General features: G+C 68.6%; 51 protein-coding genes and 3 tRNA genes. 28 read left to right on the forward strand and 26 right to left on the reverse strand.

The genetic code is table 11. The features are described 5' to 3' along the window. Positions 1-225: 225 nt before the first annotated feature. The gene (gene trxB, locus ACIP8W_RS22065) at positions 226-1,200 is read left to right on the forward strand and encodes a thioredoxin-disulfide reductase (protein WP_402204276.1); all 975 of its coding nucleotides are present in this window, start codon (positions 226-228) and stop codon (positions 1,198-1,200) included. A 44-nt stretch (positions 1,201-1,244) separates the two neighbouring features. Continuing rightward, complete coding sequence (gene trxA / locus ACIP8W_RS22070; protein WP_401954953.1) at positions 1,245-1,592, forward strand: thioredoxin; 348 nt, start codon at positions 1,245-1,247, stop codon at positions 1,590-1,592. 82 nt (positions 1,593-1,674) lie between these two features. Here trxA and ACIP8W_RS22075 read toward each other — a convergent pair whose 3' ends face one another. From ACIP8W_RS22075 to rpmH, 9 genes are all read right to left on the reverse strand, one after another. Continuing rightward, the gene (locus ACIP8W_RS22075; protein WP_402204278.1) at positions 1,675-2,292 is read right to left on the reverse strand and encodes a GNAT family N-acetyltransferase; all 618 of its coding nucleotides are present in this window, start codon (positions 2,290-2,292) and stop codon (positions 1,675-1,677) included. Positions 2,293-2,595: 303 nt separating this feature from the next. Further along, complete coding sequence (locus tag ACIP8W_RS22080) at positions 2,596-3,699, reverse strand: ParB/RepB/Spo0J family partition protein (RefSeq protein WP_401954949.1); 1,104 nt, start codon at positions 3,697-3,699, stop codon at positions 2,596-2,598. Beyond that, complete coding sequence (locus ACIP8W_RS22085) at positions 3,696-4,772, reverse strand: ParA family protein (protein WP_401954947.1); 1,077 nt, start codon at positions 4,770-4,772, stop codon at positions 3,696-3,698. Before ACIP8W_RS22085 ends, ACIP8W_RS22080 begins: the two co-directional genes overlap by 4 nt. A 264-nt stretch (positions 4,773-5,036) precedes the next feature. Then, a complete protein-coding gene (gene rsmG / locus ACIP8W_RS22090) occupies positions 5,037-5,756 on the reverse strand; it encodes a 16S rRNA (guanine(527)-N(7))-methyltransferase RsmG (RefSeq protein WP_401954945.1) in 720 nt (239 codons plus the stop codon). A 103-nt stretch (positions 5,757-5,859) separates the two neighbouring features. After that, positions 5,860-6,393, reverse strand: coding sequence for a protein jag (locus ACIP8W_RS22095; protein WP_401954943.1), 534 nt, complete (start codon positions 6,391-6,393; stop codon positions 5,860-5,862). A gap of 14 nt (positions 6,394-6,407) precedes the next feature. Next, positions 6,408-7,682: a membrane protein insertase YidC gene (yidC, locus tag ACIP8W_RS22100; protein WP_401954941.1), complete on the reverse strand. Its 1,275-nt coding sequence runs from the start codon at positions 7,680-7,682 to the stop codon at positions 6,408-6,410. Positions 7,683-7,685: 3 nt separating this feature from the next. Further along, positions 7,686-8,045, reverse strand: a complete 360-nt coding sequence (yidD, locus tag ACIP8W_RS22105) for a membrane protein insertion efficiency factor YidD (protein WP_401954939.1) — start codon at positions 8,043-8,045, stop codon at positions 7,686-7,688. Beyond that, complete coding sequence (rnpA, locus tag ACIP8W_RS22110; RefSeq protein WP_401954937.1) at positions 8,042-8,413, reverse strand: ribonuclease P protein component; 372 nt, start codon at positions 8,411-8,413, stop codon at positions 8,042-8,044. Before rnpA ends, yidD begins: the two co-directional genes overlap by 4 nt. A 26-nt stretch (positions 8,414-8,439) precedes the next feature. Beyond that, positions 8,440-8,577, reverse strand: coding sequence for a 50S ribosomal protein L34 (gene rpmH, locus ACIP8W_RS22115; protein ID WP_030354375.1), 138 nt, complete (start codon positions 8,575-8,577; stop codon positions 8,440-8,442). Between the two features lie 364 nt (positions 8,578-8,941). Between rpmH and dnaA the strand changes: the two genes are divergently transcribed. The 11 genes from dnaA (at position 8,942) to ACIP8W_RS22170 (ending at position 23,556) form a co-directional block, all read left to right on the forward strand. Beyond that, positions 8,942-10,699: a chromosomal replication initiator protein DnaA gene (dnaA, locus tag ACIP8W_RS22120; RefSeq protein ID WP_402204282.1), complete on the forward strand. Its 1,758-nt coding sequence runs from the start codon at positions 8,942-8,944 to the stop codon at positions 10,697-10,699. Between the two features lie 887 nt (positions 10,700-11,586). After that, positions 11,587-12,717, forward strand: coding sequence for a DNA polymerase III subunit beta (gene dnaN, locus ACIP8W_RS22125; RefSeq protein ID WP_401954933.1), 1,131 nt, complete (start codon positions 11,587-11,589; stop codon positions 12,715-12,717). 77 nt (positions 12,718-12,794) lie between these two features. Next, positions 12,795-13,679, forward strand: coding sequence for a phosphogluconate dehydrogenase (NAD(+)-dependent, decarboxylating) (gene gnd / locus ACIP8W_RS22130; protein WP_401954931.1), 885 nt, complete (start codon positions 12,795-12,797; stop codon positions 13,677-13,679). A 32-nt stretch (positions 13,680-13,711) separates the two neighbouring features. Beyond that, positions 13,712-14,866, forward strand: coding sequence for a DNA replication/repair protein RecF (gene recF / locus ACIP8W_RS22135; RefSeq protein WP_401954929.1), 1,155 nt, complete (start codon positions 13,712-13,714; stop codon positions 14,864-14,866). Continuing rightward, complete coding sequence (locus ACIP8W_RS22140; RefSeq protein WP_401954927.1) at positions 14,863-15,429, forward strand: DUF721 domain-containing protein; 567 nt, start codon at positions 14,863-14,865, stop codon at positions 15,427-15,429. The genes recF and ACIP8W_RS22140 overlap by 4 nt, the downstream gene beginning before the upstream one ends. A 389-nt stretch (positions 15,430-15,818) precedes the next feature. Beyond that, the gene (gene gyrB / locus ACIP8W_RS22145) at positions 15,819-17,897 is read left to right on the forward strand and encodes a DNA topoisomerase (ATP-hydrolyzing) subunit B (RefSeq protein WP_401954925.1); all 2,079 of its coding nucleotides are present in this window, start codon (positions 15,819-15,821) and stop codon (positions 17,895-17,897) included. Between the two features lie 51 nt (positions 17,898-17,948). Beyond that, entirely contained in the window at positions 17,949-20,588 is a 2,640-nt protein-coding gene (gyrA, locus tag ACIP8W_RS22150) for a DNA gyrase subunit A (protein ID WP_402204283.1), read from the forward strand. A gap of 88 nt (positions 20,589-20,676) precedes the next feature. After that, a complete protein-coding gene (locus ACIP8W_RS22155; protein WP_401954921.1) occupies positions 20,677-21,294 on the forward strand; it encodes a DUF3566 domain-containing protein in 618 nt (205 codons plus the stop codon). A gap of 58 nt (positions 21,295-21,352) precedes the next feature. Beyond that, a tRNA-Ile gene (locus ACIP8W_RS22160) sits at positions 21,353-21,426 on the forward strand. A gap of 280 nt (positions 21,427-21,706) precedes the next feature. Further along, positions 21,707-21,841: a DLW-39 family protein gene (locus ACIP8W_RS22165; protein ID WP_003958712.1), complete on the forward strand. Its 135-nt coding sequence runs from the start codon at positions 21,707-21,709 to the stop codon at positions 21,839-21,841. A 272-nt stretch (positions 21,842-22,113) separates the two neighbouring features. Continuing rightward, positions 22,114-23,556 (forward strand): hypothetical protein, encoded by a 1,443-nt coding sequence (locus ACIP8W_RS22170; RefSeq protein WP_402204284.1) that lies wholly within the window; start codon positions 22,114-22,116, stop codon positions 23,554-23,556. 21 nt (positions 23,557-23,577) lie between these two features. Here the strand turns inward: ACIP8W_RS22170 and ACIP8W_RS22175 are convergent, their stop codons facing one another. Together ACIP8W_RS22175 and ACIP8W_RS22180 are read right to left on the reverse strand one after the other, a co-directional pair. Next, entirely contained in the window at positions 23,578-24,975 is a 1,398-nt protein-coding gene (locus ACIP8W_RS22175) for a protein kinase (RefSeq protein ID WP_402204285.1), read from the reverse strand. 315 nt (positions 24,976-25,290) lie between these two features. Further along, positions 25,291-25,839 carry a helix-turn-helix domain-containing protein gene (locus ACIP8W_RS22180; RefSeq protein ID WP_401954914.1) on the reverse strand — a complete coding sequence of 183 codons (549 nt, stop codon included), beginning with the start codon at positions 25,837-25,839 and terminating at the stop codon, positions 25,291-25,293. A 183-nt stretch (positions 25,840-26,022) separates the two neighbouring features. Between ACIP8W_RS22180 and ACIP8W_RS22185 the strand changes: the two genes are divergently transcribed. Next, positions 26,023-26,095, forward strand: a tRNA-Ala gene (locus ACIP8W_RS22185). 429 nt (positions 26,096-26,524) lie between these two features. Continuing rightward, positions 26,525-27,571, forward strand: a complete 1,047-nt coding sequence (locus ACIP8W_RS22190) for a hypothetical protein (RefSeq protein ID WP_402204286.1) — start codon at positions 26,525-26,527, stop codon at positions 27,569-27,571. A gap of 391 nt (positions 27,572-27,962) precedes the next feature. On the opposite strand, the gene ACIP8W_RS22195 is transcribed toward ACIP8W_RS22190, so the two are convergent. From ACIP8W_RS22195 to ACIP8W_RS22220, 6 genes are all read right to left on the reverse strand, one after another. Beyond that, positions 27,963-28,193 (reverse strand): hypothetical protein, encoded by a 231-nt coding sequence (locus ACIP8W_RS22195; RefSeq protein ID WP_402147300.1) that lies wholly within the window; start codon positions 28,191-28,193, stop codon positions 27,963-27,965. 97 nt (positions 28,194-28,290) lie between these two features. Beyond that, complete coding sequence (locus ACIP8W_RS22200; protein ID WP_402204288.1) at positions 28,291-29,268, reverse strand: trypsin-like serine peptidase; 978 nt, start codon at positions 29,266-29,268, stop codon at positions 28,291-28,293. A 308-nt stretch (positions 29,269-29,576) separates the two neighbouring features. Then, complete coding sequence (locus ACIP8W_RS22205; protein WP_401954871.1) at positions 29,577-29,930, reverse strand: hypothetical protein; 354 nt, start codon at positions 29,928-29,930, stop codon at positions 29,577-29,579. Between the two features lie 1,403 nt (positions 29,931-31,333). Next, on the reverse strand, positions 31,334-32,164 hold the full coding sequence (locus ACIP8W_RS22210) for a ferritin-like domain-containing protein (protein WP_401954869.1): 831 nt from the start codon (positions 32,162-32,164) through the stop codon (positions 31,334-31,336). After that, positions 32,161-32,946, reverse strand: a complete 786-nt coding sequence (locus ACIP8W_RS22215) for a ferritin-like domain-containing protein (protein ID WP_401954867.1) — start codon at positions 32,944-32,946, stop codon at positions 32,161-32,163. Before ACIP8W_RS22215 ends, ACIP8W_RS22210 begins: the two co-directional genes overlap by 4 nt. A 281-nt stretch (positions 32,947-33,227) precedes the next feature. Continuing rightward, the gene (locus ACIP8W_RS22220) at positions 33,228-35,345 is read right to left on the reverse strand and encodes a TIR domain-containing protein (protein ID WP_402147292.1); all 2,118 of its coding nucleotides are present in this window, start codon (positions 35,343-35,345) and stop codon (positions 33,228-33,230) included. 1,295 nt (positions 35,346-36,640) lie between these two features. Here ACIP8W_RS22220 and ACIP8W_RS22225 point away from each other — a divergent pair. Next, positions 36,641-37,036, forward strand: a complete 396-nt coding sequence (locus ACIP8W_RS22225) for a DUF6344 domain-containing protein (protein WP_401954862.1) — start codon at positions 36,641-36,643, stop codon at positions 37,034-37,036. 223 nt (positions 37,037-37,259) lie between these two features. Here the strand turns inward: ACIP8W_RS22225 and ACIP8W_RS22230 are convergent, their stop codons facing one another. Beyond that, positions 37,260-37,964, reverse strand: a complete 705-nt coding sequence (locus ACIP8W_RS22230; protein ID WP_401954859.1) for a DUF5324 family protein — start codon at positions 37,962-37,964, stop codon at positions 37,260-37,262. A 251-nt stretch (positions 37,965-38,215) separates the two neighbouring features. Between ACIP8W_RS22230 and ACIP8W_RS22235 the strand changes: the two genes are divergently transcribed. Beyond that, entirely contained in the window at positions 38,216-38,743 is a 528-nt protein-coding gene (locus ACIP8W_RS22235) for a peptidylprolyl isomerase (protein WP_401954856.1), read from the forward strand. Between the two features lie 170 nt (positions 38,744-38,913). Further along, positions 38,914-39,822: a rhomboid family intramembrane serine protease gene (locus tag ACIP8W_RS22240; RefSeq protein ID WP_401954853.1), complete on the forward strand. Its 909-nt coding sequence runs from the start codon at positions 38,914-38,916 to the stop codon at positions 39,820-39,822. A 376-nt stretch (positions 39,823-40,198) separates the two neighbouring features. Here the strand turns inward: ACIP8W_RS22240 and crgA are convergent, their stop codons facing one another. Further along, the gene (crgA, locus tag ACIP8W_RS22245; RefSeq protein WP_401954850.1) at positions 40,199-40,453 is read right to left on the reverse strand and encodes a cell division protein CrgA; all 255 of its coding nucleotides are present in this window, start codon (positions 40,451-40,453) and stop codon (positions 40,199-40,201) included. Positions 40,454-40,592: 139 nt separating this feature from the next. Between crgA and ACIP8W_RS22250 the strand changes: the two genes are divergently transcribed. From ACIP8W_RS22250 to ACIP8W_RS22270, 5 genes are all read left to right on the forward strand, one after another. Further along, positions 40,593-41,360 carry a DUF881 domain-containing protein gene (locus tag ACIP8W_RS22250; protein WP_401954848.1) on the forward strand — a complete coding sequence of 256 codons (768 nt, stop codon included), beginning with the start codon at positions 40,593-40,595 and terminating at the stop codon, positions 41,358-41,360. A 169-nt stretch (positions 41,361-41,529) separates the two neighbouring features. Continuing rightward, positions 41,530-41,703, forward strand: coding sequence for a hypothetical protein (locus ACIP8W_RS22255; RefSeq protein ID WP_329066071.1), 174 nt, complete (start codon positions 41,530-41,532; stop codon positions 41,701-41,703). Further along, on the forward strand, positions 41,700-42,344 hold the full coding sequence (locus tag ACIP8W_RS22260; RefSeq protein WP_402147286.1) for an aminodeoxychorismate/anthranilate synthase component II: 645 nt from the start codon (positions 41,700-41,702) through the stop codon (positions 42,342-42,344). Before ACIP8W_RS22255 ends, ACIP8W_RS22260 begins: the two co-directional genes overlap by 4 nt. An 83-nt stretch (positions 42,345-42,427) precedes the next feature. Further along, positions 42,428-43,771 (forward strand): class E sortase, encoded by a 1,344-nt coding sequence (locus ACIP8W_RS22265; RefSeq protein WP_402204365.1) that lies wholly within the window; start codon positions 42,428-42,430, stop codon positions 43,769-43,771. Positions 43,772-43,817: 46 nt separating this feature from the next. Beyond that, a complete protein-coding gene (locus tag ACIP8W_RS22270; RefSeq protein WP_402204293.1) occupies positions 43,818-44,570 on the forward strand; it encodes a class E sortase in 753 nt (250 codons plus the stop codon). A gap of 105 nt (positions 44,571-44,675) precedes the next feature. Here ACIP8W_RS22270 and pknB read toward each other — a convergent pair whose 3' ends face one another. From pknB to ACIP8W_RS22300, 6 genes are all read right to left on the reverse strand, one after another. Next, positions 44,676-46,718 (reverse strand): Stk1 family PASTA domain-containing Ser/Thr kinase, encoded by a 2,043-nt coding sequence (gene pknB, locus ACIP8W_RS22275; protein ID WP_401954840.1) that lies wholly within the window; start codon positions 46,716-46,718, stop codon positions 44,676-44,678. Between the two features lie 167 nt (positions 46,719-46,885). Beyond that, positions 46,886-48,352, reverse strand: coding sequence for a peptidoglycan D,D-transpeptidase FtsI family protein (locus ACIP8W_RS22280; RefSeq protein WP_401954838.1), 1,467 nt, complete (start codon positions 48,350-48,352; stop codon positions 46,886-46,888). Beyond that, positions 48,349-49,767 carry an FtsW/RodA/SpoVE family cell cycle protein gene (locus ACIP8W_RS22285; RefSeq protein WP_401954835.1) on the reverse strand — a complete coding sequence of 473 codons (1,419 nt, stop codon included), beginning with the start codon at positions 49,765-49,767 and terminating at the stop codon, positions 48,349-48,351. The genes ACIP8W_RS22280 and ACIP8W_RS22285 overlap by 4 nt, the downstream gene beginning before the upstream one ends. 26 nt (positions 49,768-49,793) lie before the next feature. After that, positions 49,794-51,293, reverse strand: a complete 1,500-nt coding sequence (locus ACIP8W_RS22290) for a Stp1/IreP family PP2C-type Ser/Thr phosphatase (protein WP_401955008.1) — start codon at positions 51,291-51,293, stop codon at positions 49,794-49,796. Between the two features lie 144 nt (positions 51,294-51,437). Then, positions 51,438-51,950: an FHA domain-containing protein gene (locus tag ACIP8W_RS22295; RefSeq protein WP_401954832.1), complete on the reverse strand. Its 513-nt coding sequence runs from the start codon at positions 51,948-51,950 to the stop codon at positions 51,438-51,440. A gap of 10 nt (positions 51,951-51,960) precedes the next feature. Beyond that, the gene (locus ACIP8W_RS22300; protein ID WP_401954829.1) at positions 51,961-52,809 is read right to left on the reverse strand and encodes an FhaA domain-containing protein; all 849 of its coding nucleotides are present in this window, start codon (positions 52,807-52,809) and stop codon (positions 51,961-51,963) included. A gap of 314 nt (positions 52,810-53,123) precedes the next feature. Here ACIP8W_RS22300 and ACIP8W_RS22305 point away from each other — a divergent pair. Further along, a tRNA-Leu gene (locus ACIP8W_RS22305) sits at positions 53,124-53,207 on the forward strand. 232 nt (positions 53,208-53,439) lie between these two features. On the opposite strand, the gene ACIP8W_RS22310 is transcribed toward ACIP8W_RS22305, so the two are convergent. Further along, a complete protein-coding gene (locus tag ACIP8W_RS22310) occupies positions 53,440-54,060 on the reverse strand; it encodes an FMN-dependent NADH-azoreductase (protein WP_401954826.1) in 621 nt (206 codons plus the stop codon). A 96-nt stretch (positions 54,061-54,156) separates the two neighbouring features. Here ACIP8W_RS22310 and ACIP8W_RS22315 point away from each other — a divergent pair, with 96 nt between their 5' ends. The 4 genes from ACIP8W_RS22315 (at position 54,157) to ACIP8W_RS22330 (ending at position 57,586) form a co-directional block, all read left to right on the forward strand. Next, entirely contained in the window at positions 54,157-54,519 is a 363-nt protein-coding gene (locus tag ACIP8W_RS22315) for a winged helix-turn-helix transcriptional regulator (protein WP_401954824.1), read from the forward strand. 90 nt (positions 54,520-54,609) lie between these two features. Continuing rightward, positions 54,610-56,073, forward strand: coding sequence for a DUF2252 domain-containing protein (locus ACIP8W_RS22320; RefSeq protein ID WP_402204296.1), 1,464 nt, complete (start codon positions 54,610-54,612; stop codon positions 56,071-56,073). Positions 56,074-56,175: 102 nt separating this feature from the next. Further along, on the forward strand, positions 56,176-57,105 hold the full coding sequence (locus tag ACIP8W_RS22325; RefSeq protein ID WP_402204298.1) for a J domain-containing protein: 930 nt from the start codon (positions 56,176-56,178) through the stop codon (positions 57,103-57,105). Positions 57,106-57,241: 136 nt separating this feature from the next. After that, positions 57,242-57,586, forward strand: coding sequence for a rhodanese-like domain-containing protein (locus tag ACIP8W_RS22330; RefSeq protein WP_401954820.1), 345 nt, complete (start codon positions 57,242-57,244; stop codon positions 57,584-57,586). Positions 57,587-57,671 lie beyond the last annotated feature (85 nt).

Here is a 57,671-nt window from a genome sequence, read left to right on the forward strand (position 1 = left end):
GGGAGATTATCTGGCCGCCACCAGGGACACCCACGAGGCCACCAGCGGGGAAGATCACTGGCCGCCCACGGGGAGCACTACGAGGCCGTTGACACCCGCGGCTGACCACACCGCCGCGTGGAGCGGGAAGCCTTCGGGAATGCGAGACCCGTAGGATCCGTTGGATGGGGTGAAAGTCGTTGATCCGGCCCCAGTAGGCAGTCTGCAGAGACGAGGAAGTAACCCGTGAGCGACGTCCGTAATGTGATCATCATCGGCTCCGGGCCCGCCGGCTACACAGCCGCGCTGTACACCGCGCGCGCATCGCTCAAGCCGCTGGTCTTCGAAGGCGCCGTCACCGCGGGCGGCGCTCTGATGAACACCAGCGATGTGGAGAACTTCCCGGGTTTCCGCGACGGCATCATGGGTCCGGACCTGATGGACAACATGCGGGCCCAGGCGGAGCGCTTCGGCGCCGAGCTGGTGCCGGACGATGTCATCGCCGTTGACCTCACCGGCGACATCAAGACGGTCACCGACACCGCCGGTACCGTGCACCGGGCCAAGGCCGTGATCGTCACGACAGGCTCCCAGCACCGCAAGCTCGGCCTCGCCAACGAGGACGCGCTCTCCGGACGAGGCGTCTCCTGGTGTGCCACCTGTGACGGCTTCTTCTTCAAGGACCAGGACATCGCCGTGGTCGGCGGCGGCGACACCGCGATGGAGGAAGCCACTTTCCTTTCGCGCTTCGCCAAGTCCGTCACCATCGTCCACCGCCGCGACACCCTGCGCGCCTCGAAGGCCATGCAGGACCGCGCCTTCGCCGACCCGAAGATCAAGTTCGCCTGGGACAGCGATGTCGCGGAGATCCACGGCGAGCAGAAGCTCTCCGGTCTGACGCTGCGCAACACCAAGACCGGCGAGACCTCCGAGCTCCCCGTCACCGGCCTGTTCATCGCGGTGGGCCACGACCCGCGGACCGAGCTGTTCAAGGGACAGCTCGATCTGGACAGCGAGGGCTACCTCACCGTGGACGCCCCCTCGACGCGTACCAACCTGTCCGGTGTCTTCGGCGCCGGCGATGTCGTCGACCACACCTATCGCCAGGCGATCACCGCTGCGGGCACCGGATGCTCCGCCGCTCTCGACGCCGAGCGCTTCCTCGCCGCGCTGAGCGACAGCGAGAACGCCGCCGAACCGGAGAAGACCGCCGCCGTCTGATCCAGTCGTACCGAACCGCACCCCACGAACCTAAGGAGGCCGCCGTGGCCGGCGACCTGAAGCACGTAACCGACGACACGTTCGACGAGGATGTCCTCAAGAGCGACAAGCCCGTACTGGTGGACTTCTGGGCCGCCTGGTGCGGACCGTGCCGTCAGATCGCGCCGTCGCTGGAGGCCATCGCGGCCGAGCACGGCGACAAGATCACGATCGTCAAGCTCAACATCGACGAGAACCCGGCCACCGCGGCCAAGTACGGCGTCATGTCCATCCCGACACTGAACGTCTACCAGAACGGCGAGGTCGCCAAGACGATCGTCGGCGCCAAGCCCAAGGCCGCGCTCGTGCGTGACCTGGCGGACTACATCGGCGAGGCCGCGCCCAAGGCCTGACTCTCGATGTTTCACGTGAAACGGGTCTGTTCCCCTCGGGAAACAGACCCGTTTCTCTGTTCCCCGCCACCGGCTCTCCGTCTCAGAGCGGCCGCAACACCGGCTCCTTCTTCACCGCCCCCAGAAGCCGGTCCAGAGCCAGCTCCACATTCTCCTTCCAGGAGAGCGCGGTCCGCAGCTCCAGTCGCAGCCGCGGATAGCGAGGATGGGGACGTACGATCTTGAAGCCCACCGCCAGCAGATGGTCCGCCGGCAGCACACAGGCCGGCTCCCTCCAGCGCGCGTCGCCAAAGGCCTCGATGGCCCTGACATCCCGGCGCAGCAGATCCTTGGCCACGGTCTGCACCATCACCCGGCCAAGCCCCTGCCCCTGATAGCCCGGCGTGATCCAGCCGGTCATCAGCTGCACCGCGTCGGCGGAGACCGGGCTCGTCGGAAACGCCGTGGAGCGCGGCACATACGCCGGGGGCGCGTACAGAACGAAGCCGACCGGCACATCGTCGATATAGACGACACGGCCGCAGGAGCCCCACTCCAGCAGCACGGCCGAGATCCAGGACTTCTTCTCCCGCTCGGACCGGCCGGCTTTCAGCGCGGCTTCTCCGCTGACCGGGTCGAGCTCCCAGAAGACACACGTGCGGCAGCGCTTGGGGAGATCCGGAAGGTTGTCCAGCGTGAGCGGTACGAGCCGACGCCCCATAGAGGCTGTTCCCCATTCCCTTCGCCTGCCGCGCCACGGGCGGCGGTCAGCGCGCCCCGTTCCCGGAGCAGGCCGCCGACGAAGCCACCGAGTACTCCCAGGCCCAGTCCGGCCGACATCAGCCGACTGCGGCTCACCGATCGCATGGCTCCCGACCTCCTTCTGAGACAAACCAAGGTGGATGCGCCATACCAGAACGCATCGTATCCACCCAGAGGTTCCCGGCATACAGAGGGACAGCAAAGGGCGGGCCGTGTTCCGGTAAGCAAGGAACACGGCCCGCCCTGGGCAGTTGAGAGAGCCTCAGCTCTTCTTGGTCTCCCCGGAGTTCTCGGCTTTCTCGACGGAACCCGAATCCAGAACCCGTCCCTCGCCCGGAGCGAGAGCACCGAGGATCCGGTCCAGATCGTCCATCGAAGCGAACTCGACGACGATCTTTCCCTTCTTCTGCCCCAGATCGACCTTCACCCGGGTCTCGAAACGGTCCGAGAGACGCGACGCCAGATCTGTCAGCGCCGGTGCGAGCCGGGCGCCCGCGCGCGGGCCCTTCGGCTTGACCGTGCTCTGCGGCCGCGACCCCATGAGGGTCACAATCTCCTCGACGGCCCGCACCGACAGCCCTTCGGCCACGATGCGATGCGCCAGCCGGTCCTGCTCCTCGGAACCTTCCACCGAGAGAAGTGCCCGCGCATGACCGGCCGACAGCACCCCGGCCGCGACCCTGCGCTGGACGGGAGGAGAGAGCCTCAGCAGCCGCAGCGTGTTGGAGACCTGCGGACGTGACCGCCCGATCCGGTCGGCCAACTGGTCATGCGTGCATTTGAAATCCTTGAGCAACTGGTCGTAGGCCGCGGCCTCTTCCAGCGGGTTCAACTGGGCGCGGTGCAGATTCTCCAGCAGCGCGTCGAGCAACAGCTTCTCGTCGTCCGTGGCACGGACGATCGCCGGAATACGCTCCAGCCCTGCTTCCCTGCACGCCCGCCAGCGCCGCTCACCCATGATGAGCTCATAGCGCTCCGCCCCCACCTGTCGTACGACGACAGGCTGAAGAAGGCCCACCTCCTGGATGGAGGTGATCAGTTCGGCGAGTGCGTCCTCGTCGAACACCTCACGCGGCTGCCGCGGATTCGGTGTGATCAAGCCGATCGGCACTTCCGCGAAGTACGCCCCCGCCATCGGCTCGGGCGCGCTCTCACGCTCCGGCATGACCGACTCTGCCTCCGGCGCCACGGCTGCCTGCGGCAGCGAGGTCACCTTCGCGGTGGCCACCCCCCGTTCCGCGGTCAGCACCGGCACCGCTCCCGGAGAGGCGGAAGCCGCTTCGGGGGAGGTCACCTGCTTCTCCTGCGGAGCGGCAGGGATCAGAGCACCGAGCCCACGCCCCAATCCTCTACGTCGCTCGCTCACTGGATCCCCTCCGACATACTCTGCTGACTGTTCTGGCTGCCCACCTGTGCATGCTGGGCGTCGTAATGCACCCCGACCCCCCGTAGCGCGATCTCACGGGCGGCTTCGAGATATGAGAGGGATCCGCTGGATCCCGGATCGTAGGTCAGCACCGTCTGGCCATAGCTCGGCGCTTCCGAGATACGTACGGATCTCGGAATGCTTGTCCTCAGCACCTCCTTGCCGAAGTGGCTGCGCACCTCGTCCGCCACCTGCGAGGCGAGTCGGGTCCTGCCGTCGTACATGGTGAGCAGGATCGTCGATACATGCAGCGTGGGGTTGAGGTGGCCCCGGACGAGATCGACGTTCCGCAGTAGCTGTCCCAGTCCTTCGAGCGCGTAGTACTCGCACTGGATGGGGATCAGCACCTCCGCTCCGGCGACCATCGCATTGACGGTCAGCAGACCGAGCGAGGGCGGGCAGTCGATGAGGATGTAGTCCAACGGCTGCTCGTACGCCTCGATCGCCCGCTGCAGTCTGCTCTCCCGTGCCACCAGCGACACCAACTCGATCTCCGCACCGGCGAGATCGATGGTGGCCGGGGCACAGAAGAGACCTTCGACGTCCACGACAGGCTGAACCACTTCGGAGAGCGGTTTGCTGTCCACCAGGACGTCATAGATCGAAGGGACTTCGGCATGATGGTCGATCCCGAGCGCCGTGGAGGCATTGCCCTGGGGATCGAGGTCGACCACCAGCACACGCGCGCCATGCAGCGCGAGCGAAGCGGCGAGGTTGACCGTGGTAGTGGTCTTCCCTACGCCGCCCTTCTGGTTGGCAACGACGATGACACGCGTCTGCTCGGGGCGGGGCATCCCCTCACCGGCGCGCCCCAGCGCCTCCATCGTCAGCTGGGCAGCGTGGCCGATGGGGATGTCGTCCATCGGGGGCGGTGTTTCACGTGAAACATCCTCCCCCACCGACTCGGTACGGGGACCGGGGACCGGATCGGTCATCGGTCCCGCAATGTTGGCGTCGGACCGCAAGGATTCACTCTCCTCGACTTCAGACTCGCAATGGACAGAGCCTGCCATGCTTTCGGGGTCGTGAACCAGCGAGGTCCTCGGTTCTGTGGAGGAATCCACCTTTGTGGACAACCTCGTCCCTCTTGCGAGGGACTTCCGGCCGCGCGGTGTGGAAGCCGCGCGGCCACGGCTGATGATTCCCTGCAGCAGTGAGCGACGTTTCACGTGAAACACGATGCACTCGCCGCAGAGCTAGGCCGTCACGACACTCCGCAGTGCATAGGTATGGCAGCTTGTATGGAGCATCACGGATATCAGTACGGACTGTACGGCTCAGCGGCGGCGCCGCGCGCGGCCGACCTGGGCGGCCTTGGCACGCTTCGTCGCGAACCGCACACCGCCGGGGCTCTCGCCGACCTCGACCCGCACCACGGTGGCCAGGGGATCCACGATGCCCTCCCCTACCTGGAGCACCGAAGTCTCCACCACACCGAGCTTGCCCAGTGCCGCACGAGCGCCCTTGATCTCCGCCTCCGCCGTGTCGCCCTTGAGCGCCAGCATCTCGCCATACGGACGCAGCAACGGAACGCCCCAGCCGGCCAGCCGGTCCAGGGGAGCCACCGCGCGCGCCGTGACCACATGCACTGGCTGAAGGGTGCCCAGGACCTCTTCCGCCCGGCCGCGTACGACTGTCACATGGTCCAGCCCCAGCAGCTCGACCACTTCCTGGAGGAAGTTCGTCCGCCGCAGCAGCGGCTCCAGGAGCGTGATCTTCAGATCGGGCCGTACCAGCGCCAGCGGGATCCCGGGGAGCCCCGCGCCCGAGCCGACATCGCAGACCGTCACGCCCTCGGGTACGACCTCCGAGAGCACCGCACAGTTCAGCAGGTGTCGTTCCCAGAGCCGCGGTACCTCGCGCGGCCCGATCAGCCCGCGCCTGACCCCCGCGTCCGCCAGCAGTTCCGCGTAGCGGACAGCCTCGGGAAAGAACTCACCGAATACAGTGCGCGCCTCTTCCGGTGCGGGGGGAAGCTCTGTTGCTGCCTCCGTCACGGGAACCGTCCTTCCTTACCGGCCACCGGCCGGTGGCTGACTATCAGGCTGACAAAGAGCGGCCCCGTCTGTGCGACAGACGGGGCCGAGAATGATGGACCACTCAGGCAGGGAGCACCACGACGAAGCGCTGCGGCTCCTCGCCCTCGGACTCACTGCGCAGACCCGCGGCCGCGACCGCGTCGTGGACGACCTTCCGCTCGAAGGGCGTCATCGGGTTCAGCTTCACCGGCTCGCCGGTGCTCTTGACCTCATCCGCGGCCTTGGCACCCAGCTCGGCCAGCTCGGTGCGCTTCTTGGCCCGGAACCCGGCGATGTCCAGCATCAGCCGGCTGCGGTCCCCGGTCTCACGGTGCACGGCGAGCCTCGTCAGCTCCTGAAGCGCCTCCAGCACCTCGCCGTCCCGTCCCACCAGCTTCTGGAGATCCCGGCCGGCCGAATCACTGATGATCGAAACCGCAGCCCGGTCGGCTTCGACGTCCATGTCGATATCGCCGTCGAGATCAGCGATATCGAGCAGACCTTCGAGGTAATCGGCGGCGATCTCGCCCTCCTGCTCCAGGCGGGTCAGGGTGTCGCCCCCTTCGGCGGCGGGCTCGGCGGCAGACTCGACGGCGGAGATGGTGCCTTCCGTCACGGATGGACTCCTTCTTACTTCTTGGACGGGTGCTTGGGCCGCTGCTGGCCCTTGCGCTGCCCCGACTTGGCTTGGCGGGCGGAACCGGCGGCGGACTTGCCCGACGGCTTGGGCGTGGTGTCCTGCGGCTCGTCCTTCTTCTGCAACGAGGTCTTCGCCGGTTCATCGGCGGCCTCGGAGTCCTTGCCGTCGTCCGGCTTGTCCGTGCCCTGGGCGGCGGCCTGCCGCTGCGCCTTCGTCAGACGCTTCGGCTGCTGCCGCCTCGCCGCGTTGCTCGCCTCGGCCTCGGCGGTCGCGGGGTCGCTCTTGAGGACCGTGCCGTCGGTCTGGGGCACCAGGCCCGCCTTGGCCAGCCCCATGACGAACTTGCGCTCGTTGTCATTGCGGTCCGGGCCCTTGGACACGATCGTCTGGACGATGGAGCGCTTGCGGCGGGACCCCACCTCGCTGTGCGAGGTGATGTTCTTCAACAGCCGCTGGAGGTACTGGTCCTGCGCCTTGCTGCCCGGCGTCGGGTTCTGGTTGATCACGTACATCTGCTGACCCATGGTCCACACGTTGGTGGTAAGCCAGTAGACGAGCACACCGACGGGGAAGTTGATGCCCGTGACGGCGAAGATCAGCGGGAAGATGTACATCAGCATCTTCTGCTGCTGCATGTACGGCGTCTTGACCGTCAGGTCGACGTTCTTCGTCATCAGCTGGCGCTGCGTGTAGAACTGCGACGCCGACATCAGGATGATCATGATCGCGGTGATGATCCGCACATCGGTCACCGTGGCGTGCAGGGACGCGACCTTCGCACTGCCGTCGGTGAACTTGGCCGCCAGGGGAGCACCGAAGATGTGCGCCTGCCGCGCGCTGTCGAGCAGCCCCTGGTTGATGACGCCGATGGTGTTGCCGCTCGCGATGCTGGAGAGCACGTGGTAGAGGGCGAAGAAGAACGGCGACTGCGCCAGGATGGGAAGGCACGAGGAGAGCGGGTTGGTACCCGTGTCCTTGTACAGCTTCATCATCTCTTCGGACTGACGCTGCTTGTCGTTCTTGTAGCGCTCCTGGATCGCCTTCATCTTCGGCTGGAGCACCTGCATGTTCCGGGTCGACTTGATCTGCTTCACGAAGAGCGGGATCAGGCAGATCCGGATCAGCACCACCAGGGACACGATGGACAGCCCCCAGGCCCAGCCCGTGTCGGGACCGAAAATCATCCCGTACAGCGAGTGGAACTGGACGATGATCCATGAAACAGGTGTGGTGATAAAACTGAACAGACTGGCAATCGTGTCCACTAATCAGGCTCCTTGAGCTTTGGGCGAGGTCTCTGCGGCCGGACTGGGGGTGTCGGGGGCTGATCCCCCTGAAGGCACGCCAGCGGCGGAGTGCCCGCCCTTACTGCCGCGCCACGCATCGCGCAGCAGTTCGTGCCAGCGCGGGCGGCGGCGCGGTGGGACATGGTCCACACCTCCCGGCGACCACGGATTGCACCGCAGAATGCGCCAGGCGGTCAGCGCCGTGCCCTTCACCGCGCCGTGCCGGTCGATGGCGGTGTAGCCGTAGTGCGAACACGACGGGTAGTACCGGCAGACAGGCCCGAGAAGCGGGCTGATCGTCCACTGGTACAGCTTGATCAGAGCCAGCAGCGGGTACTTCATCGCGCGCCCCCTCCCAGCAGCCGCCGAAGAGCGGCGTCCAGGTCTCGGGCCAGCTGTGCATGGTCGGCGTCACCCGCTCCGGGCAGCGCCCGTACGACAACCAGGCTACCGGGGGGCAGCTCGGAGAGCCGGTCGCGCATCAGATGGCGAAGCCTCCGCTTCACCCGGTTGCGTACGACTGATCCACCCACGGCCTTGCTTACGACGAAACCCGCACACGTCGGGGAAGCGCTCTCCCCAGGCGCGTGCGGGTCCGTTGAACCGCTGCGTAGATGAACGACGAGAAGCGGGCGACCAGCCCGGCGTCCTCGGCGTACCGCGGTCGCGAAATCTTCGCGCCGCCTCAGCCGATTCTCGGTAGGCAGCACGTCACGACCTGTTGACTATCAGGCGATCAGGCCGACAGACGGGCGCGACCCTTGCCACGGCGGGTAGCCAGGATGGCGCGGCCGGCGCGGGTACGCATGCGCAGACGGAACCCGTGGGTCTTGGCACGACGACGGTTGTTCGGCTGGAAGGTGCGCTTGCTCACTAGGGGGCTCCAGAAAATGATGTGTGGATGGCGGGACATCGCCTGGCTGTCACCGTGCGCCCACGAGAAGCTCGCGATTACGCCCTAGTGCACCGCTTCACAACCACAGATCGTGATCTTTGCCCATCGGAGGCAGGCGGCAGCAGCCATCGACAACTCGACCTGGTCACGGTACGCGCGGCTACGCCATCCGGTCAAACCAGCTCGGTGCCGACCCCCATTGTGCACAGGCTGTGGACAACAACTTGAACGCGACGGGTCGGCCTGACTACCTTGGCGGGACCTCCGGCTTCTTTTCCTGCCGGTCTTCCCACCCCGTCCCGAGAACCACACATTCGTGGGACCTGCGAGAGAGCGTGCCCCTGTGGCTGATGTACCTGCCGATCTTGCCGCAGTGTGGCCACGAGTGCTGGAGCAACTCCTCAGGGAGGGCCAGCAGGGCGTCGAGCCCAAGGACAAGCAGTGGATCGAACGCTGCCAGCCTCTCGCCCTCGTCGCCGACACCGCGCTGCTCGCCGTCCCCAACGAATGGGGAAAGCGCGTGCTCGAAGGCCGCCTGGCCCCGCTCATCAGCGAAACGCTCAGCCATGAGTGCGGCCGGCCCATCCGGATCGCCATCACCGTCGACGACTCGGCCGGGGACCCCACCCCGCCGGCCCCGCCCGTACCACCGCAACACCGTTACCAGGGCCCGTCCCACGACGAACAGCGGCAGAACGACGCGTACGACGGATACGGGCACCGGCCGTCGGACGACGGGATGCCCTCGGTACGCCCCGCCTACCCGGACTACCAGCAGCAGCGTCCGGACCCCGGCGCCTGGCCGCGTACCCAGGAGGACCTGTCCTGGCAGCAGCCGCGGCTCGGCGGTTACCAGGACCGCGATCCGTATGCCACCGCCCGCCCCCAGCAGCCGCAGCACGACTACCGGCAGCCGCAGGGACCCGACCGGTCGTCGTACGAGCAGCACGACCTCCAGGAGCCGCCCGCACCCCGGCACGGCGGCGGGCAGAGCGTCGGCCGCGCGCGCGGCGGCGCTCCCGGCCCCCTGGGCGCCCAGCCCGTGCCCGCGGCGGGCCCCGGCGAGCCGCAGGCACGGCTCAACCCCAAGTACCTCTTCGACACCTTTGTGATCGGCGCCTCCAACCGCTTCGCGCACGCGGCGGCGGTGGCGGTCGCCGAGGCACCGGCGAAGGCGTACAACCCGCTCTTCATCTACGGGGAGTCCGGGCTCGGAAAAACGCATCTGCTGCACGCCATCGGGCACTACGCGCGCAGCCTCTACCCCGGCACCCGGGTGCGGTACGTCAGCTCCGAGGAGTTCACCAACGAGTTCATCAACTCGATCCGGGACGGCAAGGGCGACACCTTCCGCAAGCGGTACCGCGATGTCGACATCCTGCTGGTCGACGACATCCAGTTCCTGGCGAGCAAGGAGTCGACGCAGGAGGAGTTCTTCCACACGTTCAATACGCTCCACAACGCGAACAAGCAGATCGTCCTCTCCTCCGACCGGCCGCCCAAGCAGCTGATCACCCTGGAGGACCGGCTGCGCAACCGCTTCGAGTGGGGGCTGACCACCGACGTACAGCCGCCCGAGCTGGAGACCCGGATCGCGATCCTGCGCAAGAAGGCCGTGCAGGAGCAGCTGAACGCGCCGCCCGAGGTGCTGGAGTTCATCGCCTCCCGTATCTCGCGCAACATCCGCGAGCTGGAGGGGGCGCTGATCCGGGTGACGGCGTTCGCCTCGCTCAACCGGCAGCCCGTGGACCTCGGGCTCACCGAGATCGTGCTGAAGGACCTGATCCCCGGCGGCGAGGACAGCGCCCCGGAGATCACCGCGAGCGCCATCATGGCGGCCACCGCCGCCTACTTCGGGCTGACCGTGGAGGACCTCTGCGGCTCCTCACGGAGCCGGGTGCTGGTCACGGCGCGGCAGATCGCGATGTACCTCTGCCGTGAGCTGACCGATCTCTCGCTGCCGAAGATCGGTGCGCAGTTCGGTGGCCGCGACCATACGACCGTGATGCACGCGGACCGGAAGATCCGCGCGCTGATGGCCGAGCGGCGCTCCATCTACAACCAGGTCACGGAGCTGACCAACCGCATCAAGAACGGCTGACAGAAGAGGTCTGCGGGTGCCGCCCGCAGACCCGTGGAACGAGCGCCCAGGGCGCTCCGGGACCGTCCCAGACGGTCCCGGAGCGCCCTTTGTCGTGTCGGGGAGGGTGCGAATCCAGGTCGGAGCCGCGGCGGCCCCGGTCGGCGCTGTTCGAATACGGGCCGCCGGAGCGCACTTCTCCACAGATCGGGGAGGAATCTTCCGTCCACAGCCTGGGGACCCGTAAGTTGTTCAGATCTTGTCCACAGGCAGCACCGGCCCCAGCCCATCTCGGCAGGTCAAGGACCTGTGGAATTGTGGCCAAACGTTTTCCACAGGCTGTGGATGATTTTTTCCTCCACAGGGCGCCGCCCCCACTGTCCACCGGCGGCCCACAGGCCAGGAGCCACTACCCACAACTTCTCCACAGCGCTGTCCACTGTTCGGCAACGAAACACCCTCGATCGCTGAGTCGAGTGAAAGGCATCACACCGAGGGGCTGGATTGGGCTGTGGGGAACTTGGGTAAAGCTGGGGACGCAGCTGGGGAGAAGTAGGGGTGTCCTGTGTATCGGGTGTGCACAACTTTCGCCCGTCCACAGAAACACCGAGTTGTCCACGGGTCCCGCCCACAGGGTCGGTGGACAAAAAACCGGGTCTGACCTGCTCCGATGACGTTATCCACGGTTTCCACAGGCCCTACTACTACTACCACCCATAGATAGCGAGAGATCTGCTTGGAAGCAGGGCCTGTGCACAACTTGGGCCCGGAGCCGCCACGCCCGCTCGCCACGACTTGACCCACGACAGCAGCGACTGTCAGCGCCGTACGTCAGACTGGTCCCCGGCATCACAGCCGACGACGTAAGGCCAGCAGGGCGAGTCAGCAACAAGCAGGAGGCGGTTCCGGTGAAGATCCGGGTGGAGCGCGATGTACTCGCTGAGGCGGTGGCCTGGGTGGCCCGCAGCCTCCCGGCACGACCGCCGGCGCCCGTGCTCGCCGGGCTTCTGCTGAAGGCCGAGGACGGCGCTCTCAGCTTCTCCAGCTTCGACTACGAGGTCTCGGCACGGGTCTCGGTGGACGCGGAGGTCGAGGAGGACGGGACCGTTCTCGTCTCCGGCCGGCTGCTCGCCGACATCTGCCGGGCGCTGCCGAACCGGCCGGTGGAGATTTCCACAGACGGTGTACGGGCGACCGTGCTCTGCGGCTCCTCGCGGTTCACACTCCACACCCTTCCTGTGGAGGAGTACCCCGCGCTGCCGCAGATGCCGACGGCGACCGGCACCGTCCCCGGTGAGGTCTTCGCCTCGGCCGCCGCCCAGGTGGCCATCGCCGCGGGCCGCGACGACACGCTGCCGGTGCTCACCGGCGTACGGATCGAGATCGAGGGCGACACGGTCACCCTGGCCTCGACCGACCGCTACCGCTTCGCGGTCCGTGAGTTCCTCTGGAAGCCCGAGGTCGCGGACGTCTCCGCGGTCGCGCTGGTGCCCGCCAAGACGCTGCTGGACACCGCCAAGGCGCTCACCAGCGGTGACACGGTCACGCTGGCGCTCTCCGGGTCGGGTGCGGGCGAGGGTCTGATCGGTTTCGAGGGTGCCGGGCGGCGTACGACCACCCGGTTGCTCGAAGGTGACCTGCCGAAGTACCGGACGCTCTTCCCCACCGAGTTCAACTCGGTCGCGGTGATCGAGACCGCCCCGTTCGTCGAGGCCGTCAAGCGCGTGTCGCTGGTCGCCGAGCGGAACACCCCCGTACGGCTCAGCTTCGAGCAGGGCGTCCTGATCCTCGAAGCGGGCTCCAGCGACGACGCACAGGCTGTGGAGCGGGTCGACGCCCAGCTGGAGGGCGACGACATCTCCATCGCCTTCAACCCGACCTTCCTGCTGGACGGTCTGAGCGCGATCGACTCCCCGGTGGCCCAGCTGTCCTTCACGACCTCCACGAAGCCCGCGCTGCTGAGCGGCCGGGCGGATGTCAAGGCCGAGGCGGACGAGGCGTACAAGTACCTGATCATGCCGGTACGCCTGAGCGGCTGACCCCACAGGTGAGTACCCAGGTCCGGGCGTAGGCTCGGACCTGGGTACGAATCGCCTCAACGCTTAAGGAACACCTGATGGAGCTCGGTCTCGTCGGTCTCGGCAAGATGGGCGGCAATATGCGTGAGCGCATCCGCCGCGCAGGCCACACGGTCATCGGATACGACCGCAACCCGGATCTGGCCGATGTGCACAGCCTTCAGGAACTGGTGGGCAGGCTCAAGGGCCCGCGGGTCGTGTGGGTGATGGTCCCGGCGGGCGCCGCCACCCAGGCCACCATCGACGAGCTGGCGGCGCTGCTGTCCCCTGGCGATGTCGTGGTCGACGGCGGGAACTCCCGCTGGACCGACGACGAGAAGCACGCCGTGGAGCTGGGCATCAAGGGCATCGGCTTCGTCGACTGCGGTGTCTCCGGTGGCGTCTGGGGCCTCGACAACGGATACGCGCTGATGTACGGCGGCGACGCGGGGAACGTGGCCAAGGTCGCCCCGATCTTCGACGCGCTGAAGCCCGAGGGCGACTTCGGTTCCGTACACGCGGGCAAGGTCGGCGCCGGGCACTTCGCCAAGATGGTCCACAACGGCATCGAGTACGCCATGATGCAGGCCTACGCCGAGGGCTGGGAGCTGCTGGAGAAGGTCGACTCGGTCACTGATGTCCGTGAGGTCTTCCGCTCCTGGCAGGAGGGCACGGTCATCCGTTCCTGGCTGCTGGACCTGGCGGTCAACGCGCTGGACAAGGACGAGCACCTGGAGCAGCTGCGCGGCTTCGCGCAGGACTCCGGCGAGGGCCGGTGGACCGTCGAGGCGGCGATCGACCACGCGGTCCCGCTGCCCGCGATCACCGCCTCGCTGTTCGCGCGGTTCGCCTCGCGGCAGGAGGACTCGCCGCAGATGAAGATGGTCGCGGCGCTGCGCAATCAGTTCGGCGGCCACTCGGTCGAGTCGACCGACACGAAGTAGAGCACCGAGCCGGGAGAGGCCCGCGTACACCCATGCACGTCACGCATCTGTCGCTGGCCGACTTCCGGTCGTACGCCCGGATCGAGGTGCCGCTCGATCCGGGCGTCACCGTGTTCGTGGGGTCGAACGGGCAGGGGAAGACCAATCTGGTCGAGGCGGTCGGCTATCTGGCCACGCTCGGCAGCCACCGGGTCTCCTCGGACGCGCCGCTGGTGCGGATGGGCGCCGAGCGCGCGGTGATCCGGGCGGCGGTGACACAGGGCGAGCGGTCGCAGCTGGTGGAGCTGGAGCTGAACCCCGGCCGGGCGAACCGGGCCAGGATCAACCGGTCGTCGCAGGTCAGGCCGCGTGACGTGCTGGGCATCGTACGGACCGTACTGTTCGCGCCGGAGGATCTGGCGCTGGTGAAGGGCGATCCGGGCGAGCGCCGCCGGTTCCTCGACGAGCTGATCACCGCGCGCTCGCCCCGGATGGCGGGGGTGCGGTCGGACTACGACCGGGTGCTCCGCCAGCGCAACACGCTGCTGAAGTCGGCGGCGATGGCGCGACGGCACGGCGGGCGTGGCATGGACCTGTCGACGCTGGACGTGTGGGACCAGCATCTGGCGCGGGTGGGGGCGGAGCTGCTGGCGCAGCGCGCCGATCTGATCGCCACCCTCCAGCCGCTGACGGACAAGGCGTACGAGCAGCTCGCGCCCGGGGGCGGCCCGGTGACGCTGGAGTACCGTTCCTCCGCCGTCGGTCCGGAGGCCGAGGACAGCCCCGAGGCCCCGCCCGGCGCGTCCGCGCGCGACGAACTGTACGGGCGTCTGATGGCGGCGCTCGCCGGAGTGCGCAAGCAGGAGATCGAGCGGGGCGTGACGCTGGTCGGCCCGCACCGGGACGATCTGGTGCTGAAGCTGGGCAGGCTGCCCGCGAAGGGGTACGCGAGCCACGGCGAGTCCTGGTCGTACGCGCTGGCGCTGCGGCTGGCCTCGTACGACCTGCTGCGCGCCGAGGGCAACGAGCCGGTGCTGGTGCTGGACGACGTGTTCGCGGAGCTGGACGCGCGGCGCCGGGAGCGGCTGGCGGAGCTGGTGGCCCCGGGCGAGCAGGTGCTGGTGACGGCCGCGGTCGGCGAGGACGTGCCGGGCGTGCTGGCGGGGGCGCGGTTCCTGGTGGCCGACGGGGCGGTGGAGCGCGTATGAGCGGCGAGGCAACGCTGCCGGAGCCGGCGCGGGGGCCGTCCGCTGTCCCGGTCCCCGAATCGTCGGGGGTGGACCTGGCCCGGGTCGCGCTGCGTGCCGCGAAGGAGCAGGCGCGGGCGCGGGGCGCCGCCGTACAGCAGAAGAAGCAGGCCAGGCGGGGTGGCGGGCTGCGGTCGGGCGCGGGCGCGGACGGGCGGGACCCGTTGCCGCTGGGCGCGGCGATCAACCGGCTGATCGCGGAGCGGGGCTGGGAGACGCCCGCCGCGGTGGGCGGGGTGATGGGCCGGTGGCCGCAGATCGTCGGCGAGGACGTGGCGAACCACTGCGTACCGCAGCGTTACGACGACGCCCAGGACGAGCGGGTCCTGACGGTGCGGTGCGATTCGACGGCGTGGGCGACGCAGCTGCGGCTGCTGGCGCCCCGGCTGGTGGCCCGGCTGAACGAGGACCTGGGCCACGGCACCGTACGGATGATCAAGGTGCTGGGGCCCGGCGGGCCGCCCCAGCGGTCGGGTCGGCTGCGGGCGCCGGGCAGCCGGGGGGCCGGCGACACCTACGGCTGAGCGGGCCGTGACGGCTGCCCGCGCGGGCAGCGCTGCCCGGTTCCCGGGTCCGCGCGGCCCCGGGAACATCTCAGGTCGCGGTCGTGGCGGGGCGTGCCGTGATCCGCGGGGTGTGCCGTGGGAGTGAGGCGTCCCTCACCGTAGTGGGAGGTTGACAGTCGGAAGCGCTCAATGCCGGTGTGAGCCTCTTGGAGCCCCTTCCCGAATATGGGGAGTCGGTAGGCGCTCATTCAGGGCGGCACATGCGGACTCAGGTACCGGCAAACCCCCATTCGGGTCGGCGCTACCGGTAGACTGATGGCAATTCCCGCGTGCTTGTGGGAACAGTCAACAGATGCTGACACCAGCCGAACGACGCAGCCGCTCCCGTCTTGCTCGGAGAACGGCCTGTGCTGTGCCAGAAAGGGCGCTTCGTGGCCGATTCCGGCAACCCCAATGAGAAGACTCCGTCCACCGGCATCGGAGAGCACGGCGAGGTCACCGCCTCGTACGACGCCAGTGCCATCACCGTGCTCGAAGGCCTGGACGCGGTCCGCAAGCGGCCCGGTATGTACATCGGCTCGACCGGTGAGCGTGGGCTGCATCACTTGGTGTACGAGGTCGTCGACAACTCCGTCGACGAGGCCCTGGCAGGGCACGCGGACACCATCGACGTCACGATCCTCGCGGACGGCGGGGTGCGCGTCGTCGACAACGGCCGCGGTATCCCGGTGGACATCGTTCCGTCCGAGGGCAAGCCGGCCCTGGAGGTCGTGCTCACGGTGCTGCACGCGGGCGGCAAGTTCGGCGGCGGCGGCTACGCCGTCTCCGGCGGTCTGCACGGCGTCGGCGTCTCGGTCGTCAACGCCCTGTCGTCGAAGGTCGCGGTCGAGGTCAAGCGTGACGGCTACCGCTGGACGCAGGACTACAAGCTCGGTGTCCCCACCGCGCCGCTGGACCGTAACGAGGAGACGTCCGACTCCGGTACGACGGTCACGTTCTGGGCCGACCCGGACATCTTCGAGACGACGGAGTACTCCTTCGAGACGCTGTCGCGGCGCTTCCAGGAGATGGCCTTCCTCAACAAGGGCCTGACCCTGACGCTGACCGACGAGCGCGAGTCGGCGAAGGCCGTCGTCGGCGCCGACATCGCGGGTTCGGACGCCCCCGAGGGCGCGAACGAGGAGCCCGTCCGTACGGTCACGTACTTCTACGAGGGCGGCATCGTCGACTTCGTGAAGTACCTGAACTCGCGCAAGGGCGAGCTGATCCATCCGACGGTCATCGACATCGAGGCCGAGGACAAGGAGCGGCTGCTCTCCGTCGAGATCGCGATGCAGTGGAACGCGCAGTACAGCGAGGGCGTGTACTCGTTCGCGAACACGATCCACACGCATGAGGGCGGTACGCACGAGGAGGGCTTCCGCGCGGCGATGACCGGTCTGGTCAACCGCTACGCGCGCGAGAAGAAGTTCCTGCGCGAGAAGGACGACAACCTCGCGGGCGAGGACATCCGCGAGGGTCTGACGGCGATCATCTCGGTGAAGCTGGGCGAGCCGCAGTTCGAGGGCCAGACGAAGACGAAGCTCGGCAACACCGAGGCGAAGACCTTCGTGCAGAAGATCGTCCACGAGCATCTGACGGACTGGTTCGACCGCAATCCGAACGAGGCCGCGGACATCATCCGCAAGTCGATCCAGGCCGCCACGGCCCGGGTCGCCGCCCGCAAGGCGCGCGATCTGACCCGCCGCAAGGGGCTGCTGGAGAGCGCGTCACTGCCGGGCAAGCTGAGCGACTGCCAGTCGAACGATCCGTCCAAGTGCGAGATCTTCATCGTCGAGGGTGACTCCGCCGGCGGTTCGGCGAAGTCCGGCCGCAACCCGATGTACCAGGCGATCCTGCCGATCCGCGGCAAGATCCTGAACGTCGAGAAGGCGCGGATCGACAAGATCCTCCAGAACACCGAGGTCCAGGCGCTGATCTCGGCGTTCGGCACGGGTGTGCACGAGGACTTCGACATCGAGAAGCTCCGGTATCACAAGATCATCCTGATGGCGGACGCCGACGTCGACGGGCAGCACATCAACACGCTGCTGTTGACGTTCCTGTTCCGCTTCATGCGTCCGCTGGTCGAGGCCGGACACGTCTATCTGTCGCGTCCGCCGCTCTACAAGATCAAGTGGGGCCGGGACGACTTCGAGTACGCGTACTCCGACCGGGAGCGCGACGCCCTGGTCGAGCTGGGCAAGCAGAACGGCAAGCGGATCCGCGAGGACTCGATCCAGCGCTTCAAGGGTCTGGGCGAGATGAACGCGGAGGAGCTGCGGATCACCACGATGGACGTCGATCACCGGGTGCTCGGCCAGGTCACGCTGGACGACGCGGCCCAGGCCGACGACCTGTTCTCGGTGCTGATGGGCGAGGACGTCGAGGCGCGGCGGTCCTTCATCCAGCGCAATGCCAAGGACGTCCGCTTCCTCGACATCTGAGTCGGTCTCAGCTGACGGATTCGAAAAGGCCGAAAGGAAACACGACCAGCGATGGCCGACGAGAACATCCCCCCCACCCCCGACACATCCGAGACACCCGCCGTCACCGAGACCGCCGCCGCGGTCGAGGGGCTGTCGCTGCGCGTCGAGCCGGTCGGGCTCGAAACGGAGATGCAGCGCTCGTATCTCGACTACGCGATGTCCGTCATCGTGTCGCGCGCGCTGCCGGACGTACGGGACGGGCTGAAGCCCGTACACCGCCGGGTGCTGTACGCGATGTACGACGGCGGGTACCGGCCCGAGAAGGGCTTCTACAAGTGCGCCCGCGTCGTCGGTGACGTCATGGGTACGTACCACCCGCACGGCGACTCCTCGATCTACGACGCGCTGGTCCGTCTCGCGCAGCCGTGGTCGATGCGGATGCCGCTGGTGGACTCCAACGGCAACTTCGGCTCCCCGGGCAACGACCCGGCGGCCGCCATGCGGTACACCGAGTGCAAGCTCATGCCGCTGTCGATGGAGATGCTCCGGGACATCGACGAGGAGACCGTCGACTTCACGGACAACTACGACGGCCGCAACCAGGAGCCGACGGTCCTGCCGGCGCGCTTCCCGAACCTGCTGATCAACGGCTCGGCGGGCATCGCCGTCGGTATGGCCACGAACATCCCGCCGCACAACCTGCGGGAGGTCGCGGCCGGCGCGATGTGGGCGCTGGAGCACCCCGAGGCCGGTCACGAGGAGCTGCTCGACGCGCTGATCGAGCGGATCAAGGGCCCGGACTTCCCGTCCGGCGCGCTGGTGGTGGGCCGCAAGGGCATCGAGGAGGCGTACCGCACGGGCCGTGGCTCGATCACGATGCGCGCGGTGGTCGAGGTCGAGGAGATCCAGAACCGCCAGTGCCTGGTGGTCACGGAGCTGCCGTACCAGACCAACCCGGACAACCTCGCTCAGAAGATCGCCGACCTGGTCAAGGACGGAAAGATCGGCGGCATCGCCGACGTCCGGGACGAGACGTCCTCGCGTACGGGCCAGCGGCTGGTCGTGGTCCTGAAGCGGGACGCGGTCGCCAAGGTCGTACTGAACAACCTGTACAAGCACACCGACCTCCAGTCCAACTTCAGCGCGAACATGCTGGCGCTGGTCGACGGCGTGCCGCGCACGCTGTCGCTGGACGCGTTCATCCGGCACTGGGTGACGCACCAGATCGAGGTCATCGTCCGGCGTACGCGGTTCCGGCTGCGCAAGGCCGAGGAGCGGGCGCACATCCTGCGCGGGCTGCTCAAGGCGCTGGACGCGATCGACGAGGTCATCGCGCTGATCCGGCGCAGCGACACGGTCGAGATCGCGCGTGAGGGCCTGATGGGGCTGCTCGCGATCGACGAGATCCAGGCGAACGCGATCCTGGAGATGCAGCTGCGCAGGCTGGCGGCGCTGGAGCGGCAGAAGATCGTCGCGGAGCACGACGAACTCCAGGCGAAGATCAACGAGTACAACGCGATCCTGGCCTCGCCGGAGAAGCAGCGCCAGATCGTACGCGAGGAACTGGAGGTGATCGTCGACAAGTTCGGTGATGACCGGCGGTCGAAGCTGGTGCCCTTCGACGGTGACATGTCCATGGAGGACCTGATCGCCGAGGAGGACATCGTCGTCACGATCACGCGTGGCGGCTATGTGAAGCGTACGAAGACGGACGACTACCGCTCGCAGAAGCGCGGCGGCAAGGGCGTGCGCGGGACGAAGCTCAAGGAAGACGACATCGTCGACCACTTCTTCGTCTCGACGACCCACCACTGGCTGCTGTTCTTCACCAACAAGGGCCGGGTGTACCGGGCGAAGGCGTACGAGCTGCCCGACGTCGGCCGGGACGCGCGCGGTCAGCACGTGGCCAACCTGCTCGCCTTCCAGCCGGACGAGCGGATCGCGGAGATCCTGGCGATCCGCGACTACGAGGCCGTGCCGTACCTGGTCCTGGCGACCAAGGCCGGGCTGGTGAAGAAGACGCCGCTGAAGGACTACGACTCACCCCGTTCGGGCGGTGTCATCGCGATCAACCTCCGGGAGACGGAGTCGGGCGCGGACGACGAACTGATCGGCGCCGAGCTGGTGTCGGCGGAAGACGATCTTCTTCTTATCAGCAGGAAGGCACAGTCGATCCGCTTCACCGCGACGGACGACGCCCTCCGTCCCATGGGACGGGCGACTTCCGGCGTCAAGGGGATGAGTTTCCGCGAAGGGGACGAACTGCTCTCGATGAATGTCGTCCGGCCCGGTACGTTCGTCTTCACCGCCACAGATGGTGGGTACGCGAAGCGAACCGCGGTGGACGAATATCGCGTCCAGGGTCGTGGGGGTCTCGGTATCAAGGCGGCCAAGATCGTCGAGGATCGCGGGTCCCTCGTCGGCGCGTTGGTGGTGGAGGAGACGGATGAGATCCTTGCCATCACCCTCGGCGGCGGTGTGATTCGCACGCGCGTCAACGAAGTCAGGGAGACGGGCCGTGACACCATGGGTGTCCAACTGATCAACCTGGGCAAGCGTGATGCCGTCGTCGGCATCGCGCGGAACGCCGAGGCGGGGCGTGAGGCCGAAGAGGTCGACGGGAGCGATGACCCGGGGACCGAAGAGGCCGGTACGGCCGAGGTCGTAGCCGAGGGCACTCAGCCCCCGGCCGGGGAGCACGAGGAGTAAAAGCGTGAGTGGAGCCACGGGCGCCGGATCGAACGCTTCCGGAGGGAACGGTGCCCGTGGCCCTGCCACGGACTCCCAGGGGGTAGCGGTGACCGATGCCCGGGGGCAGAAGAAGCCCCCCTACGAGACGTACGGTGGCGAGCAGCCCAAGCCGGCCGCTCAGCCTTATCACCCGCCGCAGGCATACCCCACGCCGCAGGGCGGCGGGGGTACGCAGGGCGGCCAGAAGAAAGGCCAACAGGGAGCTCCTGTGACAACTGCCGTTTCGGGTACGGCCGCAGGCGCGGCGGCAGCGGCCGCGCGTCTGCCGAGGACCGGTGCGAAGACGACACCGCGGACGCGCAAGGCGCGGCTGAGGGTCTCCAAGGCCGACCCGTGGTCGGTGATGAAGGTCAGTTTCCTGCTCTCGATCGCGCTCGGACTGTGCACGATCGTGGCGGCGGCGGTGCTGTGGATGGTCATGGACGCGATGGGCGTCTTCTCGACGGTCGGCGGCACGATCAGCGAGGCCACCGGGTCGAACGAGAGCAACGGCTTCGATCTCCAGTCGTTCCTGTCGCTGCCGCGGGTGCTGGTCTTCACCTCGGTCATCGCGGTGATCGACGTGGTCCTGGCGACCGCGCTGGCCACGCTCGGGGCCTTCATCTACAACCTCTCCGCCGGTTTTGTGGGCGGTGTCGAGCTGACGCTCGCCGAGGACGAGTAGGCGCCGGATACCGATTTTGGGGCTGGCCCTGAAGTGCGCTAATCTTCAGGGGCAGCGCGGGGCTATAGCTCAGTTGGTTAGAGCGCATCCCTGATAAGGATGAGGCCACAGGTTCAAATCCTGTTAGCCCCACCGCGACAGTCGGCCCGTACGGAGAACATCCGTACGGGCCGACTGCATAGGTGGCTCCGGTCCGGCGTGCAGCCGTGTGATGTCGGCGGGCTCCGTCGCGGTAGTGTCGTGATCCTTCCATCTGGCGCTCTTCTGATTCTCTGCTCGTCCGTTCTTTCTGCCGGTCTTTCCGCTGGAGAAAGCCGGGAGTTGGGCCGCGGGCAGGTCACCGATCGGTATCGACCGGTGTGTATAGTCGGGCGCCAGAAGTCCCCTACGTCAAGAAAGACGAGGTCGCGCGGTGAAGAAGCTTCTCTTGGTCGCACTGGCTGCCATCGGCGGACTCCTCGTGTACCGCCAGATCCAGGCGGACCGCGCCGAGCAGGACCTGTGGACGGAGGCGACCGACTCCGTGCCCGCAGGCTCGGGTGTGTGAGTCGCAGCAGTCCGAAATGCGAGCCCCGGCCGCCGAGCGGCCGGGGCTTCGTGCTGTCCGGACGCCTTTCGCGTGCCTTTCGTGCTGGTCGTGGGGACGGTCGGGCACGGGTGGGCGTGGAGGGTGGTCGCAGGGCGTCACCGGACCGTGACGCGAAGCTCTTGAATTCGCTCGCGCAAATCCATGGCTTGCTCCAGTGAAGGCGCCGTCGAGGGCAGACAGCGGCGGGACGGCCGGGGCAGGATGGGCCGGACAGGGCAGGGGGAAAGCGTGTGAACAGGCAGTACGTCAGGGAGCCGGGGGCGCGGTCCCGGGCGGCGGCGATGTGCGCGGCCATGGCCGTGTGCGCGGTGGCGGTCATGCCGGGGCAGGCGCGGGCCGCCGGTGAGCCGAGCCCGTACGTCTTCCAGCCCGGCGCCGAGCGGATCACCGGAGCGGCAACCACGAGCGAGGCGGACAAGCTCGTCGTGGGCACGGCCTACCGGGACTCGATCGGGCCGGCCGGCCGGCTCATCTACCGGATCGACCTCGACGCGGAGACGAACACGTACGTCTCGGTGGTCGCCGTGCCGAAGCAGGCCACGAAGGTCGACTCGGCGGACGCGATCAAGATCTCGTTGCAGAACAGCCAGGGCACCAACTGCACTTCCAACGAGGCCAGGTTCGGCGGGGTGGGCGAGTTCCCCCGGCCGCTGGCCGCCTATGCCTACCGGACGGTCGAGAAGGGCTCGTACTCCTGCCGGGAGGCCGGGCCGTACTACGTCGTCGTGGAGCGGGCCGGCGAGGAGACCTCCACGCCCGAGCCCTGGGAGCTGGAGATCCGTCCCGTCTCCGAGCCGGTCCTCGTGGCGGCGGGACCCACGCGGGCGCCCTCGCGGTGGCCGAGCGCTTCCCCCGGGCCGCTCACCGAGGCGTCGCGCGAGCGCGCGGGCGGGACCAGCTTCTACGACGCGAAGGGGCTCAGCACCGGCGAGTGGACGACGGAGATCGACCCGGGCGCGTCCCTCTTCTACCGGATCCCGGTGGACTGGGGCCAGCAGCTCTTCGTCGGCGCCGACCTGAGCAGCTCGGCGGGGCCGGGCACCGGGACGGGGGCGGTGAGCGGGGCGTTCACCATGTCGCTGTACAACCCTGCGCGCGGGCTGGTCGGCGGCAGTGGCCCGGTCTCGTACGACGGCAGGCAGAAGGCGGCCGCGATCGGCCCGCTGCCGCCGGTGGCGTACGAGAACCGCTTCGGCTACCGCACCGGTGACAAGGACATGCGGTTCGCCGGCTGGTACTACCTGCGGGTCAGCCTCAACCCCGAGGTGGGCGAGTCCTTCGGCGCGAAGCCGTACGGGCTGACGCTGCGGGTGAACGTCAGGGGCGAGGCGGAGGCGGGACCGGGGTACGCGGGGCCCGCGGGGGACTTCGGTGTCACCCCGACCGACCGGGAGCAGGCCGAGGCCGGGCGGAGCGGCCCGGACGCGGCGGCCGGCTCGACGATGAAGGTGGTCGCCGCGGCCGGGATCGGCACGGGCACGGTGCTGGTGCTCGGCCTCGGGGTGTGGACGCTGCTCGCCCGGCGGCACGGCGGGCCGTCGGCGGTTCCGGAGGTCTCGTACGCGGCTTCGCCGGTCCAGCCGGTCCAGCCGGTCCAGCCGGTGTCTCCGGTGTCTCCGGTGTCTCCGACGGGGACGACGCGGCGGCGGTACGAGGCGCCGCCGGGCGGGTAGCGGTCGGGTCCGGGGCGGCGGTCAGGTCTGGGCCAGCGCCCAGATGCCCACCGTGAAACAGACCAGCGCCAGCAGCAGGACCGGGACCGTCACCTTCGGGGACGGTCCCGGACGCGTACGGGGGGCCCGGTGGTGCGGGCGCTGGGGGTTCTGCGGGCTCTCGGCGGTGTACGGGCGGGTGAGGGCCTCGTCGTGGCGTACAGACGCCATCTGGGCCTGGGGGGGATTGGGCGCCGTGGGGTGAGGGGGAGAACCCGGGTGGTGCGGTGGGACGGTGGCGGGGGGTTGCCGCGCCGCTGTCCACTGGGGCGGGGCCTGGTGGGGCGCCGGCCGGTGTGGCGTCGGTTGTTGTGGTGTTGCTTGGTGTGGTGCTGCTTGGTGTGGGGGGTGAGGTTGTTGCTGTGGTGGCTGCGGTGGTGGCGTTTGCTGGTGGGGCTCCTGCTGCCGGACCGGCGGGGGCGGGAGAGGGAAGCTGCCGGTCTCCGACATGGCGGCGGACGGCGCCGGGGTGCGCCGTTCCACGGGGGCCGGAGCGCTTCTGAGCGGGCCGGAGGGGCCGAAGGCGGGAGGCAGCGGACCGATCTGGTCGAAGACCTCGACCGGCTCGTCGTCGGCCCCGGGCTCGGGCAGCAGCTCCACGGCCGTGGCAAGCGCTTTGCGCGCGCCTGTGGCCGTACGGAACCTGGTGTGCGGGTCGGGCTGGAGCAGCCCCGCCAGGACCTGCCAGAGGGGCTCAGGGATGCCCTGGGGTGCCCCGGGGGTGCCATGCGCGGTGAAGTGCTCGATCAGGGCCTGGGAGTCGGGCTTCCGGCCCTGGAGCAGATAGAGGGCGACGAGCGCGACCGCGAAGAGATCGGAGGGGAAGTCGGGCTCTGCGCCCAGCAGTTGCTCGGGCGCGAAGTAACCGGGCGTGCCCACCACGTAGTTGGTCTCGGTCAGGCGTGGCTCGCCCTTGCGCATGGAGATGCCGAAGTCGGACAGCCGCAGATGCGGCCGTGCCGTGCCGGTCACCTCCAGCAGGATGTTGGCCGGTTTGATGTCGCGGTGCACCACCCCCTCCGCGTGCACCGCGGCGAGCCCGGCCAGCAGCTGATCGAGCAGGGTACAGACGAAGCGGGGTGGCAACGGACCGTAGTCGCCGATGAGATGCGCCAGCGATCCGCCGCTCACCAGGTCCATGGTGAACAGGACCTTGTCGTCGTCCGCGGCCCAGCTGGCCGGGGCGAGGACATGTGGGTGGTCGATCCTGAGCGCCTGCTCCCGGACGAACCGCAGCAGGGTGTGCGCGTCGCTCTGCTGGAGGACCTTCGCCGCCACATAACGGCGGCGGCGCTGGTCCCAGGCCCGCCAGACGGCACCGACACCCCCGCGTCCGATCGGGTCGATCAGCTCGTACCGCCCCGCGAAGACCTCACCCATTGCGCCGCGCTCGCTCCCAGTCGTCCTGTCCGGCGGTCCGCCGCCCTGCCCCCGGCCCGGTACCAGCGGCTGGTGCCCCTCCCGGCAAGCTTTGCCCCGTCGCGCCGCCCATCACGCCCTCCCCCGGCCACCTCCCCCGGACTCCGTCCGGGGATACCCCCGGAGGCGCCCCCACGCGGCGTTGGCCAGAAGCGCTGGTGGCCCTGCCCCGTAGCCTGAGGGCATGGGAGGTGCCCCCACCGAGGGCTCCCGGCCGCCTCGCGATCGCACGCACCGGACGACGCTCCTCACGGGGCAACATCGCCGGTCACGGCGCTAGCTCTGGTGCGCTTCGTAGTGGGCGACCGCCTCCGCGGTGCGCCCGGCGCCGTAGACCCTGAGGAACTCTGCCAGCTCCGGCTGGGTCGTGGCGAGGGAGTCGGCCGCGTCTATGATGTCGCCGGCCGCGGCGACCGACCGCAGCAGCGACTGGATCTCGCGCACCACGCGACGCACGGTGGGCGCGCCCGAGCTATTGGTTGTCTGGCTGGTGCCGGTGAGGACGGAGCCGCCCTGCGACTTCTTGATCTCCTCCATACGGTCCGTGGCCTCCCCGGCGCTGACGCTGCCGTCGGCCACCTGCCCCGCCAGGTCCTGGAGCGCCTGGACCCGCTGGACCACGGCGGGGTTGCCGATCTTCGCGCGTTGACCGCTCATCAACTGGGAGAGCATCGGGGCCGACAGCCCCAGGACCGCCGCGAGCCGGGCCTGGTTCAGGCCCAGGTCATCGATGAGGCGACGGAAGAGCGCCCCCAGCGGCTCTCCGTACCAGCTTCTCTGAAGCTCTCTGGCTCTGGCAGTCGATTCCTGCTGTGCGGCGTCCATGCGCGTCTCCCCATCGCTTCCCCATGCGGCAGCTTCGCTGCTGCGAACCTCGTGGGGCATCTTACGGAGAGTGGTTGTGCGCGGGGAGCCCCAATGGTTTTGCGGGATCCCGGGCCGCACCCGGTACTCTGGTTCCGGTGATGGGAGAGCCGATCTCTGTTCCTCGGCGTACCCATCTTTCCTGGGGCCTTAGCTCAGTTGGTAGAGCGCTGCCTTTGCAAGGCAGATGTCAGGAGTTCGAATCTCCTAGGCTCCACCGTATGAGAGCCTCCCTGACCTGCGGAAACGCGGGTCAGGGAGGCTCTCCGTGTTGATAACGTCAGCACCGTGTCAGCACCGGTCTGATTTACGGTGCCTTCCATGGCGTACATCAAGAAACGGGACAAGCGCGACGGAACGGCGAGCGTCACCGTCATGTGGAGGGTCGGCGGGGCCCGCGGCGGTAAGCAGGAATCGGAAGCCTTCGACGACGCCGAGGCTGCCGGGCGCTTCCGGGATCTGGTGAACGGACACGGCCGGCGGCCACCTCCCCGGCCCGGAGCACGTCTACGCCCTGCCCGGCGGCGGCGAACTGACGCTATCCGTCGGTGACCAGGTTCTCCTTCGGGCCAACGCCTACCGGGGCAAGCGGAGCCGAGGCGGGAACGAAGACGTGCTGAACGGCCTCCGCGGAATCGTGCGAGCCGTGGACGAGGAACACCGGGTGCTGGTCGAGTGGCGCGAGAAGAATGCCGACGGCCACCGTGACGTTGCCGAATGGGCCGATGCCGACTACATCGCACAGGGCGGACTCAGCCTCGGATACGCGATCACCGGCCACAAGTCCCAGGGCCTCAGCGTCCAAGAGGCCCTGGTCTACGGCCCCGGCGCGCAGGCGAACGCGCTCTACACAATGATGAGCCGGGACAAGAAGGAGTCGCACCTCTTCCTTCCGCTGTCCGTGTACGAGACGGACGCCGACCGTGCGCTCGGTGGCGACGCGCTCACCGAGCAGGAACAGCTCGACCGCGCTGTCGCGGGCCTCATCCGCGAGATCGAGAGCGGCACCGAGGAGCGCATGATCCTCACCGAACTCCCGAAGAACGCCGTCCCCGCCCAGCTGCGCCAGATCGTGGCCGACCTACCCACACCGCGCGCCCCTGGCGCCAACGAGCCGCAGCGGGAGGACACCCCGAAGCGGAACGCCCAGCCCGCCCCCAACGGCTCAACTGCTCCCACCGCGGACAGCACCGAGCCGGTTGCTTCAACCCCCTATCGCCACCTCAACGCTGACGCGTTGCGCGCCGCTGTCCGGAAGGCAGCCACTGCCGCCCGCACTACACGAAGTGCCGTTGAAGCCACTGAGGCGAAGGCCGCACATGCCGAGCAGCAGGCAGCGTCGGGCACCGGGCCGAACGGGCTCGCGCTCAGTCGCCGGCGCCAGGACCTCGACGCCCGCGCCGCCGCCATCCACGAGGTCCCGACACTCGACAGCGCCATTGCCGAACTCACCGCGAGGCGGAACGGCACGGAAGAGCGCCTGCGGCTGCTCGAACACCAACTGACCGCCACCAGCCGTTTCGGACGTACGGCCCTGCGGGGCGACGACCGGGTGCGTACCGAAGTTGCACGCGAAGCACTGCGCCGGAACCACAGAGGAGGACGGGCACGAACTGAAGGCGCTGAACAGGAAGCTCCGCGATCTTTCGTCCGTCGCCGGCCCCGCCGAAGAACACGAAGACGTACTGGCTGAGGTGGCGAAGGCCGAGCGTCACAAGGACGCCCTGCTCCGCCAGGCCCAGGAGCAGGACAGCGAGATCGCGAAGAACCTCCGAACCGATACGGGGAGTGCCAGAAGCACCGCGCACGGGGCTGCCCACCGCGAAGCCGGCCTACGTGCCGAACTGGAAAACCGCCGGTCCACGCCGCCGCGGGCAAATCACGCGGAACCGTCACAGACACGGAAGCCAGTGAGCCCCTACAGCATGGGCCGACACCACATGACAGATGCGGTAGACCAGGCTTCCACGGGACCGGATGACCCTTCCTCCGTACCGTTGCCAGGAAGGCTACGTAGAGGACCCACGATAGTCACATGATCGACTGGACAGTCCCTGGGGAACGGTAGGCCCTGACAGAAGTCGCTACTCCTCGTGCGGCATGGGTGCCGGTTCGGCCTGCTCCATGCGGCGGTCGGTCCAGTACTTCTCTACGTCGCGCTGGTTGTGCTGAGCCTCGGAGGTCGATGTGCCGCCCCCGGGCTCAGGCGGAGAGGCGGGGGACGCGGACGTGTCCTGACGGAGTGCGACGACGGTGGCCACAGCCGCAGCGACGCCTGCGGTGACGACGAGGGCGCGGATGCCGGAGCGCTTCATGGGCGACCTTCTTGGCGAGTGCGGAGCCGTACGGGAACGGCGCTCACCCCGCCACGCTACTGGCTGTGCGGCGGGGCGAACACCGATCCGCTGGATGTCAGGTGACGGAGCCCTGGTCATCGAACATCTGCTTGACGCTGTCGCCGAAGTAGGAACTCTTGTTCACGCCGGCGGAGTTGACCGTGCTCATGACCCCGTTGGTCTGGCCCAGCCCCGAGGACTGGTCGAACACGCGCATCCACGGGCCGCCGCTGGAGCCGCCGCCGAAGTCGCAGCCAAGCGCCAGCTTGCCGTCGGAGTCCGAGGTCCGGCCCTCGCAGTACCACTGGACCTCGCCGTTGTTCTTGTTGCCCGGGTAGCCGTTGATCGTGATGTCCTGCTCCCGCGAGTAGTTCCAGCTCAGCCCGTTGCCGCCGGTGCGGTTGACAAGCTTGTCGCTGCCCTGTGGCCAGGTCGTTACCATGGCGACGTCCCAGTTGAGGTCGCCGTTGTTGATCCAGCCGTTGAAGGCACGCATCTGCTTGGCGACGAAGTTGCCATAGGGTCTGTCGCCGTTGCGGTACCGGGGGACATACATCCAGTTATTCATCCAGTTACCGCCGTTGCCCTCGTGCACGCAATGGCCCGCGGTGATCGCCATCTGCTTCGAGTTGCTGTTGAGGGCGCTCGCCGAGCAGACGTAGTTCTTGCCGTCACTCGGCTTGGTGAAGAAGACTTTGCCGGCGACGGAGGTCTCGACGATCATCGTGCGTATCTCGCCTGAGGGGGCCGCGGCCGGGGTGGACCCGGGCGGGCCACTGGGCTGCTCCGCGGTGCCCGACGATCTCTTGGCGCCAGTGTCCTCCGGCGTCAACGGGATGGCGTTCCGCATGCGTTCGGGCGTCCAGTACTCCTCCACGTCCTCGGCGGCGCGTAAGTTGTCGACCCGGGCGCCGTCGACCGTGAGGGCAGGGAAGGCGGTGGTCGAGCCGGCGTCCTGCGTCGGCTCCGGCTGGGCGGAGGCAGGCGCGATGGTCGCGAGGACGACCGCGGTGGCTGCAGACAGGGAGAGCAAAACATGCCGAAATAGGCGCACTTACGTTCACCTTTCGAAGTCAGAGTCACTCTGCGGCGCACAACACGTTAAAGTCCGCGGGACCGCACGCGGAAGAGCGCCTGTCTGAACGCGAGGCAACTACCCCTGTATGAAGAGCTGTTGGGGTGCCATGCGCACCGGGAACGGCCGTCGGGCGGTCGTGGTGAGACGTAGGACACAGGCGGTGAGTTGCCTCCTTCGTGCACGACTGCGCGAGCAGCTGACCGCCATCGGCGACAAGCTCCTGGCACACCTGGATCCCGAGGCACTGCCCGGCGCCGGAGAGCAGGAAGAACGGCCATGACCGGCTACTTCCTGCCCGTCGTCGTCCTCCTCCAGCTCATGCGCGTCCGGGGCGCGCAGGGCGCGCATTCGAGGTCGTGCAGGATGCCGCGGACCTGGGTGGATCGTACGGTCGCGGAGTACTGGAGCAACGAGGTCGCGGTGTGGAGGGTCTGCTCGACGTCATCGCGGCGCAGGTAGGAGCGGGCGAGCCAGGTTCCGTGGAGGAAGGCGTCGCGGTCCTCGGTGCGTTCGGCGTGGGTCCCGAGCCAACCGGTGATGAGTGGATCGGCCTCGGTGAGCAGGGCGGCGCGGTGAGAGTCCGCCGCGTTGCCTGCGAAGGCGGCGACGATGAGGCTCTGCCCGGTGACAACCTTCAAGTCGGTGAGCCAGTAGAGCCACGGCGGTCGGGTGTCGAGCGCGTCCGGGTGGTCGAGGTGGCGCCGGGCTTCGTCGGTGGACTGGCGTAGGCCGTGGATGAGGTTCCCCCCCCGCCAGCCGGACCCTGCTCAGGCAGAACCTCGTCCTGGCAGCGTAAACACCCGCTGTCCAGTTCGCGGGGGGAACTTCAAGAGGGCGGCGGCGATGGGGTGGGACCAACCCCGCGGGCGCGGGGACCACAGTCGCCGACCTGCGGGTTTATTTGGGTAGGTGCCTGTTTTTACTTACTTCTCTAGATTCCGGCATAGCTCGCATTATTCGCTTCTTGGGAACTCGGTCGGGTTCTCCCGGCTTGCCGCTTGCATCCGCGTCTCCTCTGGCTTCTGTTCCCGAGTCTGCGTCGGTCTGCCTGCCGCTGGACTTCCCCTGCTTGGCTTTCGCGCCGTGCCAAATGTCGGCCCTGCCGCAGATCTTCGCGTTGACTTGAGCGTATCCGCGATCCCGAGGGGAGGGCGATCCGGTCAGGTTGCAGCGCGGTGGTGAGCCAGGCCGGAGCATCCCGAACGAGTTGCTGGAGAGGTCGATAGCGTTTGCCTGGGCAATCGTTGTTGAAGCACCAGGGTAACGGTTTCGGGTTCGAATCTCCTGGGCTCCACCGTACGAGAGAGCCTCCCTGGCCTGCGGAAACGCGGGTCAGGGGGGCTCTCCGTGTTGATGGCGTCAGCACCGAACTGTTTACGGTTCCGGGCATGGCGTACGTAACAAACAGGGGCGAACGGGGCGGGTCGGTGTAATGCGTCGTGATGTGGCGAGCCGGTGGGACAGCCGGAGGGAAGCAGGAATCAGAGGTTGTCGACGAGGGGTCGGCCGCCGAGCGATTCAAGGGTTGTCGACGGATATGGCCAGAACTGGCCCCCGGATGGATCCGCGGGCAGGGATTCGTTGCCGAGCGGCGTCGCGCGGAGACGATGTTCGAGTCCTTCGCCCTCGCCCGCGTTGATCGGCTCACCGGCATTCAGGGTGATACCCGATCGAAACGCGAAAACGGCCCGGGTCGTGGTGTGCCAAGTCGACGGGGGCCGGTGGGGTCAGGCTAGAAGGCATGGCGAGGTCTGCACCGACGCGGCAGTGGCCGAAGACGCGGTTTCCCGTTACGGGCAGAGATACGGGCGTACGCCGGCTCCGGACACTGAGTGTGTGTCGTTCTTCCGAGGTGGACAGAGCCGACCCGGACGCCGATGAGTAGTGCCTGTTCCAGGTTCTGCGTGAAATCTCAGGGGTTCGCCCCGCCATCCTGCCTTCGGCGGTGGTCCGGATCCCACAGCGGCGGTGTGGGGTGGTGGGAGGGGGTGGGTGCCCGATTTCCGGTGATCGGGCCGTGGACCGGGCACGCACCGGCTTGTCACACTGTCAGGAGGCTTGTTTTCGCCGCCTTGTCGACGGGGAGGAAAGCGTCCGGTACGGGGTACTGGCCGAGAACGAAGCGCAGGATGGCCGCGTGCATCGCTTCGACGGGTGCGATCGTCGCCGCTGTCTCGATCCCTGCGGCGCTCTTCACGTTGTAGGTCGCGAAGAGGTAGGTCTGTGCGGCCTGGTCCTCCAGCTGGAGGGCGAGCCCGGCGGCTTCTCCCACGTTCTTGGCCCTGCCCAGCGCCGCGGTGACGCTTTTCCGGTTCGACAGAGGTACATCGGTAATGGCCGGTTTGCCCGCTCCGGTGAGTACCGCGTTCCATGCCTTGGCGTGATCGGCGTGCTGGGCCATCGCCGTGGTGACGAACGTCGACACCGCAGGCGGTACGGTGCCCAGCCTGCCCGCCTTCGCCGCGGCCAGGGTCGCCCGGTACGCGCCGACCGCCTGGTTCTCCAGCGCGACCGACAGCGCGACGACCTTCAGATCGCCTGTGTACGTGACGGTGTCGGCGACGGGACTCGCCGGACCGTCGGCCGGTGCGGCCCCCTCCTTCTCACCGGAGCAGGCCGCCAGCAGGAACGCGGCCCCGACACCTCCGGCGCCCAGCAGAAACCGGCGGCGCCCGGGATCAGCCGGGCCCGCCCGCCCCGGAACCTCCCGCCCGTCACCGCTGCCACCGGCCCTGATCTGCTCGACCAGACCTGCGGCACTCACCCGCATCACCGGCAGCGTCTCACGGTGCGCCTCGTCCAGGTCCTTCGTCAGACGGACCAGCTCGTCCTCGCCGATGGGCAGCTCCCAGCCGCCTCGCGCGGTACTCATTTCACGGCCCCTTCCGAAATCGGCGACGCCAGTGTCGTCGGATAGAACGCAGCGGGGAAACCGACACTGCCGGCCGCCGAGGGAAGCCTGGCGGCATCGGTGGGAATCGCGATCAGGCTCTCGTCACCAGCCGCGAGCAATGCCTGTACCGCGAGCAGCGTCGCCCGGTGCTGCGCCTCGACGGGGGCGACCGACCCGAACAACTGGCGCAGCCGCGCGTCACTGACCTGGCCGACATTCTTCGTATACGTCTGCGCGGCCACGTCCTCCAGCGAGATGGCCAGCTTGACGACGTCCGCGGGGGTCTTGATGGTCGGCAGCGCCTTTCTGACGACGGCGGCGTACTTCGGGTCGGTCGCGGTCTGGGCCTTGCCGCCCGCCTGGGTGGCCGCCGCGTTGAACGCCTTGGCGTGCTCCTCGTGCTGCCGCGTGGTCTTGGCGATGAACGCCACGATGGTCTTGTTGCCGTCCTTGATGAACGGCAGTCCGGCCGCGGTCCGGTAGACGCTGACCGCCAGATTCTCCAGCGACGCCGCCGTCTGCAACGCCATGATGTCGTCCTTCGACGCCGCTGCCATCGCCCGGCCGGGGGTCAGCAGTGCCATCCCGCCGACCATGCCGGCCAGCACGCCGCCGCGCTGCCACCAGCGGGCCGCGGGCTCGACGGCTTCCGTGAACTCCGCCATCGCCCGGCCCGTGATCTTCAGAGCGTCGCTGTTCAGGTCCTGTGACTGCTCGGTGAGCTGTTCCAGCAGCCGGGTGTCGATGCGCTCAGCGCCCATCACGCCCCATCTCTTCTCGGCACCCGCACCACCACGGGCACTCCCACCGGCCACTCAACAGGCAAGCGGCTGACGGCGTGCTACCGATATCGCCCATGCGGCCCGCTCATTCACTACATCGAGCGCACAGCAGGCACAGACGAATCCGGGACCGCTTCGGCGGAGGAGTGACTGCCCGGGTGCCCATGGACCTTGACCACGTCTGCTACCAGGACGGCGCGCGCTCCGGCGTAGGCCATCCGTCTCCCCGGCCGCACGGTGATCCAGAGGAAAATGGGCCGCTAGTCGAGTGTGGATGTCAGGAGCCGTGAGCCTGAGAGCTCGGCCAGTTCGTTGGTGATAGCGGTCAGTGGCTCGCGGAGGCCGGCGAGGGACGTACGCATTTCGCCGGACCGGTCCCAGCGGCGTTCGTGCTCAATCGAGCTCATACCTTCGGGGCAGGCCGCTTCGTGCACGTGAAGTGCGGAGTGCCAGGTAGCCAGGAAGGGACGCAGCTGGTCGTTGACCAGGGCGGAGACGATGCGGGGGAGGGCGGTCTCGGCCGAGTCGGCTCCGACTCGGTGCAGTATTTCTCGGGCGGCGGAGAACATGAAGTGCAGGGAAGTGAGCGTTTCACGCAGGGATCCCTGGTCCGGTCCGAGGGGCTGGACGCCTACTCGGGTGACGAGTTCCACCTGGAGGTCAAACGCTGCGTTGCGTTCTGCCTGGCTGCGTGAGGACGCTGTCCTGCGGGGCACCGGGTGCTCCTGTCGGGCCGGGGCTGAGGGGGCATGTCCCAGGATATGGCCGTAGGCGGGGTTGGCGAGGGTTTGCAGCAGAGCCCGGCGGAGGTCTTCCTGCCGTGCGGTGTCGCTGTCATGCCGATGGACGGCGCGTGCCAGCAGGGGGTGCACGGTCCAGGATCTGCTGTCGAGCGATGTCTGCTGGACGGCGCCCTCGCCGAGCAGTATGTCGATGGCCTCGCCCACGTGATGGGTCGCCTCCCACGGACCGTACGGCTCGACTGCGGCCAGGGAATGTTCGAGTGCTGATTGGTCCAGGGCAGCCGGGCACGCGATGGCCAGGAGCCGCAGTACGTCATCGGCGGGGGCCCGGGAGGAGAGAGGCCGGGCGAGCAGAGCCGCGGTCAGGGGCTTGCCCGTACGGCCCCCGTCGGAACTGGACGGCCGGCCCCACAGGGACAGCACGTCAGTGGTTGAGTTGTGCAGGCGACTGCGTACGTGGGTGAAGCTGTCCGTGGCCGAGCGCTCGGCCACGATGTCGAGAGCCTGCGGGTGGCCGCCGAGATCATGGATCAGAGCGTGTGCCGCTGTCTGCTCGTCGAGGTTCTGGGGTTCGCGGCGGGAGGTGATCAGGTGATAGGCGTCGGCGTCCGGCAGCGGGGTGAGATCGATGGGCTCGGCGAAGGCTGTGTACCGCTGGGAACGGGTGGTCACCAAGGTGGCCGCCAGCAGATGGGGGCCGCGCAACAGTTCCAGAAGGTCGGGCGGAAGGCCATCGGGGACACCGTCCACAACCCACAGACAAGGAGCGTTCCGCTCCCCGAAGGCTACGGCCAGTCGGCTGAGGAGATGGGGAAGGGGCGCGTGACGGGACTCGATCCCGAGCGCGGACATCACGGTGGACACCTGTTCGGCGTAGGCGTCCAGGACATCGGAGGAAGCGTTCGCGTGGCAGCTGTGCAGGTCGAACCAGAAGATGCCGCCGGGGAAGGACGGGCCGAACCGCAAGGCGTACTCCTGCGCCAGCAAGGATTTTCCGATGCCGGGCATTCCGCGCAACTGGGCGGTACGGCCGTCACCGGTCGGTGTCACGAGCGGAGCCCTGTGCCGATGCAGAGCGGTGTGGACGCGCCATTGCTCGGCAAGCCTGCCAGTGAAACGGCGTGAACCAGTACGGGAAGGGGCGGGCAGCCAGGCGACCGGAGGAGCGGGCGCGGTCTCGCCCATGGGCGTGTCCAGTGTGGCCAGATACGCCGAGACCCGTGCCGCGAGTCGTCGGGCGGACTGTGTGTCCCCGGGCAGCGGCCCGTGGCGGGAGTCCCGCAGTTCCACGGGGTGCACGTGCCCGGAGGTGGCCTCGGGGTTGATCACCAGGATCCGTCGCCGCGGATCCCCTTCACGCTGTCCGGACAGGTAGGCGTAGGTGAGTTCCCACTGGCAGGCACGCCGCCTCGGGTATTCGGCCGAGTACACCGATAGCAGGATCTTGGACTGCGCCAGAGCGCGGGTGATGGTCGCGGTGATGGAGACGAAATCGTCCACCGCGGTGTCATCGACGAAGACTCGGAGGCCCTGGTCGATCAGGGCCGGTACGAACTGCTCCAGTAGCTTCGCATCGGACCGGCTGTAGCTCACGAAGACGTCCCACGGATCGGTCTCCGAGTCCTGTCGGCTCATCAACTGCCATCCCCTGGTGTGCATGTGGCCGGTCTTTCCCCCCGCGCTGGTCGTGCCCAGTATGGTGGGCACTCCGGCGGGCGCGGACGGGACGGGGGCTCGGAGTGTGGGGGCGTAGGCGACACCGCGGACGGGGAAGAAAAGCGCGCCCTGCGGAAGTCTCGGTTCAGCTGACGGTGCCCTTTATCGGCGGCATCAGCGGTACGTGGCGCCCGGACGATGCCGAACGCCAGGCCGCGTGGGAGCTGTACATCGAGCTGATCACCCGTGTCACTGTGCAACAACTGGGACCGCAGCGCGGCATCTTGCGCGAGGCACTGACTTCGTACTACACGATTTTTGGTACGACACGTGACATATTGCGGCGTTACGGTAGTGAGGTCTCGCCGCGCGACCGTGAGAACGAGATCACTTTCGGTGTCCTTGCTGTCACGATTCTGAACGGTGTTCTTCGCCCGGTGCTGGAGGAGTGGCACAGCGAGCTGAGTGACTACGAGGCGTCGCGCCCGCCCGCCGTTTCGGTCAGAGAACACGAACGGGCATGGAGCCGGGAACCGGAATTGCGTGCCGCTTTGGAGACGGCTCGCGCCTCGCTCGAAGAATTGGCCGAGATCCTCGCCGAAGTTGCCGGATCCGCAAACCTGCTCAGGCCCCCCGTAATTCCGAGCCCCCGAAATCAGCGGGGGGGGGGGGGAGGGCTTGAGAGCGGATGGTTGATCTTCGGTTGTGCGCACAGGCTTGATTCTGGCAGAACGGGAGGATACGGCGTTCTGCCTTGTTGCCGGGCGCTGTCCACCGGTCCGTATGGCGGCGCCGATCGCGTGGGGGTTCCCGCCTGTTCGGAGCCGCAGTCAGCACGTCGTTCGAGATGGACTCCCCGAGCAGGCACACCACCTCGGTCCGTGCGACCTTCCCGGTCGCGTTCTCGGTGACGATCACCAGAAGGTACGGCGGATGCTCGGTCATCGGCGGGTGCGGTGGCAGGTGGAGCGGTGCGAACGCAGACGCGACCTATGGGCGTATCCGGAGCAGCCGCTTTTTCCAGGGGTTGTCCGGCAAATGATCAGGCAGTCCGATACGTACGAGACGGCGGTTGCCAAGCGTGGCGGGGCCTGGCACGCCCAGGGGAGGGCGTTTCCGGTGGGTTGTCGGGGCCGGGTGTCCACTCCAGTTGGACCGTACGAGTGGTGTTCATCCGAAGAGCTGCGCAGCGTCGGCGTCGTTCCCGGGATTCTCGAGATGCGTACACATCATGAGGAAGGTATGTAGATCGCTCAACCCGAAAGCGAGGGGTCATGGCCGCCTTCAAGGTCAAGAAACTGTGGACCGTCTTCCTCACCGCGTTCTTCGCGGTGCTCTCCGCCCTGGGGCTGACCGCCCCGGCCGCTGCCGCCGGAACGGCCGTACAGCAGCCGGTCGAGCAGCCCGCGCCGGCGCCCGCCGTCGCGCGTCACGGCTCCGCCGAGGCCGGTACGGCCGGACGGGGGGTGGTGTCCAGACCTGTGCTGAGCGCGGTGCCGCGCGATCGGTCGCTGCCGCCCACGATCAAGCAGCGGATCCGCGCCGAGGCGCACGGCTCGTCACCGTCGGTCCGTCATCTGCCGGCCGCGCTGCCCGGTGAGTCCGACGCCGCCGCCGACTCGGCGCGGACGCGCGCGTACGCCGCGGACGCGGCACTCGTCGCCGCGTGAGGCGCCGGGGTTCCCCCAGTCTCCCGGCGCCTGGCGTACTGGATCCGACGGACGTACGGGACCAGCCTGGCGTACTGGATCCGACGGACGTACGGGATCCGTTCGCCGTACCGGATCCGACGGACGTACGGGATCCGTTCGCCGTACCGGATCCGACGGACGCACCGGACCAGCCTGGCGTACTGGATCCGCCTGTCGTACCGGACCCGTTCGTCGTATCGGGTCAGGGGTGGCCGTTTTCGTCGCGCTTGCGCTCCGCTTCCGTCTTGGGGTGTACCTCGGGGTCGACCGGGGTGACCAGATGGCTGCCGTCGACCGATGCCAGTGGGGCGCGCTCCGGGACTTCGGTGGCGGCCGGTGGTTCGACCAGCCAGTCCGGGTTCGCCTGCTTGTCCCACCACTTCCAGGCGGCGAAGGCACCGCCGGTCAGCGCGCCGACGAGGACGACGCCCCTGACCGCACGGCCGGCCCTGGCCCGCCGTTCGTGCCTGCGCACCAGCTTCTGGATCTCCCGCACCGTGACCTGTCCGCGCAGTGCGGCCAGCGCGGCCGCGGAACGCGCCGCGGCCTCCTCGGCCACCGGCTGCGCCGTGGCCACCGCCTGTTCGACCCGCGGCACTGTGTACTCCGCGGCCTGACGGGCCGCCTTCCGCGTACGGTCCGCCGCGAGGCGAGCCGCGTCATCGATCTTCGGGGGTACCCGGGGCGCCACATGGGCGCCGTACTGAATACGAGCTGCTTGAGCGGCCTTCGACACTGTCGGGGCGAGCCGTACGCGCGCCTCACGGGCGTACACAGCGGCCTGCTCCTTGGCCAGTACGGCCTGTTCCTTTGCCGTGCCGGCGTAGGGTGCCACCGCTTCAGCGGCGTGCTGCACGCTCTCCCTCGCCGAACCGGTGGCGGCGCGCACGCTGTCCATGCGGGTCACAGGATCATCCTCCTCGGTGGCGTTCCGTATCTCACCTATCCACCCTTTTCGAGATCATGCCCGTTGGGTCCGGTCTCGGCATGTGTTACGGGCATCCGGGTCATTCCCGGCGTGCGCCGGTCCTTGGCGTGAGTGCTCCGCCTTCCCGCGCGCGCCCGCTCTCCGCCGCCGTGCGGCCGCTCCGGCCTGCCCTCGTGCGAGGATCGAGCGAGAGAGCCGGTGAAGGCTCGAAGACTTACGGAAGGCACATCGTGGCCGAGCAGCTTTACGCCACCCTGAGGACGAGTCAGGGCGACATCGAGATCCGGCTCCTGCCGAACCACGCGCCGAAGACGGTCAGGAACTTCGTCGAGCTGGCGCGGGGCGAGCGGGAGTGGGTCAACCCGGTCACCGGTGTGAAGAGCAAGGACAAGCTGTACGACGGCACGGTCTTCCACCGGGTGATGAACGGGTTCATGATCCAAGGCGGCGATCCGCTGGGCGACGGGACCGGCGACCCGGGCTACAAGTTCCCCGACGAGTTCCATCCGGAGCTGTCCTTCGACAAGCCGTATCTGCTGGCCATGGCCAACGCGGGGCCCGGCACCAACGGCTCGCAGTTCTTCATCACGCTGTCGGCGACCACCTGGCTGAACCGCAAGCACACGATCTTCGGCGAGGTCACCAACGCGGCGAGCAGGAAGGTCGTGGACGCCATCGGCGCCACCCCGACCCATGCGCGCAGTGAGCGCCCGCTCCAGGACGTGGTGATCGAGTCGGTCGTCGTCGAGAGCCGCTGATCCCTCGGGGAGACCGCCGATCCCAGGGGTCCGGCCGATCCGACGGCCGATCCGAGGGGGTCGGCCGGGAACCTTCCCGCCCCGCCCGTCCGTAGTGGTTACATACCGGACGGGCGGGGCGGTGCGCTGTGCCGCACACCGTCCGCCGCTATCGAAGACCGAGGGGACCGATGGACCACCCGCCAGGCGGCAATGGAGGCCAGGACCGGCCCGCCGCCACCGAAAGCATGCCCAGCTGTTATCGGCACCCGGGCCGGGAGACGGGCATAAGCTGCACGCGCTGCGAGCGCCCCATCTGCCCCGAATGCATGATCGACGCCTCGGTGGGGTTCCAGTGCCCCGAGTGCGTACGGCAGGGATCCGGTACGGGGTACGGAGCGAGCGCCAACCAGCCGCGTACCCTCGCGGGCGGCACGATCGCGGCCGATCCGCGGCTGCTGACCAAGATCCTGATCGGTATCAATGTCGCGGTCTTCGTCGCCGTTCTCGCGGTCGGCGGGAATCTGCTGGTCAACGACCTCAGCCTGATCGGTTACGCCTTCGATCCCGAACTCGGCCGGGTCGTCGGGGTCGCGAACGGCGAGTGGTACCGGCTGTTCACCTCGATGTTCCTGCACGAGGCGATCTGGCACATCGCCTTCAACATGCTGGGCCTGTGGTGGCTCGGCGGGCCGCTGGAGACGGCGCTCGGCCGGGTCCGCTTCCTGGCGCTCTATCTGGTCTCGGGACTCGCCGGCAGCGCGCTCACCTATCTCGTCGCGGCGCCCAACGGGGGCTCGCTCGGAGCTTCCGGCGCGATCTTCGGACTGCTCGGCGCCACGGCCGTACTGATGCGCCGGCTCAACTACGACATGCGGCCGGTGCTGATCCTGCTGGCGCTGAACCTGCTCTTCACCTTCACCTGGTCCGGGATCGCCTGGGAGGCGCATGTCGGCGGGCTGGTGGCGGGGACGGCCATCGCCATAGGGATGGTGCACGCGCCGCGCAAGCACCGGGCGCTGGTGCAGTTCGGGACCTGTGCGCTGGTGCTGCTGGTGGCGGTGGTCGTGATCGTCGTCAGGACGTCTCAGCTCACCTGAGGAGCTTCCCGAGGCCCTTCGGAGCCGCCCGTGGGCGTCCGGGTGGGGAAGTTGTCCACAGAGTGTGCCGGATCTTGTGCATCCCGTGGGGAACATGCGTGCCCCTTGTCGCCGGTGTGGGTTTGACCAGCGGGGACAAGGGGCTTTCGCATTATCGGAATGGCCTGCGCGGTCACACCGGCGTCAACATCCCGTGGAGTTATCCACAGATCGTCTGACCTTTTCCCCTGCTTGTGGATAACGATGTGGACAACTGAGGGGAGAGCTTGACGGGCAGGTGGTGGACCGGCTGCTTCCGCACGGCTGCCGCCGGGCTGTGGGCGGAGCCGCTACTTCCACAGGAGTGGAGACGGCTACTTCCACAAGGTGGAGACGGCTACTTCCACTGGGTGGAGACGCCGAACCCGGCGGCGATGAAGCCGAACCCGACCACGATGTTCCAGTTCCCGAAGCTCTTCACCGGGAGGTCGCCGTCGGTCAGGTAGAAGACGACGATCCAGGCCAGCCCGATCAGGAACAGGACCAGCATGACCGGGGCGACCCAGCTCCTGTTCGTGAGCTTTATGGCGGTCGCCTGCCTCGCCGGGGGCGGCGTGAAGTCGGCCTTCTTGCGGATACGTGACTTCGGCACGAGGGACTCTCCTGTCGATGCGCTGCGTGACCGCAGGGAACTCTAACGGGCTGGCCGGGGCGGGAGCAGGGGGATCACCGCCGCCCCCGGGCGTCCGTTAGCGTAGTGCTTCCGTGGCGCCTAAGGAGATAAGGGTACGTTGAGCAATTCTGCCGACTCCCCCCAAGGGCCGGTCCCCCGACCGGTCCGGCGCCCCGTCCGGCTGCTCACCGCGGGGGTCTTCGCGCTGGCCGGGCTGATCTTCGTCACCAGCTTCAACACGGCCAAGGGCACCAACATCCGTACGGACGCCTCGCTGCTGAAGCTCTCCGACCTGATCCACGAACGCGACCGGAAGAACGCCGAACTGGGTGATTCCACGGCGGCGGTACGGCAGAAGATCGACACCCTCGTCAGTCACGACCAGGGCTCGGACGAGGCCGCGAAGGCCCGGCTGAAGGCCCTGGAGACCCGCGCGGGCACCGAGAAGCTCACCGGCGGGGCCCTGACCGTCACCCTCGACGACGCCCCGCCGAACGCCACCGCCAACCCCGGCTACCCCGAGCCGCAACCCAACGACCTGGTCATCCACCAGCAGGATCTGCAAGCCGTGGTCAACGCCCTGTGGCAGGGCGGGGCCGAGGGGATCCGGGTCATGGACCAGCGGCTGATCTCCACCAGCGCGGTCCGGTGCGTCGGCAACACCCTGATCCTCCAGGGCCGCGTCTACTCGCCGCCGTACAAAATCACCGCCGTCGGTGACCGGGGCAGGCTCCGCGAGGCCCTCGACAACTCCCCGGCGATCCAGAACTACCAGCTGTACGTCAAGGCGTACGGGCTCGGCTGGAAGGTCGACGAGCTGAGCAGGGAGACGCTCCCCGGCTACTCGGGCACGGTGGACCTCCACTACGCGAAGCCGGTGAAGTAGGGGCCGGTGGGAGCCTGGAGCGGCTCCGGAGCGCGCCCCGAGGGGGAACCCTGTGACGAAGAGCAAGCTCGAACCTTCGTACAGCTGGGGCATGCGCCGCCCATGTGTCCGTGCCGACCTTTAGTCTGGTGCGGTACCGCCCGGGGCGGTACCGGACGGAAGGGACCGCATGTACGGCTGGATCTGGCGGCATCTGCCGGGCAACGTGTGGCTGCGGGCGGCGTTCTCGCTCGTGCTGGCGCTCGCCGTCGTCTATGTGCTGTTCCAGTACGTCTTCCCCTGGGCGGAGCCGCTGCTGCCGTTCAACGACGTCACGGTCGACGGAGCGGGGGCGGCCCGATGAGCGCCCGCGCCCGCATCCTCGTCGTCGACAACTACGACAGCTTCGTCTTCAACCTCGTCCAGTACCTCTACCAGCTCGGCGCCGAGTGCGAGGTGCGGCGGAACGACGAGGTGACCGTCGCGCACGCCCAGGACGGCTTCGACGGCGTCCTGCTCTCCCCCGGCCCCGGTACGCCCGAAGAGGCCGGTGTCTGCGTCGAGATGGTGCGCCACTGCGCCACGACCGGGGTGCCCGTCTTCGGCGTCTGCCTCGGCATGCAGTCGATGGCCGTGGCGTACGGAGGCGTCGTCGACCGGGCCCCCGAACTGCTGCACGGCAAGACGTCCCCGGTCACGCACGAGGGCAAGGGCGTCTTCGCCGGGCTGCCCTCGCCGTTCACCGCGACGCGCTACCACTCGCTGGCGGCGGAGCCCGCGGAGCTGCCGGCCGAGCTGGAAGTCACCGCCAGGACGGCGGACGGGATCATCATGGGCCTGCGCCACCGTGAACTGCCGGTCGAGGGCGTGCAGTTCCACCCCGAGTCCGTCCTCACCGAACACGGCCACCTGATGCTGGCCAACTGGCTCGCGCAGTGCGGCGACCCCGGCGCGGTGGACCGCTCGACGGGCCTGGCGCCGGTGGTGGGCAAGGCGCTCGCGTGACCGCGCTCCGCCCCGAGCACGACGCCCGCTACGGAGCGCCGTACGAGGGCACGTACGAGCAGGGCGGGTACGAGGGCGGGGGCGTGTACGAGCAGGGCGGTTACGAGGGCGGGGGAGTGTACGAGCAGGGCGCGGGCGGCCCGGTGGACCCGCTGAACGGCCCGCCGGGCGATCCGCTGAACGGGCAGCCGCCCGCCGCCGAGGCACCGCGGCAGCCGCCCGCGCAGCCCGCGCGCAGACCGGGGCGGCACCGGGGCGTGCCGCGGCAGGAGACGCCGGTCGCGTACGAGCCGGCGCCCCCGCCCCCGCCCGTACCGGCGCAGCAGGAGTACTACCAGCGGTACGCCGGCCAGGCGCCGCCCCAGGCCCCTGAGGCGGCTTCCCGGGCCGAGGCGGCTCCCCGGGCCCCCGCGGGCCCTGTGGAGCCGCCTCCGCCGTACTACGGGGACGCGCGGACGGCGGTCCTGCCGCCCGTACCGGCCGCGCCCGTACCTCCACCGATATCCGAGCGGGACGACCGGACGGTCGCGCTCCGCGCGCTGGATCCCGCCCTGGCTCCCGGCAGGGCCCCGGAGGCGCCGCCGGTCACCGGCGGGCGCGCGGAGCGCCGCAGGGCCGCCAAGGGGGGCGGACGGGGCCGCAGGCGCCCCGGGCCGACGGGCGGGCCGGAGGCGGACCCGGGCCCGGTGGAGCCCACGAGCATGTCCTCGCGGCCGCTCTCCCGCGTCGAGGCCCGTCGGGCGGCGCGGCTGCGCAAGGAGAGCCCGGCGGTCATCGCCAGCCGGGTGGTCGGCGAGCTGTTCATCACCTTCGGCGTGCTGATGCTCCTGTTCGTGACGTACCAGCTCTGGTGGACGAACATCCAGGCCGGTCTGTACGCGGGCAAGGAGACGAACAAGATCCAGAGCAGCTTCACGGAGAACCGCGAGGCCGGTGCCTTCGAGCCGGGGCAGGGCTTCGCGGTCATGCATATCCCCAAGCTCGATGTCGTCGTGCCCGTCGCCGAGGGCATCGACAAGGAGAAGGTCCTCGACCGGGGCATGGTCGGCCACTACGCCGAGGGCGGCCTCAAGACGGCGATGCCCGACGACAAGCGGGGCAACTTCGCGGTGGCGGGCCACCGCAACACCCATGGCGAACCGTTCCGGTACATCAACCGGCTGAAGCCCGGCGACAAGATCATCGTCGAGACGCGGGACGCGTACTACACGTACGACATGACCAGCATCCTGCCGCAGACGCCGCCCTCGAACGTGAGCGTGATCGAGCCGGTGCCGGTCGGATCGGGATTTACCGGGCCAGGCCGGTACATCACCTTGACGACCTGTACCCCGGAGTTCACCAGTACGTACCGCATGATCGTGTGGGGCAAGATGGTGGACGAGCGGCCGCGCAGCAAGGGCAAGCCCGACGCTCTCGTCGGCTGAGGCCGTCGATCGGCCAGAGAAGACGACCGGGACGGGGACGGGTGCGGTGGCAGTCAGTACCGAGCAGGACGGACGGACCGGGGCCGCACCGCCACCGCCCGCCCGCAGGCGGCGCGGCAGGGTCGCCGCGGTCGTCAGCGTCTTCGGCGAACTGCTCATCACGGCGGGTGTGATCCTGGGCCTGTTCGTGGCCTACTCGCTGTGGTGGACGAACGTCCTGGCCGACCGGGCGGCGGCCGAACAGGGCGACGACGTACGCCACAACTGGGCGCAGGAGGGCGGTGACAGCCCCGACGGCGAGCCCCGGACCTTCGACTCCGCGGACGGCATCGGCTTCCTGCACGTCCCCGCGATGGATGGCAGCGAGATCCTGGTCAAGAAGGGCACCACCCCCTCCCTGCTGAACGACGGCGTCGCGGGTTACTACACGGACCCCGTCAAGTCGGCCCTCCCCTGGGACAAGAAGGGAAACTTCACGCTGGCCGCGCACCGGGACGGCCACGGGGCGCGGTTCCACAACATCCACAAGATCAGGACGGGCGATCCGATCGTCTTCGAGACCCGCGACACCTGGTACATCTACAAGGTCTACAAGGAGCTTCCGCAGACCTCGAAGTTCAATGTGGAGGTGCTGATGCCGGTCCCGAAGGAGTCGGGGAAGACCGAGCCGGGCCGCTACCTCACGCTGACGACCTGCACGCCGATCTACAGCTCCGACTACCGCTACATCGTCTGGGCGGAGCTGGACCGCACGCAGAAGGTCGACAAGGCGCGGACGCCGCCGCCCGAACTGCGCTGAGCTTTCCTTTCCCGCCGAGCCTTCCTGCTCGGGCGGGTACGAAGCGGCCCCGGCCCCCCCACGGAAACGGTGGGGGCCGGGGCGCTTCGTACCCTCGGGGCTGTCTCAGTTGTTGAAGAAGTCCGAGAAGTCGACGCCGCCGTTGTTGTTGTTCCCACCGCCGTTGTTGCCGCCGTTGTTCCCGCCGCCGTTGTTCCCGTTGTTGTTCTGGGCACCGAAGGTGGTGAGGGTGACGAGGCCGCCCTTGTCGACCTGCGTGCCGGGGCCGGGGTCGACGGACAGGACGCGGGCGTCGTCGTCGTCGGACGAGCCCTGGGTGATGCCGACCGTGAGGCCGAGGCCCTGGAGCTGGTCCTTGACGTCCTCCAGGCGCTGGCCGACGAGACCGTCGGGGATGGCGACCTTCTCCGGCTCCTCCTGCTTCGGGCCGTTGGAGACCTCCAGGGTGACCTGGGTGCCCTTCTCCGCCTGGGAGTTGCCGTCCGGGCTCTGCTTGACGACATTGCCCGCGGGCTGGTCGGAGTCGACCTGGGTGGAGTTGACCGTGAAGCCGAGGGCCGTCAGCTGGGCGGTCGCGTCGGCGAGGGACCTGCCGGTCACCGGGGGAACGGTGACCTTGGCCTGCTTCGCGATCGTCAGCGTGACCGTGGAGCCCTTCTCGACCGCCGCGCCGGCCTCGGGGTCCTGCCTGAGCACCGAACCGGCGGTGCTCTCGGACTCCTCTTCCTCGGTCTTGACGACGAAGCCGTCGTTCTCCAGGAGGTCCGTCGCGCTCTGTTCCTGCTTCTCGGTGACGTCCGGGACCTTGACCTGCGGGGCGCCCTCCGAGACGACGACCAGGATGGTGTCGCCCTGGTTGACCGGGCCGCTCTCGGGGTTCTGGCTGCAGATGGAGCCCTTGGGGACCTCACAGCGCTCGGAGCCGGACTGCTTGATCTTCACGCCCGCGTTGTCGGCGGACCGCTCGGCGTCCGTGAGCGTCTTCCCGACGAACTGGGGTACGTCCAGCTGGTTGACCTTGGTGTCGTCGCCGCCGAAGACCGACTTGCCGATCAGGATCGCGCCGACCAGTACGAGGACGCCCGCGACCGCGAGCAGGACCGTGGAGGTGCTGGACTTCTTCTGGTTCCCGCGACGGCGGTCGGGGCGGTCGTCGTACCCGCCGAAGCCGTCGTCCCCGTTCATCGGCGGGAGCATCGAGGTCTGGGCGGCGGCCGGGCCCTGGTGCATGGCGGCCGTCTGGTCGGCCGGGCCGCCGTACCCGCCGTCGTAGCCGACCGTGCCCATGGCGGCGGTGGCGGCGACGGGCTGGCCGTCGAGGCACGCCTCGATGTCGGCGCGCATCTCGTCGGCGGACTGGTAACGGTAGTCCCGGTCCTTGACGAGGGCCTTCAGGACGATCGCGTCCATCTCGGGCGTGATCTCGGGGTCGAAGACGCTCGGGGTCTGCGGTTCTTCCCGTACATGCTGATAGGCCACCGCCACCGGGGAGTCCCCGATGAACGGCGGCCGGACCGTCAGCAGCTCGTAGAGCAGGCAGCCGGTCGAGTAGAGGTCGGAGCGCGCGTCGACCTGTTCGCCCTTGGCCTGCTCGGGGGAGAGGTACTGGGCGGTGCCGATGACGGCGGAGGTCTGGGTCATCGTCATCCCGGAGTCGCCCATCGCGCGGGCGATGCCGAAGTCCATGACCTTGACCTGGCCGGTGCGCGTCAGCATGACGTTGGCCGGTTTGATGTCGCGGTGGACGATGCCGTTGCGGTGCGAGTACTCCAGCGCCTGGAGGATCCCGACCGTCATCTCCAGCGTGCGCTCGGGGAGCAGTCTCCGGCCGGAGTGCAGCAGCTCCCGCAGGGTCGACCCGTCGACGTGCTCCATCACGATGTACGGGAGGGAGACCCCGTCCACGTAATCCTCGCCGGTGTCGTAGACCGCGACGATCGCCGGGTGGTTGAGCGAGGCGGCCGACTGGGCCTCTCTGCGGAACCTGGCCTGGAACGACGGGTCACGGGCGAGGTCCGCCCGCAGGGTCTTCACGGCGACGGAGCGGCCGAGCCGGGTGTCATGGGCGAGGTAGACCTCCGCCATGCCACCACGGCCGAGCACCGAGCCCAGCTCGTACCGGCCGCCGAGGCGACGCGCCTCTTCCATAGCGTTCCAGCCCTCTCCGTCAGTCCCGACCGCACCGGTGTGTGGTCGGGCGGTGTGCTGTTCGCGCCTACGCTACCGGGCAGGCCACAGGTGATTGGCCCGTAACGGTCACCTGATATACGACCGGTATCGCAATGTGCAGGTATGGACGTGAGCCGTGACAGGCGTCACTTCTTGCTGTCGATGACCGCTTTCATGACGTCCTTGGCGATGGGTGCGGCGAGGCCGCCACCGGAGATGTCGTCGCGGTTGCCGTTCTCGTCCGCGACGACGACGGCGACGGCCACCGGGGAGCCGTTGCCCGTCTTGGCGTACGAGATGAACCAGGCGTACGGGTTCTTGCTGTTGTTCTCGCCGTGCTGGGCGGTGCCGGTCTTGCCGCCGACCGTCACGCCCGGGATCTTGGCGTTCTTGCCGGTACCGTCGTTGACGACCGTCTCCATGATCGACTGGAGCATCTGCGCGTGCTCGGCGGTGAGCGGGCGGCTCTGCTCCTCGGGCTCGGTCTTGTCGAGGATGTCCAGGCCGGGCGTCTCCAGGCGGTCGATCATGTACGGCTTCATCAGCTTGCCGTCATTGGCGACCGCGGCGGCGATCATGGCCATCTGGAGCGGGGTGGCGCGGGTGTCGTACTGGCCGATGGAGGAGAGCGCGGTCTGCGAGACGTTGATGTCCTCGGGGAAGATCGAGGCGTTGGCGCGGACCGGGATGAACTGCTCCGCGTTGAAGCCGAACTTCTTCGCGGTCTCCAGCATCTTGTCCTTGCCGACATCGGCGCCGAGCTTGCCGAAGACGGTGTTGCAGGACATCCGCAGCGCCTCGCGGAGCGAGACGTTCTTGCAGGGGATGTTGTTCTCGTTCAGCAGCGGGGTGGTGGTGCCCGGCATGATCCAGGGGAGCGGGGAGTCGGTCGCCGCGTCGACATTGGTGACCTTGCCGTGCTCCAGGGCCGCGGCGGCGGTCAGCACCTTGAAGGTGGAGCCGGGCGGGTAGGTCTCGCGCAGGGCCCGGTTGAGCATCGGGTTGTCGGGGTCGTTCTTCGGCTGGAGGCCGTTGTACGCCTTGCTGTCGGCGTCGTTGCGGCCGGCGAAGGTGGCGGGGTCGTAGCTCGGGGTCGAGACCAGCGCCAGGATCTTGCCGGTCTGCGGGTCGATGGCCGCGACGGCGCCCTTCTTCTTCCCGAGGCCGTCGTAGGCGGCCTTCTGGGCGGCGCCGTTGAGGGTGGTGACGACGTTGCCGCCCTTCTTCTCGTCGCCGGTGAACATGCTGAGCGTACGGTCGAAGAAGAGCCGGTCGTCGTTGCCGGTGAGGACGCCGTCCTCGAGGTTCTCGATCTGGCTGGCACCGAAGACCTGCGAGGCGTAACCCGTGACGGGGGCCCACATGGGGCCGTCGACATAGGTGCGCTTGTACGCGAAGTAGGTGTCGTCCGTCTTGGCCGAGCCGGTTATGGGCTTGCCGTCGACGATGATGTTGCCGCGGGGGCTGTTGTAGCGCGCGATGTCGACGCGCTTGTTGTACTCGTTGGTGCTCAGCTCGTCCGCGTCGACGTACTGGAGCCAGTTGACCCGGACCATCAGGGCGAGGACGAGGAGCCCACAGAAGATCGCGATGTGGCGCAGGGGTTTGTTCACGGTCGGACCACCTGGGTCATCTCGGCGTCGGGGGACGGGGCCGGGGACGGTGCGGGGCGGCGGGCGGTGTCGCTGATACGGATGAGGATGCCGATCAGCATCCAGTTGGCCAGTACGGAGGAACCGCCGTACGCGACGAACGGCATCGTCATACCGGTCAGCGGGATCAGGCCGATGACGCCACCCGCGACGACGAAGATCTGGATGGCGAAGGCGCCGGAGAGCCCGATGGCGAGGAGCTTGCCGAAGGGGTCACGGGCGGCGAGTGCGGTCCGTACACCGCGCTCGATGATCAGCGTGTAGAGCATCAAGAAGGCCATCGTGCCGGCCAGGCCCAACTCCTCACCGACGGTGGTGAGGATGAAGTCGGCGTTGGCGGCGAAGCCGATGAGATCGGAGTTGCCCTGGCCGAGTCCCGTACCGAGGGTGCCGCCGGAGCCGAAGGAGAGCAGCGAGTCGCCGATCTGTTGGCAGGCACCGGTGACGTCTGTCTGGTAACAGGAGAAGGGGTCGAGCCAGGCGTTGACACGGGCCTGGACGTGCGACTCGAAACTGGCGACGGCCACGGCTCCGACGACCGACATCAGCAGACCGAAGACGATCCAGCTGGTGCGCTCGGTGGCCACGTACAGCATGACCACGAAGAGACCGAAGAAGAGCAGTGAGGTACCGAGGTCGGTCTCGAAGACCAGGATGAGGATGGACAGGCCCCAGATGGCCAGAATCGGTCCCAGGTCACGGCCCCGGGGCAGATACAGACCCATGAAGCGGCGGCTGGCGAGGGCCAGGGCGTCTCTTTTGACCATCAGATAGCCGGAGAAGAAGATCGCGATGATGATCTTCGCGAACTCGCCGGGCTGGATGGTGAATCCGCCGATGTTGATCCAGATCTTGGCGCCGTTCACGGCGGGGAAGAACATCGGCAGGATCAGCAGGAAGAGACCGGCCGCCATGGAGATGTACGTGTAGCGCTGGAGGATGCGGTGATCCTTCAGGAACATCAGTACGGCGGCGAAGAGCGCGATACCCAGGGCCGAGTACAGCAGCTGCTTGGGTGCGTCGGGGCTGAACGCGCCGAATGCGCTCTCGGCGCGCTCGATCAGTCGCGGTGACTGGTCCAGCCGCCAGATCAGCACCAGCCCCAGCCCGTTGAGCAGCGTTGCCAGGGGCAGCAGCAGCGGGTCGGCGTACTTGGCGAACTTGCGCACCACGAGATGCGCGATACCGGCGAGCAGGGCGAGGCCGAGGCTGTAGCCGAGCATGCCTACGGGGACCTTGCCGTCGAGGGCCAGTCCCACGTTCAGATAGGCGAACGCGGAGATGGCGACGGCGAAGGCGAGCAGGGCCAGTTCGGTGTTGCGGCGGCTCGGTGCTTCGATCGCGCCGATGGTGGTCGTGTTGGTGACAACGCTCATGGTGGTGAAGGGCCCCCTACGGCCGGCTACTGCTTACCGCAGTTCGAGGCCACGCTCTGTTCTTCCTCCGAGAGACTGGGGCTCGGAGTCGGAGTCGCGGCTTTCGGCTTGTTGACGCTGGTCCGGGACGTGGACGTGCTCGTACCCGTGGTGCCGCCGGCCTGTCCGGTGACCGCGCCGGCGTTGCTCTCGGCGGCGCGGCGCTGGGCGTCCTTCTTGCAGGCGGACGCCTGGGTGGCCAGCTCCTTGATCTTGAGGCGGCCCTGGGACAGGCTGCCTTCGGCGATGGTGGACTCGACCTGCTTGCGCTGGTAGGGCGGGAGGTACTTCAGCTCGATCTCGGGGTGGTCCTTCTCGACCTCCGAGAGATCGATCCACGCCAGATCCTGGCTGATGCCCCGGTAGAGGGCGATGTGCTCGCCGTTGGCGCCGACGTAGTACTGCGTCTGCGTCCAGCGGTAGCCGCTGTACAGCCCGCCGCCGATGACGGCCAGCGCGAGCACGGTGTAGAGGGATCTCCCGAGCCAGCGGCGCCGTGGCCGGGGCTTGAGGAACTCCTCCTCGTCGTAGCCCCCGTAGCCGCCGTCCGACGGCATTCCGCCGTACCCCGCGTCGCCGCTGCCGGGCGGGCCGAACCCGCCGGCGGGCTGCTGCGGTACGGAGCGGCCGAGGCCGGCCGCGCGGCCGGCCGGGGTCTGCATCGCGGCGGCGTTCTCGGCGGAGCTGAGCGGGAGCTGGTTCTCCGCGACGGCGCCGACGACGACCGGGGTGTCGCTGAGCTGTCCGGCCAGGGTGTCGTTGGACTCGACGTCCAGGACGTCGGCCACGATGCAGGTGATGTTGTCGGGGCCGCCGCCGCGCAGCGCGAGCTGGATGAGGGCCTGGATGGTCTCCTGCGGGCCCTGGTAGCTGGCGAGCGTCTCTTCCATGGTCTGGTGGGAGACCACGCCGGACAGCCCGTCGGAACAGATCAAGTAGCGGTCGCCCGCGCGGACTTCGCGGATGGAGAGATCGGGCTCGACATGGTCGCCGCTGCCCAGCGCGCGCATCAGCAGGGAGCGCTGCGGGTGGGTGGTGGCCTCTTCCTCGGTGATCCGGCCCTCGTCGACCAGCCGCTGCACCCAGGTGTGGTCCTGGGTGATCTGGGTCAGCACGCCGTCGCGCAGCAGATAGGCGCGGGAGTCCCCGACGTGGACCAGGCCGAGTCGCTGGCCGGTCCACAGGAGGGCGGTGAGCGTGGTGCCCATGCCCTCCAGCTGGGGGTCCTCCTCGACCATGACCCGCAACTGGTCGTTGGCCTGCTGTACGGCCGTACCGAGCGAGGTGAGGATGTCGGAGCCGGGAACGTCGTCGTCGAGCTGGACGAGGGTGGAGATCACCTCGGAGGAGGCGACCTCGCCCGCGGCCTGGCCGCCCATGCCGTCGGCGATGGCCAGCAGCCGGGGGCCGGCGTAACCGGAGTCCTCGTTCCCCTCCCGGATCATGCCTTTGTGCGATCCGGCGGCGAACCGCAGAGACAGACTCATGAGCACCTCGCCCGTCGGTTCGCCGGTCGACTGTCGCGCCAGCCGGTCTCGTCGAGCCACACTGCCCACCTTCCGGTCGGGAGCCTGCTCCGGCCCGCTGTCGGGACCGCTGCGGCTCGCTCGCTCCGCTCGCTCATTGTCGTACTACTTCCGCAGCTCGATGACGGTCTTTCCGATGCGGATCGGAGCGCCCAGCGCGATCGGCTGCGGGGTCGTGAGCCGGGTCCGGTCGAGATAGGTGCCGTTGGTGGACCCGAGATCCTCGACGATCCACTGGCCGTCACGGTCCGGGTAGATCCTGGCATGCCGACTGGACGCGTAGTCGTCGTCGAGGACGATCGTCGAGTCGTGCGCGCGGCCCAGTGTGATGGTCTGTCCCTGGAGCGCCACCGTGGTGCCGGTGAGCGAGCCCTCGGAGACGACCAGTTTGGTGGGCGCTCCCCGGCGCTGCCTGCCTCCCTGCTGCTGGCGCTGCTGAGGCGGCGCCGGTGTCTGGCGGGCCTGTTGCGGGCGGGCGTCGGCGTTGCGGCGTGAGCCGCGCTGCGTGACGCGTGTTCCGAACAGATCGCTGCGGATGACCTGTACGGCCACGATCACGAACAGCCACAGAACGGCCAGAAAACCTAGCCGCATGACCGTCAGGGTCAGCTCTGACATTGCCCCCGCTTCACCCTTCGGCTTGCCTGAATACGATGGTGGTGTTGCCCACGACGATCCGCGAACCGTCGCGGAGCGTAGCGCGGGTGGTGTGCTGTCCGTCTACCACGATGCCGTTGGTGGATCCGAGATCCTGGATCGTGGAGGGAGCCCCGGCCCGGATCTCGCAGTGCCTGCGGGAAACCCCCGGGTCGTCGATCCGTACGTCGGCGTCGGTGCTGCGGCCCAGGACCAGTGTCGCGCGGGAGATCTGGTGGCGGTTGCCGTTGATCTCGATCCAGCGGCGGACCTGGCCGCCCTGCGTCATCGCGCCGGGGCCGGGCGTCGCGGGGCCGGTGGCTCCCGGAGCGCCGGGAGGAGCGGCGGACGGCAGTGGGGGTACGGCGCTGGGCGGGTAGCCGTAGCCGCCGCGGGCCGGGCCGGGGGGCGCGGCGGACGGGCCGGGACCGGCGGGGCCGCGCTCGGGCGCCGGCGCCTGTGACGAACTCGACGCCAGGGTGCGGCTGCGTACCCGGTACAGCCCGGTGTCGAGGTCCTCGGCCTTCTCCAGGTGGACCTTGATCGGTCCCATGAAGGTGTAGCGCTGCTGCTTGGCGTAGTCGCGGACGAGTCCGGACAGTTCGTCGCCGAGCTGGCCGGAGTACGGGCTGAGCCGCTCGTAGTCGGGCGTGCTCAGCTCGACGATGAAGTCATTGGGGACGACGGTCCGCTCGCGGTTCCAGATCGTGGCGTTGTTGTCGCACTCCCGCTGAAGGGCACCCGCGATCTCGACCGGCTGGACCTCGGACTTGAACACTTTCGCGAAGGTGCCATTGACCAAACCTTCGAGACGCTGTTCGAAACGCTTCATGACTCCCATGGGGCACCTCCTCGGTCGTTGCTGTCCTGGTACTGCTTACTGATCGTATCCACGCGTCGGGAAATCGGCTGGTTCCCCTTGTCTGCCCCGTCGATGAGTGTCACCTCTCACACGGATCGTAGAGGCGGCTACCGGCCAGTGTCCCGCACCCCGGGGGTACTGAGGAGGAGTGGGCGCGGCCGCGGTCCGTTCCCTGATCCGGGGTCGGACCGGTCGAACAATCGGAGGTGAACCCACCCCCTCCACCGTGCTAATCTTCTCGATGTCGCCAGGAGCACACACCAGCAGGTGAGGCACCGGACGGCACACCCAATGCGCGGGTGGCGGAATAGGCAGACGCGCTGGATTCAGGTTCCAGTGCCCGAAAGGGCGTGGGGGTTCAACTCCCCCCTCGCGCACGGATGGAAGTCCCGTAGGTCATCGACCTACGGGACTTCTTCGTTGCGCGGCCCGTGTCATGCGGCTGTGGGGTCGCCTCTGCCGGGTGTGAGACATGCCTCCCGCGCGGGGGCGTGCTCCGGCGGGAGGCGTCGCGTGTGGTGGCCCTACGGCGTCGGGCGTACGGCTTCGGCGTATGACGTAGGAAGTCGGGCCTTACGGGCGTCGGCGGTACGGCGTTGGCGTACCGGCTCAGACGGCGAGGCGGGCGGCGAGGGCCTTGGCCTTCTCGGTGGCCTCTTCCTCGGTCCTGGCGCGGGAGGCTTCGGCGAGCGGGATCAGGCCGTTCAGCGCCGGGATGGCGTGGGCGAGGGTCAGCTCCGGGGTGATGAAGTCGATGTCCGTGGTGCCGAACATGCCCGTGAGCAGCTTCTCCAGGTAGTTCTGGACGAACTCGAAGCCCTCGCGCGGGGTGCCGGGGCCGTACGCGCCGCCACGGCTGGCGACGATCGTGAACGGGGTCGAGGCCAGCGGGTTGTCGGGGATGTTCGAGTTGTGACCGGTGATGATCACGTGGTCGAACCATGCCTTGAGGGTGGACGGGATCGTGAAGTTGTACATCGGGGCGCCGATGAGCACGGCGTCCGCGTCGGCCAGCTCCGCCGCCAGTTCGGCCCGCAGCGCGCTGTCCGCGCCCGCGGCGGCGGAGGCGCCGTCCAGGTGGGGCAGCGGGTCGGCGGCGAGGTCCCGGTAGACGACCTTGCCCTCGGGGTGCTGCTCCTGCCAGGAGCGGACGAACTTCGCCGTGAGGTCGCGGGAGGCGGAGGAGCCCTCGGGGAGGACGGCGGAGTCGAGGTGCAGAAGCGTGGCCATGTGTGTCTCCTGAGGTGAGTTTTCCGTTCGTTGCTATAGATAACATGGCTGCTTACTTTTTTTCATCCCTCTCCGGAGACCCAGTACGCTGTGCGTATGGCGGATCACAGCGCAGAGCCCTGCAAGAGGGTCGACGTGAGCATCACGCGAGTCTTCGAGTTGCTGGGCAAGCGCTGGACCGGGCCGATCATTTCCGTACTCATGGAACGCGCGGTCTACTTCGCGGATCTGCGGCGGGCGATCCCCGGCATCAGTGAGCGCATGCTCTCGGACCGGCTGACCGAGCTGGGGGCGGCCGGACTGGTCGTGCGCGAGGTCGACGCGGGGCCGCCGCTGCGGGTGTCGTACCGGCTGACGGAGGCGGGGACCGCGATGGAGCCCGCGCTGCGGGAACTGTCGTCGTGGGCCGAGTCCCATCTCCGCCGGCCGTCCGACGACGGCGGCTGCCAGAGCCCCTGACACCGCGTCCGCCGTGGTCGGGGACGGTGCGTACGGCCGGTACCTTCTTGGCAGTTGATCTCGCGCGAGTACGGGGGAGGGCCGCACGCCATGGCCGATGTCGGGTCGGGGACGCCTGGACGGGGAACGGGTCTCGGGGCGGCGCGCATCCCGGTCGTACCGGGCTTCGCGGCGCGTACGGCGGCGCCGGCGCCCAGGGCGCGGGGCAAGGCGCTGCGCGAGCGGGTGCCGCGCGCCGCGCACGCCTCGGTGGTGTACCCGGTGGGGCGGCCCGACGCGGTGCGCGCCACCGAGGAGTCGAACCGCGGCCGGGTGCCCGAGCTGACGCCGATACGGGTGGGGCGGATGGCGGCGACCCCGTTCGCGTTCCTGCGCGGATCCGCCGGGCTGATGGCCCACGATCTGACGGGCACTCCGGTCACCGGCGTCGGCGTCCAGCTCTGCGGGGACGCGCACGCGGCCAACTTCGGTCTGTACGGCGACGCGCGCGGTCGGCTCGTCATCGACCTCAACGACTTCGACGAGACCGTGGCGGGCCCCTGGGAGTGGGACGTCAAGCGGCTCGCGACCTCGCTGGTGCTGGCGGGCCGCGAGGCGGGCGCCGACGAGGACACCTGCCGCAGTGGGGCGCGGGACGCGGTCGGCGCGTACCGGCGCACGATGCGGCTGCTGGCGAAGCTCCCGGCGCTCGACGCGTGGAACGCCATCGCCGACGAGGAACTCGTCTCGCACGCGGACGCGCACGATCTCGCCGGCACGCTGGAGCGCGTCTCGGAGAAGGCGCGCTCCAACACGAGCGCGCGGTTCGCCGCCCGGTCGACCGAGGCGCTCGACGGGGCGGGCGACAGGGGTGCGGAGGGGTTCGCGCGGCGCCGGTTCGTGGACGCGCCGCCCGTACTGCGGCGGGTCTCCGACGAGGAGGCGGCGGCGGTGGCCGCCGCGCTGGGGGAGTATCTGGGCACGCTCTCCGAGGACCGGCTGCCGCTGCTCGCGCGGTACGCGATCCAGGACGTGGCGTTCCGGATCGTCGGCACGGGCAGCGTCGGGACCCGTTCGTACGTGGTGCTGCTGCTCGACCACCGGGGTCGGCCGCTGGTGCTCCAGGTGAAGGAGGCGCGCGCCTCCGCCCTGCTGCCGTACCTCCCGGCGGTCGGGTTCGAGGCGCCCTCGACGCCGATGCACGAGGGGCGCCGGGTGGTGCTGGGGCAGAAGCGGATTCAGGTGGTCAGCGACAACCTGCTGGGCTGGACGACCGTACGCGGCAGGCCCTTCCAGGTACGCCAGTTCAGGAACCGCAAGGGGAGCGTCGATCCGACGGCGCTGCCCGCCGACCAGATAGACGACTACGGGCGGATGACCGGGGCGCTGCTGGCCAGGGCGCACGCGCACAGCGCGGACCCGCGGCTGATCGCCGGGTACTGCGGCAAGAGCGAGGAGCTGGACGTGGCCGTGGCCGCCTTCGCGATGGCGTACGCGGACCGTACGGAGGCGGACCACGCCGCGCTGGTCGCGTCCGTCAGGAGCGGGCGGACCGCCGCCGAGCTGGGGGTATGACGGCCGCGGCCCGGTAGGGGGCGGGGCGGGGGCGCCCGGACCGGCCGGCGGGCGCCGCGGTCGCCCGTACGAGGGCGCCGGGATCGCCCGTACGCTGGACGGGTGATGCACGACGCCCCTGGGGAGCCGACGATCCGTAACGACGATGAGCAGGACGTACGAGACGCGCCGGGCGCGAGTGGCACGGCCGACGCGGTCGCAGGGCCGGTCGATGCGCAGGTCGGTACGGATGGAGCCGCGCCGGTCGCTGTGGACGAGGCGCGGCCCGAGGCGCGGCTGGAGAAGGCCGTGCGCGCCGCCGAGCAGGCGCTGATCGAGTTCGAGATCGCGCTGGAGACGTTCCGGATCGAGGTGGAGAACTTCTCCCGACTGCACCACCAGCGGCTCGGCCCGATGTACGCCCGCCTCGACGAGCTGGACGCGATGATCGCCGAGGCCCGCGCGGCCCGTACGGGAGACCCCGAGGACCTGCGCAGGGCGCGGGAGGCGCGGGCGCTGGTGCAGCCGATGCCGGGGGTGGAGGAGCTGTTCCACGACTGGCTCGATTCGGACGGTCTGTCGCCCGAGGCCGCCGCGATGCTGACCGAGCAGCCCGTACGGCCGCCCGCGCGGGTCCGGGCGAGCGACGAGGCGCGCAAGCTCTACCGTGATCTCGTGCGCAAGGCCCACCCGGATCTGGCGCGGGACGACGCGGACCGCCCCGGGCGCGAGGAGTTCATCACGCGGGTCAACGCCGCCTACGGGCGCGGGGACGAGCCGCTGCTGCGGGAGCTGGCGGCGGAGTGGGCGGCGGGACCCGCGCCGATGGCACGGCGGCTGAGCGAGAGCGAGGAGCTGTACGCCCGGCTGGAGTGGCTGTCGCGGCGCAAGGAGATGCTGACGGTGGTCGCCAAGGAGCTGGAGGAGAGCGCGATCGGCTCGATGCTCAGGATGGCGCCCGAGGACCCGGACCGGCTGCTGGAGGAGATCGCCGAGCAGCTGCTCGCCGAGGTCTCCGAGCGCGAGACGGAACTCGCCAAGCTGGTGCAGTAGGTTTTCGGGAGCCCCGGTTCGGGAGCCCTGGTTTCGGAGCCCCGGTTCCGGAGCCCTGTTCCGAGAATCTGTTTCGGGGCGGTTGTGTTCCGTGTTGTGTACGAGGTTCCGTTATGTACGAGAGAGAGCTACGCCCATGAACTTCGCCCCGCTGCCCTCGGTCGACGCCGCGGCGGTGCCGTCCGACGCCCTGGTGCTGGATGTCCGGGAGGACGACGAGTGGGCGGCCGGTCATGTCGAGGGCGCGTTGCACGTCCCGATGAGCGACTTCGTGGCGCGCTTCGGCGAGGTGACCGAGGCGGTGTCCGAGGGCCGGAAGGTGTATGTGATGTGCCGGGTCGGCGGGCGGTCCGCGCAGGTCACCCAGTATCTGGTGCGGCAGGGCATCGACGCGGTGAACGTGGACGGCGGCATGCTCGCCTGGGACGGCGCCGGGCGGCCGATGGTCACCGGGAGCGGCACCCCGGCGTTCGTTCTCTGACGGCTCAGGTCCGGGCTCCGGTCCGGTCCGGGCCCAGGCGTTCTCCCGTGTCCGGGACGGCCCGTAGGGTGTCAACCGCTGTGGA

The organism is Streptomyces sp. NPDC088554 (assembly GCF_044752945.1).
GTDB lineage: Bacteria > Actinomycetota > Actinomycetes > Streptomycetales > Streptomycetaceae > Streptomyces.

What these genes read in the sequence shown, in the direction of transcription:
- ACIP8W_RS22075 (WP_402204278.1), bottom strand. Translation starts at nt 2,292, where the DNA reads ATGGGGCGTCGGCTCGTACCGCTCACGCTGGACAACCTTCCGGATCTC.
- ACIP8W_RS22085 (WP_401954947.1), bottom strand. Translation starts at nt 4,772, where the DNA reads ATGGCAGGCTCTGTCCATTGCGAGTCTGAAGTCGAGGAGAGTGAATCC.
- yidD (WP_401954939.1), bottom strand. Translation starts at nt 8,045, where the DNA reads ATGAAGTACCCGCTGCTGGCTCTGATCAAGCTGTACCAGTGGACGATC.
- gnd (WP_401954931.1), top strand. Translation starts at nt 12,795, where the DNA reads ATGGAGCTCGGTCTCGTCGGTCTCGGCAAGATGGGCGGCAATATGCGT.
- recF (WP_401954929.1), top strand. Translation starts at nt 13,712, where the DNA reads ATGCACGTCACGCATCTGTCGCTGGCCGACTTCCGGTCGTACGCCCGG.
- ACIP8W_RS22140 (WP_401954927.1), top strand. Translation starts at nt 14,863, where the DNA reads ATGAGCGGCGAGGCAACGCTGCCGGAGCCGGCGCGGGGGCCGTCCGCT.
- gyrA (WP_402204283.1), top strand. Translation starts at nt 17,949, where the DNA reads ATGGCCGACGAGAACATCCCCCCCACCCCCGACACATCCGAGACACCC.
- ACIP8W_RS22175 (WP_402204285.1), bottom strand. Translation starts at nt 24,975, where the DNA reads ATGGGTGAGGTCTTCGCGGGGCGGTACGAGCTGATCGACCCGATCGGA.
- ACIP8W_RS22180 (WP_401954914.1), bottom strand. Translation starts at nt 25,839, where the DNA reads ATGGACGCCGCACAGCAGGAATCGACTGCCAGAGCCAGAGAGCTTCAG.
- ACIP8W_RS22195 (WP_402147300.1), bottom strand. Translation starts at nt 28,193, where the DNA reads ATGAAGCGCTCCGGCATCCGCGCCCTCGTCGTCACCGCAGGCGTCGCT.
- ACIP8W_RS22210 (WP_401954869.1), bottom strand. Translation starts at nt 32,164, where the DNA reads ATGAGTACCGCGCGAGGCGGCTGGGAGCTGCCCATCGGCGAGGACGAG.
- ACIP8W_RS22215 (WP_401954867.1), bottom strand. Translation starts at nt 32,946, where the DNA reads ATGGGCGCTGAGCGCATCGACACCCGGCTGCTGGAACAGCTCACCGAG.
- ACIP8W_RS22220 (WP_402147292.1), bottom strand. Translation starts at nt 35,345, where the DNA reads ATGAGCCGACAGGACTCGGAGACCGATCCGTGGGACGTCTTCGTGAGC.
- ACIP8W_RS22225 (WP_401954862.1), top strand. Translation starts at nt 36,641, where the DNA reads ATGGCCGCCTTCAAGGTCAAGAAACTGTGGACCGTCTTCCTCACCGCG.
- ACIP8W_RS22240 (WP_401954853.1), top strand. Translation starts at nt 38,914, where the DNA reads ATGGACCACCCGCCAGGCGGCAATGGAGGCCAGGACCGGCCCGCCGCC.
- ACIP8W_RS22255 (WP_329066071.1), top strand. Translation starts at nt 41,530, where the DNA reads ATGTACGGCTGGATCTGGCGGCATCTGCCGGGCAACGTGTGGCTGCGG.
- ACIP8W_RS22260 (WP_402147286.1), top strand. Translation starts at nt 41,700, where the DNA reads ATGAGCGCCCGCGCCCGCATCCTCGTCGTCGACAACTACGACAGCTTC.
- pknB (WP_401954840.1), bottom strand. Translation starts at nt 46,718, where the DNA reads ATGGAAGAGGCGCGTCGCCTCGGCGGCCGGTACGAGCTGGGCTCGGTG.
- ACIP8W_RS22285 (WP_401954835.1), bottom strand. Translation starts at nt 49,767, where the DNA reads ATGAGCGTTGTCACCAACACGACCACCATCGGCGCGATCGAAGCACCG.
- ACIP8W_RS22290 (WP_401955008.1), bottom strand. Translation starts at nt 51,293, where the DNA reads ATGAGTCTGTCTCTGCGGTTCGCCGCCGGATCGCACAAAGGCATGATC.
- ACIP8W_RS22295 (WP_401954832.1), bottom strand. Translation starts at nt 51,950, where the DNA reads ATGTCAGAGCTGACCCTGACGGTCATGCGGCTAGGTTTTCTGGCCGTT.
- ACIP8W_RS22300 (WP_401954829.1), bottom strand. Translation starts at nt 52,809, where the DNA reads ATGGGAGTCATGAAGCGTTTCGAACAGCGTCTCGAAGGTTTGGTCAAT.
- ACIP8W_RS22310 (WP_401954826.1), bottom strand. Translation starts at nt 54,060, where the DNA reads ATGGCCACGCTTCTGCACCTCGACTCCGCCGTCCTCCCCGAGGGCTCC.
- ACIP8W_RS22315 (WP_401954824.1), top strand. Translation starts at nt 54,157, where the DNA reads ATGGCGGATCACAGCGCAGAGCCCTGCAAGAGGGTCGACGTGAGCATC.
- ACIP8W_RS22320 (WP_402204296.1), top strand. Translation starts at nt 54,610, where the DNA reads ATGGCCGATGTCGGGTCGGGGACGCCTGGACGGGGAACGGGTCTCGGG.
- ACIP8W_RS22330 (WP_401954820.1), top strand. Translation starts at nt 57,242, where the DNA reads ATGAACTTCGCCCCGCTGCCCTCGGTCGACGCCGCGGCGGTGCCGTCC.